This is a genomic window from Rhizobium sp. 21-4511-3d, from assembly GCF_053522545.1.
Genome location: NZ_JBNWCF010000019.1, coordinates 1 through 55,440, shown reverse-complemented (window position 1 = coordinate 55,440; position 55,440 = coordinate 1). Strand labels below are relative to the sequence as shown.

Below are 55,440 nucleotides of genomic sequence, written 5' to 3'. Positions count from 1 at the left end.
GCCATGTCGATGGCCTTGTGTAGCATGAGGTTGTCGCCTGGGGGCGCCTTGACGGTGATGGCACGGCCGACAAGCTTGCCCTCCCGATGCATCGGCCTCAGCGCCGCGCCGCCCGCATACATGCGGTGCATGCTGTCGCTGATATTGGCGACCGGCAGGGGCTTGAACTTGCCGATCCATTCCGGCTCGACTGCCCGCGATCGGGTCTTGATCCTGAATCCTATGGTCAACGTCGTCTCCTCAAAGTCTTTATGCGGGCGCCTTGGCGAGCGAGCGCAGGTTTACGATGCGCTCGCGCGCAAGCGGGCGGCCCTCGACGATGGCCAGAACCCCTTCGACGGCATCGAGCCCTACGCGGACGCTTGCCTCTTCGGTGACACCGGCGATGTGCGGTGTTACGACGATCTTCTTTTGTCTCCAGAAGGGATGGTCTGCTGCGGGCGGCTCCGTCTGGAATGTGTCGAGCCCGGCTCCGGCGATCCGGCCGTCCTCGACTGCTGCCAGCAGGGCGGCCTCATCAATCAGCGCGCCGCGGGCGGTATTGATCACGTATGATCCGCGCCTCATCAGGCTCAATGTATCGTTGTTCAGCATGTTTCTGGTGTCCGGCGTCAGCGGGCAGTGGAGGCTGACGATGTCGGACGCGCCGAGAAGCGCCGCAAGCGATGGCTCTCTGGTGACCTCCAGCGCAGTGAACATTGCGTCGTCGCCATAGGGATCGAAGGCCCTGACCTTCAATCCAAGCGCCTTGGCGAAAACTGCGGTCTGCCGCGCGATCGCGCCGAACCCGACGAGGCCGAGCGTCATGCTGCCGAGCTCCTTGCCCGAAAAACCCGGCTTTTCCCAGCGGCCGGCGCGGATGCTGTCATCGAGCGGGACGATCTTCTTTACCGTCGCCAGAAGCAGCGCGATCGCATGCTCGGCGACTGAAAGGGCATTCGCACCGGCGGCAATGACGACAGGGATGTCGCGGCGCGAGGCCGCATCGATATCGACATTGTCCACACCGACGCCATGCTTGGAGATAACGCGAAGCGAGGGCGCGGCATTGATGGCAGCTGCGTCAAACCGGCCCATGCGGATGATCACGCCGACCGGATCGATATCGGCGACCATGCGGACCAGATCGTCTTCGCTGGTGTAAGGCGGTACGTAAGAGAGATTGTAGCCGTTGTCGGCGGCGAATTGGACGGCCCGCTCATTGATGGCGGGTCCGGTGACCATGATATTTCGACTTTCCATGCGTTCCTCGGTTGGAATCCGCGAGGACGCAGAGCGGCTAGCGCTCGCCATATGAGTATCCTCCCGTACGCCCAAGCTCCCCTTGGCGCTCCTGAGGATGAACGGTAACATAAGGATTTCTTGAAAAAAGCGAATTATTCTGTCATAAATAAACAGAAAAACTTAATTGGTGAGCGATGGATATCCGGCAGCTGAAGACTTTTATCGCGATCGCCGAGCAGGGGACTTTCGCCAAGGCTGCCGACGCCGTTGGTTTGACGCCGTCGGCTGTCAGCCAGCAGGTGCAGGCGCTGGAGAGCGAGGTGCGGGCCGAACTGTTCAACAGGACCACACGACCGATCACGCTCAACAGCCATGGCCTCCAGATGCTGGAGGCGGCGCGAGGACTTGTGCGCTCAGCCGACGATGTGGTCGATGCGATATCGGGGCGCGCCATCGGCGGCACCCTGACCATCGGGTCGGTGCGATCGAGCGCGCTGTCCCTGCTGCCACGGGCAATCGTTGCACTGAAGGCTGATTATCCCGAACTCAAGATCAAGCTCCATGTCGCCAACACCGACGAGCTCGTGAACGACGTGGCTTCCGGCCGTTTGGATTCGGCGATGGTGGTCGAATATATGGGCATTCCGCGCACGCTGACCTGGCGGCCCTTCCTCAACGAGCCGCTTTATGTGATCGCCCCGCCCGGCACGCCGAAGATGCCGGCAGCGGATATGCTGTCGCGGCTTCCCTATGTCCGGTTCGTCAGCCGCTATCGCCTGGCTCATATCATCGAGATGGAGCTGGCCCGCAGCGGCATCATTACCAACGTGATTGCCGAGATCGATACGATCGCCGCCGTCGTCGGCTGTGTCGTGCATGGTCTCGGTGTGTCGGTTGCGCCCTGGAATGCGGTCAAGGAGGCGCCGGGAGAGGTCGTCTCGGTGCCCTTCGGAAATCCGCAAATTCATCGCCATGTCGGGCTTCTGCAGCGCCAGACCAGCCCGCGCACCACGGTTATCGACCGGTTGCATCATCATCTGGCGAGCTTCAGCGGCGAATTCGGTATCCCGGGCTGAGCCGGTCAGCTCCAGTTGCGGAAGACTTCGGCGAGGATCTCGCGGATCGCCTTGTCGAGTGCCGGATCCAGCCCTTCTCGCGACCTCAGGATGAGGGGATGCTTCAATTCAGGCTCGACAATCTGGCGGGCGAGGAGATCCGAGCCCATCTGGTCGTGGGGAATGCCCAGTCCGCCGAAGACCGTGACGCCGTAGCCGGAAAGGACGACCTCTCGTCTGGGCTCGAAGCCGTCGACATCCATGATCACGTTCAGGGACAGGCCCTCTTTCTGTGCGGCCAGTTCCAGAAACTTGCGCAGAGGGTTCTCCTTGGCCGGCAGGACCAGTGGAAGCGCGGCGACGTCGCGGAAGGCGATCGGCCCGCGCGTGCCGTTGTTGCGCATGATGCAGTAAAGCGGCTCCCAGACGATCGGGGTTTCCTGGAACGTTTCGGTGAGCGGCAGCTTGATCGCGACATCCGCCTTGCCGCTGTCGATGAGTTCGTCTGCAAAGAGCGTCCGGGCATCGATGACGCGCAGGACCTTGTCGGGCATATGCTCGCGAAACGCGGCGATCAGCCGCGGCAGCATGACTGCTGCGAGCGACGGGATGATCGTCAGGCGCACGACTTCCTGCACCGTCTTGGTCTTAACCTGGCGACGAATGTCGTTTTCCGCGACCGCGACCGCATCGAGAATGATCCGCCCGTGCTCGACAAACAGGAGCCCCGGCACCGTCGGGGTCATGCCCGTTGCAGAACGCTCGAAAAGCGCGACGCCAAGGGCCTTTTCCATCTCGGCCAGATGGTAGCTCAGTGCAGGCTGGGCGACATTGAGGCTGCGCGCAGCGGCCGAGATCGAGCCGCTTTCGGCAATTGTGACGATGTAGCGGACGCGCCTGAGATCGAGGAATGCGGAGTTCATGGATGCCTCATACAAGATTTTGATACCCTAATCAAAACTCTGTAGTGGCGCATCATTTTTTCCTGCCCTAGTTTCCTCGTCATTGGGTCGCTGGAGGAAAGGGACCTGACGCTTGCATCCGAACCCGGACCGCTGAAAATGCGGCAGACGGCAAATTCGGGTCCAGGAGGAAACCCAACAAATCATTACCGAACCATCGGCAGGCGGCGCCGCAGGTGCTGCCCCGGCTGGCCTGTGTTCGGCGACAAGGTGGAGGAACAATGCCAATCAGATCTCATATCCTCGGTGGACTCACATTCGCGATGATGACCGCCACAGCATCCTTTGCCTTCGCGCAGGGGGCGGACGTCAAGATCGCGGTTCCGGTCGAGCCGGCCAATATCGATGGCTGCAACACGACCGTGAACGGCATCAATACGATCGTGAAAGAGAATATCGTCGAGACGCTGACGGTGCTCGACCCCAATGATAGCAAGGTTCTGCCGCGCCTTGCGACCAAGTGGGAGGATCAAGGCAACGGCACATGGCGTATTTCGCTGCGCGAAGGCGTCAGCTTCCACGATGGCAAGCCGTTCAATGCCGATGCGGTCGTCAAGGCCATCACGAGAATGCAGAGCACCGGCGTGACCTGTCTCGACCGCACCAAGATCGCCAACGTGAAACTGACGGCGACCGCCGTTGATGACAAGACGGTCGATATTCACGCAGATCCCGCGCAGGTTCTGATGCCGGTCTTCCTGTCCTTCATGGGTATCACCGGCCCCGACACATCGCCGACCGAATTGAGCCGCGCCCCTGTAGGCACCGGTCCCTTCCAGTTCGTTTCCTGGGATGGCGATGGCGTCAAGCTGAAGCGCAACGACAACTATTGGGGCAAGAAGCCCGAAGTCGAAAACGCCACCTATGTCTTCCGCGGAGAATCCGCCCTGCGGGCGGCGATGGTCAAGACAGGCGAGGCCGACATCGCTTTCGCGATCGCGCCGCAGGATGCCGACGATCCGAAGATGGACAAGGCATTTCTGAATGGTGAGACCACCCGTATCCGCTTCGTCATGCAGCCGCCGCTCGATGACATCCGCATTCGTCAGGCGCTCAATCTCGGCCTCGACCGTCAGGCGCTCATCGGCACGGTTTTGAGCGACAAGGTGGTGCCGGCGACGCAATTCATCCTGCCGAAGATCAACGGATACAATCCCGACCTCAAGGTCTGGCCGTATGATCCAGACAAGGCCGCCGCTCTGGTGGCTGAAGCGAAGGCAGCCGGCGTGCCGGTCGACAAGCCGATCCGCCTCATCGGCCGCACGAACTTCTTCGCCAACGAGCCCGAGCTTCTCGAGGCGACGCAGCAGATGTGGCAGGCGATCGGCCTCAACGTGAAGGTCGAAATGATGGAGTCGGCCGAGTGGCTGAAGCTCGTCAACAAGCCTTATCCGGCAGACCGCACGGCGATGATGATCCAGGAAATGCACGATAACAACAACGGCGATGCCGCGTTCACGATGTACTTCCGCTATCACTCGAAGGGCCAGCAGTCGGAGATGAATAATCCGCAGGTCGATGGCCTCATCGACAAGGCGATGGCCGAGACCGGCGAGCAGCGCACCAAGGACTTCCAGGAAGCCAACCGGATCATTGCCGACGAGGTCATTCCTGCCGTCCCGCAATATCACATGGTCAGCCAGATGCGCGTCGGTCCTCGCGTCAACTATGAGCCGAACGGTCTGAGCACCGTGCAGTTCGAACTGTCCGACATCACCCTGAACAAGTGACCGTCTTCGCGAAAGGCAGCCGGGCCGGACCCGGCTGCACAGTTCATTCGGAGGAAAAGAACTGATGGGCTTTTATCTTGGCAAACGCGCGATCTGGAGCGGCCTCTCGCTCTTCCTTCTCGTGGTTATGGTCTTCTTTATGGCCAGGCTGACGGGATCGCCCGCCGATCTCTATCTGCCGATCGATGCCCCGACGTCGATGCGGGAGGAATTCTCCCGGCTTCATGGCTTCGACCAGCCCGTCTACGTGCAGTTCTTCGATTTCATCCGCGGTCTCCTGACGCTGGATTTCGGCCAGTCGCTTCGGCAGGGCCGTCCCGCCCTGGCGCTGGTGCTGGAGGCCATGCCGACGACATTGCTGCTGGCGCTCTATTCCATCACCTCCGCCCTGGTGATCGCGATCGTCACCGGCGCCCTGGCTGCATGGCGTCCCAATAGCGTTTTCGACCGTATCGCCACGCTGCTTTCACTGATCGGCGCCAGCCTGCCGAATTTCTGGATCGCGATCGTCGGCGTGCTGGTCTTCGCAGTCGGGCTTCGGCTGGTGCCGACATCGGGAACGGGCAGCATCTCGCAATGGATCCTTCCTGTCGCCGTTCTGGCGATCCGCCCCTGCGGCCTTCTGGTGCAGGTGGCGCGCAGCTCGATGATCAGCGTTCTCTCGTCCGCCTATGTAAAGACGGCGCGTGCCAAGGGCGCCCGGGGCGGGCGGATCATCTTCGTCCATGCGCTTCGCAACGCGATGCTTCCCGTCATCACTGTTGCGGGCGACCAGGCAGCCGGCATCATCAATGGCGCCGTGATCGTCGAAACCATCTTTGGCTTCCCGGGGATCGGCAAGCTGATGATCGACTCCATCACCTACCGCGACTTCGCCGTCATTCAGGCCGGCGTTATGGTCACCGCCATCGCGATCTTCATGCTCAACGTCGTGATCGACATCGTCTACGCGGTGCTCGATCCGCGGATCCGGATGAACTGACATGGCCCATCAAACGCACACCCTAACGACTTCCATCCCGGACGAGGCAATGTCGGAAAATCGGATCAAGACCGTTCTCAGGCTGCTCTGGAGAGACAAGTTCGCCTTCGTTGCGGCGATCATCCTCACCGTGACTGTCTTCTCGGCGCTCTTCGGCCCCTGGTTGCTCGGCCGCTCGGCGACGATGATGAACCTGCGGGCGCGCAACGCGCCGCCATTCGATCTCAGCCGTGGTTTCGAATATATCCTCGGTGCCGATAGTCTCGGCCGTTCGATCCTCGCTCGCGTCGTCTTCGCCTCGCAGACGACGATGATGATTGCCGCGGCGGCCGTGATCTGTTCGCTGATCATCGGCACGCTGCTCGGACTTATCGCCGGTTACCGGGGTGGACTGGTCGGCGAAGCGATCATGCGCATCACCGATATCGTCATGAGCTTCCCCTCGCTGCTCCTGGCACTTGTCGTGCTCTATGTCTTCAGCCCGGCGATCTCCAACGTCATCATCGTTCTCGCCATCACCCGCATCCCGATCTACCTGCGCACAACACGCGCCGAGGTGATGGAAATCCGCAGCCGCATGTTCGTCATCGCTGCGGAGGTCACTGGTGCCAGCGCCATGCGCCTCGTCTTCAAGCACATCCTGCCGATCGTCGCTCCGACGCTCGTGACGATCATGACGCTGGATTTCGCCTTCGTCATGCTCGCGGAAGCAAGCCTCAGCTTCCTCGGTCTTGGCGTGCAGGCGCCCAACGTCACCTGGGGCGTGATGGTTGCCGAGGGACGCGCCTATCTCAGCACCGCTTGGTGGCTCTCCTTCTGGCCGGGCCTCGCAATCGCACTCGTGACCATGTCGCTCAACCTCGTTTCCAACTGGCTGCGCATCGCCACCGACCCGGTCCAGCGCTGGCGTCTGGAAAAGCCGGAGGACAAAAATGTCTGAGACCATCCTGAAAGTTGAGAACCTCTCGGTCGAATTCCGGGCGCGCAACACGGTGACCAAGGCTGTCCGCAATGTCAGCTGGAGCATCGGCCGCGGCGAGACGCTGGCCATTCTTGGCGAAAGCGGCTCCGGCAAGAGCGTCAGCGCTTCGGCCGTCATGGGGCTGATCGATACCCCTCCGGGCTTCATCACCGCCGGCAGCATCGTCTATCGCGGCAAGAGCTTGCTCGACATGCCGGAGAATGAGCGCAGCAGCATCAGCGGGAAGAAGATCGCGATGATCTTTCAGGATCCGCTGGCGCATCTCAATCCGGTCTTTCCGATCGGCTGGCAGATCGCCGAGGTCATGCGCATTCACGGAACGGATGCAGGAGAAGCGAGGCGGCGCGCCGTCGAATTGCTGGAGCGCGTAGGCATCCCGAATGCCGCCTCGCGCGTCACCTCCTATCCGCATGAGTTTTCCGGCGGCCAGCGCCAGAGGATCATGATCGCGATGGCGATCGCCATGAAACCGGATCTTCTGATCGCGGATGAACCGACCACGGCGCTCGACGTCACGGTTCAGGCACAGATCCTCAAGCTTCTGCGGCAATTGCAGAAGGAAGAGGGGATGGGTCTGCTGCTCATCACCCACGATCTCGGCGTCGTCGCCGAAGTCGCGGACCGCCTGGTGGTGATGAAAGATGGCGAGATCGTCGAAGAGGGCGATGTCGCCGAAGTCTTTCGCTCGCCGCGCCACCCCTACACTCGGCAATTGCTCGCGGCCATTCCCGGCCAGGAACCCTTCCGTCCGGAGGTCGAGCGCAAGGAGATACTGCTCGAGGCGAAGGGACTGCAGAAGGCCTATCATCTCTCTACGGGTGCGCCGCTTCTGAAGGCGCTGGACAATGTTAGCTTCGAGCTGCGCAAGGGCGAGACGCTCGGCATCGTCGGTGAATCCGGCTCCGGAAAGACGACGCTTGCAAAGACGCTGCTGCGGCTGAACACCCTCGATGCCGGCAGCGTAACCTATCGCGGAAGAGACATCTTCGGCCTGAAGGGCGACGATCTCTTCGACTATCGCCGCAGGCTGCAGGTCGTCTTCCAGGACCCGACCGCATCGCTCAATCCGCGCATGTCGGTCTTCGAGATCATCTCCGAGCCCTGGGCGATACATAAGGGCGTGAAGCCCCGGAAGGAGTGGCCTGCGGGTGTCCAGGAGCTGCTCGTCCAGGTCGGCCTGAAACCGGAACATGCCAAGCGCTACCCTCACCAGTTCTCCGGTGGCCAGCGCCAGCGCATTGCGATTGCCAGGGCGCTCGCTTTGAAGCCCGAGGTCATCCTCTGCGACGAAGCGGTCTCCGCGCTCGACGTCTCCGTGCAGGCGCAGGTCATTGCGCTCCTCAAGGATCTGCAGTCGAAGCTCGGGCTCTCCTACATCTTCATCGCACATGACCTGCCGCTGGTTCGCGACTTCGCCGACCGCGTCATCGTCATGCAAAAGGGCCGGATCGTCGAGCAGGGCGCAACCAGTACGATCTTTACCGGGGCGCAGGACACCTACACCCGCGAACTCATCGCCGCCAGCCCTGAGCCCGATCCGGACCTGCATCGCAACCGAAATCAAAATCCTTCAACAATGGACGCCTGATCATGAACAGCAATCTGATCCGGAGCGCGGCCGATCTGCTCGCGAAAGCGACGACCGGCGAGCGTCTCACGGACCTCCCGCCGGACCTCGTCCCACCTTCCGTCGACGCTGCCTACGCCATCCAGGATGCGAGCCTTGAAGGCCAGGCGATCGGCGGCTGGAAAGTGGCGCCAGCCGCCCCCGGTCAGGTTCCGCGGTGCTCTCCAATCGCAGCCTACAGATTCTTGAAGAACGGTTCCGCCCTTCCGCCGGGATTGCACGCGCCCGAGGTCGAAGTCGAGGTCGCCTTCAAGCTCTCCAGGGACCTGCCGGAAGCATCGACGCGAGCCGACGTTTCGGCTGCCGTCGGCAGCATTCATGTGGCGCTGGAGATCCTCGATTCCCGCTTTGTCGATCGCAAGCAGGTGTCTCCTCTCACGGCGCTTGCCGATGGCCAGAGCAGCTGCCTTGTCGTTGCAGGTGATGGCATCGATGGCATCGGAGACTTCGATTCCACCAGCCTCGCTCCCGTCCTCGATATGGCGGGTATCAGGTACGGCGTCACCAAGGCGCTGCCCGATAGCGACGGGGTGCTCGACGCCGTCCTCTGGCTTGCCAATCACGCCGCGGCCAGGGGCCAGCCGCTTCGCGCGGGTCAAGTCATCATCACCGGCGCGCGCGTAGGGCCGGTTCCGATCGCAGCCAATTCGTCTTTGAACGCAAGCCTGTCTGGCGTCGGCCATGTCAGTCTCGCTGCCGCAGCCGCGGCATAAGGAAGGGAAGGAAGAGAAAATGAACACTATCAGGCTTCTTGAGCCGCAGCACCGGGCATCTGCCGAGACCATCGCCAAGTTTACGGCGCTCCCAGTCGCAACGATCAGCGACGTCATGCTTCGCACCGAAGCCGGCGGCCCGACCCTTCGTCCAATGCATGCGGGCGGCACGCTCTGCGGCCCCGCCTTCACGGTCAAGACGCGCCCGGGTGATAACCTGATCATTCACAAGGCGATCGACATGGCAAAGCCCGGCGACGTTCTCGTCATCGACGGCGGTGGCGACCTGACGAATTCCCTGATGGGCGAGATGATGCTGGCCTATGCCGAGAAGCGCGGCTTTGCCGGCGTCGTCGTCAACGGCGCGATCCGCGACAGCGCCTTCATCAAGGCGCACGAGTTTCCAGTCTTTGCTGCGGGTGTCACCCATCGCGGGCCCTACAAGAATGGTCCGGGATCGATGAATGTGCCGATCGCGCTGGACGGCATGGTCGTCGAGCCCGGCGACCTGATTGTCGGCGACGATGACGGGCTGGTGTCGATCCCTTACGCCATGCTGGAGACCGTCTATGCCAATGCCTCGAAGAAGGCGGCAGCCGAAGCGAAGCAGCTGCAGGACATCCTTTCGGGCGCCTATGGTCCCGACAATCGCAAATGGGTCGACAAGGCCCTCGACGAGTGCGGCTACGATATCGCCCGCTCTTAAGGTCGAGACGGAACAAGAATTAGAGGAGCAAGACATTGGATCTTCAATTGCAGGATAAGACGGCACTGGTGTTCGGCGCCGGTGGCGGGCTTGGCGGGGCGATCGCCAGATCGCTGGCCGCAGAGGGCGTATCGGTCGTCGTCGCCGACATCAACGAGGATGCCGCCAGGGCAACGGCTGCAGCGATCGCTGCCGAGGGCGGCAAGGCGAGCGCCGTCGTCTGGGACATCGCCGATCTGTCGCTGATCGAAGGCAAGCTCGAGGAGATCAAGGCACAGTTCGGCCCGGTCGATATTCTCGTCAACAATACCGGCGGCCCGCCGCCGACGCCGGCTGCCGGTCAGTCGTCTGCCGACTGGTCGAAATATTTCGACATGATGGTCCGCTCGGTCATCGCCGTCACCGATGCGGTGCTGCCCGGCATGCGCGAGCGCAAATGGGGCCGGATCATCACCTCGACCTCGTCTGGCGTCGTGGCGCCGATCGCCAATCTCGGCATCTCCAATTCGCTGCGGCTGGCGCTGGTCGGCTGGTCGAAGACGCTGGCGCGCGAGATCGGCCGTGACGGCATCACCGCCAATATCGTCCTGCCGGGCCGCATCGCCACCGGCCGCATCGTCTTTCTCGACGAGCAGAAGGCCAAGCGCGAGAACCGCCCCGTGGCTGACGTCACCGCCGAAAGCACCGGCACGATCCCGGTCGGGCGCTATGGCGATCCGAAGGAATATGGCGATACCGTCACCTTCCTTGCCAGCCCCCGTGCCTCCTACATCACCGGCTCCGTCATCCGCATCGACGGCGGCCTGATCAACAGCATCTGAACGGAAAGATCCCAATGTCACTCGATCCCAAGACCGTCGAGACGCTGAAGGGCGTCTCAACCGCCACGCTGACGACAGTGCTTCTGAAGAAGGGGCTGCGCAATGTCTGGATGCGCGGCACGAAGCCCATCAAGCCGGGCCAGGGCCGCGTCGTCGGCAAGGCCTTCACGCTGCGCTTCGTGCCGGCCCGCGAGGATCTCGCGACCCCGGCAAGCTGGGCCTCGCCGATCTCGACGCGTGCGGCGATCGAGGCGATGCCGGAAGGCTGCGTTGCCGTTGCCGATGCGATGGGCATCACCGATGCCGGCATCTTCGGCGACATCCTCTGCGCCCGCATGGCCAAGCGCGGTGTTGCCGCTCTCGTTACCGATGGCGTGATGCGCGATGCCGAGGGCGTGCTTGCCAGCGGCATGAATGTCTGGTGCGACGGCATCGCCGCCCCGCCATCGGTTGCCGGTCTCACCTTCGTCGGCTGGCAGGAACCGATCGCCTGCGGCGGCGTCGCCGTCTTCCCTGACGACATCGTCGTCGTCGACGAGGATGGCGCGGTTCTGATCCCGGCTGCCTTCCTCGACGAGGTGCTTGCCGAAGCGCCCGAGCAGGAGCGCATGGAAGCCTGGATCATGACCGAGGTTGATCGCGGCGTGCCGCTGCCCGGTCTCTATCCGATGAATGCCGAGACCAAGCAACGCTATCAGGCATGGAAGGATAGCCAGAAATGAGCTTTGGAACGGATTCCAAGGGCGTCTATGCGATTGCGACGACGCCCTTCTTTGAGGACGGTTCGATCGATTTCAACTCGATCGACAAGCTGACCGACTTCTATCAGGAGAGCGGCTGCACCGGCGTCACCATTCTCGGCATCATGGGCGAGGCTCCGAAAATGGAGCCCGAGGAAAGCCGCGCGATCGTAAAGCGCGTGCTGGCCCGTTCGAAAATCCCGGTTATCGTCGGCGTCTCCGCACCGGGCTTCACAGCCATGCGCTCGCTGGCCCGCGACTCGATGGAAATGGGAGCCGCCGGCGTGATGATCGCACCGCCGCCCGCCTTGCGTACCGATGACCAGATCGTCAACTACTTCGCCGGAGCCGTCGAGGCCGTCGGCGACGACATCCCCTGGGTTCTGCAGGACTATCCGCTGACGCTGACGGTGGTGATGACACCAGCCGTGATTGCCAAAATCATGACCAACCACAGCTCGTGCCTGATGCTGAAGCACGAGGACTGGCCGGGCCTCGAGAAGATCTCGAAGCTCAGGTCCTTGCAGAAGGCCGGCGAGCTCCGCAACTTCTCCATCCTCTGCGGCAACGGCGGCATGTTCCTCGATTTCGAACCCGAGCGCGGCGCCGACGGCGCCATGACTGGCTACGGCTTCCCGGATATGCTGACCGAACTGGTGGGACTGTTCGCCGCCGGAAAGCGCGATGAGGCACACGACCTCTTCGACGCCCACCTGCCGCTGATCCGCTATGAGCAACAACTCGGCGTCGGCCTGGCGGTGCGCAAACACGTGCTGAAACGCCGCGGCGTGATCACCACGGACGCCCAGCGCAAGCCTGCCCAGATGCTATCGGCTACGGCGAAGGCCGAGGTCGACTACCTGCTGGCTCGGGTTGGTAGGCGTGACAAGCGGGCAGCGCTGTAAGTCTGGGTGCTGGATTGGACGATGCATCCGCGGCAGCTCGGCTGTCGCGGATGCCGTTCACCAAAAGCCCAGAGAACGGTGGTTCAGAAGAAACAAAAAGTCGCTTTATTTTCCTTCTGTGTCCGTTCTTATGCCTGTCGTTTCATGGCGTTAATGCGCACGGGAGGGCAAGCATGAGCGGGTATGTTCTGGCGATCGATCAGGGCACGACATCGACGCGGGCGATCGTGTTCGATGGCGAGATGAAGATCGCGGGCGTGGGCCAGAAGGAGTTCACGCAGATCTATCCGCGCTCGGGATGGGTGGAACACGACCCGGAGGAGATCTGGGATTCCGTGGTCTCGACCATCCACATGGCGCTGCGCGAAGCGAAGGTGAAGGCGACCGATATCGCCGCACTCGGGATCACCAACCAGCGCGAGACCGTCGTCGTCTGGGAGCGCGAGACCGGCAAGCCGATCCACAATGCCATCGTCTGGCAGGACCGCCGCACGGCAAGCTATTGCGAGAACCTGAAGCGCCAGGACCTCGAGAAGACCTTCACCAAGAAGACCGGCCTGATCCTCGATCCGTATTTTTCCGGCACCAAGCTCTCCTGGATGCTCGCCAATGTGAAGGGTGCGCGCGCCCGCGCCGCCAAGGGCGAGCTCTGCTTCGGCACGGAAGAGGTGCTTGCCGAAGCCCCGAGCATGAACGGATGGAAGCCTGGATCATGACGGAGGTCGATCGCGGCGTGCCGCTGCCCGGTCTCTACCCGATGAATGCCGAGACCAAGCAACGCTATCAGGCATGGAAGGATAGCCAGAAATGAGCTTTGGAAGCGGGGCTCCGAGAGCTTGCACTTCCGAGTGATGCCATCCGGGTCGGAGTGCCGCCGCGTTGACCAAGCAAGACAGAGAAACCTTGTCCAGCAAGATCATCAGGATCGGCGTTATCCTCGCCGTGACCGCGCTCCTCGCTGCCATCCAATATATCGTGTCGGCACAGTCGCTTTATAGCGTGTTGTGAATATCCGATCGCAAATGTGGCTTCGGCCGCCTCTGTAAGGAGGCGGGCGTTTGGCCTTGGCGATCATCGGCCATGGTCGCGTTGGGGCACCGTAGCCGGCGCGGTCGACATAGATAGTGTTATGAGAATGCCGGTTTCGCGGCTGAAACGGCCGTGGATCATCGTGTCCCGTCATTTGGTGCTGCGTGGTCCGGCCGTGCGTTGGAACCGCGCCAGCATCATTTCCTAAAGGCAGATATCTGGCTCAGATCGGCTGCATCTTGCGCATGTCGCTCAGCTGCCGCTTCATCTGGCTGATGCGGGCGCGCTCGGCTTCCGGGCGGCGCACGGCGACGCTCGTTGAGAGAATGTCGATGACGACGAGAGCGGCGATGCGCGAGATCGTCGGCGTATACATGTTGGTGTTCTCGAGCGTCTCGACGATCAGGGATACATCGCAGTAGTTGGTGAGCGGTGATTCCGAGCCGGTCAGACAGATGACGGTAGCGCCGTTGTCGCGGGCGATGCGGGCAATCTCGATGATCGATCGTGTGGTGCCGGTGTTGGAGATGACGAATGCAACGTCGCCGTCCTTCATCATCGAGGCGACCATCAGTTGTTGGTGGGAATCGAGCTCGGCGCTGCAGGGCACGCCAAACAGCGGGAATTTCTGCTGGGCGTCGCGCGCGACGATGCCCGAAGCCCCGAAGCCGAAGAAGACGATCGAACGGGCCTGGGCGAGAATATCGATCGCCTTGTGGAGCGCAACCTTGTCGAGCTTCGACCGGGCCCAGTCGAGACTGGTCATCGTGTAGTCGAAAATCTTCTCGGCAATGACCTCCGGTTCATCCGTATCGAGCAGCACCGAGTGGGTCGCCGGCGTGCCGAAGGCAAGGCTTTGGGCTAGGCGGATCTTGAAGTCCTGGAAGCCGCTGCAGCCGATCGCGGTCGCGAAGCGCAGGACCGTCGGCTGGCTGACGTCTGCCAGCGTTGCGGTCTCGCCGACCGTGGCATTCATGATCCGGCGCGGGTCGTCAAGCACGACATCGGCGACCTTGCGGTCCGATTTGCGAAGATCGGATCGCATTGTCCGGATAATCTCGATGATGTTCCGCCCGGTACCGTTCTTGATGTCGCTATCCATGCGGATCGCCCTTCCTGCATTATTCGCCGAGGAGGCTAGAAGCTTCGCTCCGCAAGGGCAAGCTCGTCCTGTCGCGTTGGATGGTTGGCCTATCGGAGGCTGGAGGCAAGAACAATACCGGTTTTCGCGCGATGAATGGTGATGTCGCTCGTCGCCATCGCGGCTTGGTCGATGGCGCCCGGGTCCTCGGTGTTGAAATCGAACAGTCCATAGTGATGCGCGATCATATGGGCAGCACCAGCCTTGCGGGCGACATCGATCGCCTCGTGGAGGAAGAAGTTTCCTGGCACGCCGTTTTCAGACAGCTCGGGACGCCTGCCGTTGACCGGAAGCAGAGCGATATCGGGATGCAGGCGAGTAATCTCGGCCTCAAGGCCGTCGAAGGGAATGCAGTCGCCGGAATGCCAGAGACCGATTCCGTCTGCCAGGATGGCATAGCCGAGGAAGCGATGATTGCCCTCGGCATCCGTTTCCAGGCTCTCGTGAGCGGCCCGTGTCGGAATGATCGTCAGGTCCTTCGAGATAGTGATCGGTTCTCCCGCTCGCGCAAGCAAAAGGCGATCATCGCTAACCTGGGACCGCTCCACAGCTTGCGAACGGCTGGCTCTTGGCGCAACAAGTCTTGCGCGCGGGTTGGCCGATAGCAGTTGCGGCAGGGTTCCCGGATCCATGTGATCGGTGTGGGCATGGGTTGAAAGCACGAGATCGACGAACGGGATCTCGCCGGCGGCAATCGGGGCAGCCATCATGCGCGCGTGCGGTCTGGCCGTTCCCCGATATTTTTCGGCGAGACTATCGGAAAGATAGGGGTCGATGACCAGCCGCTTGCCGCCGATATCGATGACAAAGCCGGCTTGGCCAAGCCAATGGATTTCCATAGCCTCGGAAGGTGGGGTTTGCAGATATTCAGCGAGCGAGCCGGACCGTTGCCGTTCCTCAAGTGCCTTCCGCATGAGAGACCTCACGATGCCAGTGCGGCAAGCAGATTGTCTGCCGCAATACGGGTGGCGCGATCGACGCTCTCGGCAGTGAAACCGCCGATATGGCTTGTGGCGATGACCTTGCCGTGGGCTGCCAGCGAAAGCGAAGCCGGCGGCTCCTGCTCGAAGACATCGGTGGCGTAGCAACCGATCTGGCCGGTTTCGAGGGCTTCGATCAGCGCCTCTTCGTCCACAAGCCGCGCTCGCGCCGTATTGACGAGCACCTGGCCCTTGCGGGCAGCAAAGATGCGGTCGCGATCAAGGAAGGTGGAACCGTCGCGCGGCAACGGGCAATGCAGGGTCAGAATATCCGCCTCCGCGACGATCTCGTCGACTTCGGCATAGGCAAAGGCGCTCGAGGGCAGGTCGAGGTTTGGCCGCGCCGGGTCAAAGGCGAGGACGCGCGCGCCGAGCGCAATCACCATACGAGCGACCTCACGGCCGATCGCGCCGCAGCCGATGATCCCGACAGTCCGGCCATGGATTTCGGCGCCACGCAGCCGCGGCCAGCCACCGGCCTTGATGCCCGCGTCCGAATGCGGGATGAAGCGGAGCGCGCTGAAGATCAGACCGATCGTCAGCTCGGCAACGCCCATCGAATTGGCACCCTCGGCGATCATCACCTTCACACCGCGGTCCTTGAGGATCTCGACCGGCAGGTTGTCGATACCCACGCCGTTGCGGCTGATGACCTTAAGATCCTGTGCCGCCTCGATGATCTTGGGAGTTACCGGTTCGACGCCGGCAAGCCATCCGACGCAGCCGGGCACGAGATCGATCAGTTCCTGCTCGCTCGGCATTGCGCCGGCTGTCGAATAGACGATTTCGAAGCCCTGATCCCGCATCCGCTCGACATCGGGGTGAGGCTCCTGGGTCAGCGAGCGCGGGGTGACGAGAATACGCTGGTTCATGATTATCTCCCCGCCGCCTCGATGGCGATCTTGGAAATCCGCTCAAAGGCCGACCCCGATGTCGGGATCGCCACATCGAAGACCTCGGCAATCACTTGCGTCCAGCCATGGATGAAATAGGTCCAGCCATCCTCGACCTGCAGCATGCGCTTTTCCTCTTGGCGGCGTGCCTGATCGAGAAAAACGAGATCGCCGCGATAGTTGAGATCCCAGGCAACCGAGCGCTCGGGAAAGATGGCGGCGTCCGTCAGCGGCGACCCGGGCGCGTCCTTGCCAAGGCCGGTGGCGTTGATGACGAGGGAACCGGGCTTGAGTGTTGTGAGCACCCGGTCATTGTCCTCGGGGCGCTCGGCGAGCAGATATTCGACCGGCACGCGCGTTTCGACTCTCTCGTGGATGCGGCGAATTTCATCGAGCCTGTGCTGGCTGCGATTGGTCACCAAGATCCGTGAAGGCACATTCTTGCCGCGGCTTGCGCGCATCAGATGCCAGGTCAGGGCAATCGTCGATCCGCCCGCACCCATCGAGAACAGGTCCGCATCATTTTCGGCGAAATAGTTCGCTCCAAGGAAGCCGTCGATCGAAAGGCCCGACGAGATCGGATCCTTGGCATGGCAGATCAGTTTGCCATTTCTCTTCGAGATGCAGCTCGTCTCATCCATCAGTTCGGCATGGGGATCGATGACATCGAAGAGATCGCGGCAGGCATGAAACAGGTCGATCTTGTGCGTCGTGACGAGTGCGCCCATCGAGAGGGGATCATCGCGAATGAATTCGACTGCCTCGCGATAGGCCGCCGGGTCATCGTGCAGCTTGAAATCGATGCCCTTGATGACGGCATCCTTCAGCCCGAGAAACTCCGCCCAGGCAGGAAAGACCTTCATGATCGAGCTTTTGCCGGTCGTAACGCCGATGAAATAGAGCGTCGGTTTGGTTGCGGGTTGATAGATGCTCACGAGCGCTGCTCCAGGGCTTGCTTTGCGACCTTGACGGCTTCGGCCGCATTCTTTTCGATATCCTTGAAGCGCCCCTCGCGGATGTCTTCGGTCTTGGCGATCCAGGTGCCGCCGACGGCAATGACCTGCTTCAGGGCAAGCCACTCGCCAATTGTTGTCTCGGTCACGCCGCCAGTCGGAATGAAACGAATGCCGAGATGCGCAAAGGGTGCCGAGATGCCGGCAAGCGCCTTCGGGCCTCCGGCAATGCCGGCGGGGAAGAACTTGGCGAGCCGGACATCGCGGCCTGCTGCCAGCGTCAGATCGGAAGGTGTCATGATCCCCGGGCAGAAGGGAAGTCCGGCCGATTTGGCCGCATCGACGATCGATGGATCGAACCCTGGTGCGAGACCAAAACGGGCGCCCGATGCAATGGCCTTGTCGAGGCTTGGTGTGTCGAGCACCGTGCCGGCGCCGATGCAGAGCTCCGGCCGTTCATCTCGCATTTTCGCGAGCACGTCAGCGGCGGCCTCGGTGCGGAAGGTGATCTCGGCGACCGGCAGCCCGCCTTCCAGGAGTGCGTCTGCAAGGGCGACGGCATCCGAAACGCGTTCGATGGCGATCACGGGGACGACGCCGAGGCTGGCGATAAGATCGATGGGATTGGTCATGTCGGTTTGCTCTCCGCGGATTATGGCACTCAGGCGTAGGACTTCATGAGGGAATGGACGGCCTCGTCGCTGCGTGGCCGGTAGTTGGCATTTTCGACGAGCCGCCAGCCATTTTCGCCACCGGAAAGTACCCGGTGACGCATGCCTCCCGAGGTTTCGATGATGGCGTAATCCTGACCGCTGTCGGACGGATAGGCAAAGACCATCACGAGATCCTCGTTGCCGATGTTGATCGAACGGTGGATCCAGAAGGGCGGCACGTAGCAGATCGTCTGGGCCTTGATCTCGATGATGCGTGTTTCTCCCGCGGGAGATTCGAGCTGCATCAATCCATGGCCCTTCTGGCCGTAATAGATTTCCGGGCGGTCTGCCTTGGCATGAATGTGACCGCGCGTGAGGAAGAACTCGTCGCCGATCCGGCCAGGACTCATGCGCGTGACGCCATAGATCAGATCGCCGCTGTGATCGCCCGGGCGAAAATCCTCCACGTCGTAGACAACGGCGTTACCCTGGCCAACAAGCGCTGCTTCGAATGCAGCCCCGTCGGCATAGAGGCCACCGAGATCGCTGAGGCGCTTTTCATACCGCCCTGTATTTCCGCTCATCCCGCCACCGATAGGATCGACAACGCTCGAGACCGGTTCCCGCATCATAATAAGCCTCCTCATTTGGTAGTAGAATTACATAAATAGAACACAAAGGACGTGCAAGCGAAATTTTCAGGCAATATTGCGATGCAAAAACGTAGAAATTGAACAAAAAATATGTTGACGAAGAAAAATCCTGTAACTACGCTACATTTCAGCCAGGGAAATGGCTCGCGCTTCAAGGCGCTCACCCGGAGGAGAGACGTAAATGAAAAAGACTGTAATGACGCTTGCGCTCGGCGCAGCCGCATCGCTGCTTGCCATGTCCGCCGCACAGGCAGCGGGCTGCAAGATCGGCATCTCGATGAAGACGCTCGATGCGCCGTATTTTGCCGCTCAGGAAGTTTCAGCCAAGAAGCATGCCGAGGAACTCGGCTGCGAAGTCATCTCCGTCGACGGCCAGAATGATCTGAACAAGCAGGTTGCCGACGTCGAGGATATGGTCGCCCAGGGCATTGGCGCCTTGATCATCAATCCGCGCGACAGCAAGGGTCTTGTCCCGGCGATCAACGCGGCAACGACCGCTGGCGTCAAGGTTTTCGTCATCGACTCGACGATCGATCCGCAGGCCAATTTCGTCACGCTCGTCCAGTCTTCAAATTCGCAGAACGGCCTGCTCGTTGGCCAGTGGCTTGCCGATGCCACCAAGGGCAAGGAGCTGAAGATCGCCCTGATTTCCGGCGACAAGGGCAATGAAGTCGGCCAGGAACGGCGCCTTGGCGTTCTTGCCGGCCTGACTGAGGGCCAGCTGCGCAATGAGGGCCGCGCCCACTTCTCGGTTGTCGGCCAGGGATGGGGCGGCTGGACTAATGAAGGCGGCCTCAAGGCGATGGAAGATCTCCTGACCGCCAACCCCGACGTCAATGTCGTGCTCGGTGAAAACGACTCCATGGTTCTCGGAGCCCAGAAGGCGCTCGATCAGGCAAACAAGTCGGGCGATGTGCTGTTCCTCGCTGCTGCCGATGGCCAGAAGGAAGCGCTGCAGGCGATCAAGGATGGCAAGTATGGCGCAACCGGCCTGAACGATCCGGCACTCGTCGCGTCGACCGCTGTTGACCTTGCCAAAAAGGCACTCGACGGCGACCTGCCGGCCGATATCTCCAAGATCACCTATACGACGCCGACGGCCATCACCAAGGACAATGTCGACAAGTACCTAAAGAAGGACGCGGTATTCTAAGACCGGATCCTCCCCGTGGCCGGCGCGGCCCTCCCTTCGCCGGCCACTTCTTCAATGACTTCGTGGCTGGTGCAGCTGGCAGGGCCGCGATTGCGGCTCATTGGTCGTGAAAACCAGAATGTGACGTTATGGAAACTGTTGTTGAACTGTCCGGCATCCGAAAATCCTTCGGCGGTGTGCGCGCCCTTCAAGGCGTCGATTTCGCGCTGCGCAGGGGTGAGGTTCATGCGCTGCTGGGGGAGAACGGAGCGGGCAAGTCGACGCTGATGCGGGTGCTCGGCGGCGAATACACGCCCGAGGCCGGAACCGTCAAAGTCGGCGGCAACGAGCAGCAGTTTCGCGGGCCGATGGATGCGCTCGAAAAGGGCATTGCCATTATCCACCAGGAGATGGCGCTCGCAGCCGACCTGACGGTCGCCGAAAACATCTTCCTGGCCGAAATCCCGTCCGTGATCTCGTGGCGTGACCTCAACCGGCGCGCCGGCGAACTGATCTCCAGCCTTGGCTTTTCCATCTCACCGTCTGCGACGGTATCAGATCTGTCTCTTGCCCATCAGCAGGTGGTGGAGATCGCAAAGGCGCTGTCGCGCAATGCCAGCGTCATGGTCTTCGACGAGCCGACGGCCGTTCTTTCCGTACAGGACGCCGAGCGTCTGCTCGGCATCATCAGGACGTTGCGCGAGCGTGGGGTTGGGATCATCTACATCTCGCATCGTCTCGACGAAGTCTTCCGCATCGCCGACCGGATCACCGTCATGAAGGACGGCGCCTCGGTCAAGACCGTCGAGCGCAAGGACGTTGAGATCGACGATGTCATCAAGATGATGGTCGGCCGATCGCTCAAAGCGCTTTTCGGTGATGATGTCGAGCGCTCGATCGGCGACGAGGTTCTCCGTATCGAGGAGCTCTCCGATGGCACCCGCATCCGTGGTGCCTCGCTCAGCGTCCGCGCCGGTGAAATCGTTGGTCTTGGCGGGCTGGTCGGTGCCGGTCGCACCGAACTGGTGCGCCTGATCTTCGGCGCCGAGAAGGCGCGTTCCGGCAAGATCTTTCTCAATCGCAAAGAGGTTCGGATCAACAATCCGCGCGAGGCGGTCAAAGCCGGTATCGGGCTCGTGCCGGAAAGCCGCAAGGAACAGGGTCTGGTTCTGGATTTCCCGATCCGCGTCAACGCGACCATGTCGAAACTCGCTCCTCTCGTGAATCCGTTTGGCTTCGTTCGGCGCCGAGCTGAAACCGAGACCGTCGAAAAACTGGCATCCCGGCTGCGCATCAAGGCCGGCAGCCTGAATGATCCGGCATCGAGCCTGTCTGGCGGCAACCAGCAGAAGGTCGTCCTGGCCAAGTGGTTCCACGCCGACGGCGATCTGCTCATCTTCGACGAGCCGACGAGGGGCGTCGATGTCGGTGCGAAAACCGAGATTTATTCGCTGATCAAATCGCTCGCAGCCGAGGGGAGGGCAGTCCTCGTGATCTCGTCCGAGCATATCGAATTGTTCGGGCTGTGCGACCGCATCCTCGTGATGCGCGAGGGCGAACTGACGGGCGCCCTGACACCCGAAGATTATACCGAAGAAAAACTGCTGAAGCTCGCGATGGTCAATGCCGTCCCGCACGCCAAAGCCACTGCGACCAGCAACTGATTGGGTTAAAGCCGTGACCGAACTTACCGAAACCGCACGCCGTTCGCCTTCCTTCAACATCAGCAATGTCCTGCATCGCTACGGAACACTCGCCATCCTGATCGCGCTCCTGATCGTTGCGACCTCGATGTCGGATGTGTTCCTGACCCAGCGAAACATCGTCAACGTCCTGCGCCAGAGCGCCGGCACCAGCCTGATGGCGATCGGCATGCTGTTCGTTATTCTGACCCGCGGTATCGACCTGTCGGTCGGCTCGGTCGCAGCGCTCGGCAGCGTGCTCTCGGCGATCATCATTCAGGATTACGGGACGGGGGCCTCGATTGCTGGCGCGTTGGTTGCCGGTGCCGCCTGCGGTCTCGCATCCGGCATTCTCGTTGCCTTTCTCAAACTGCCGCCATTCGTCACGACGCTGGCGATGATGACGGTCGCCCGTGGCCTGTCGCTGATCGTATCGGCCGGGCAGCCGATCCAGATGGGCGATGCCGGAATCTGGATCACCACATTCGGTTCCGGTGCAATCGCGACAATCCCGTACCCCGTCGTGCTGATGGCCGCCGTTTTCGTCATTGCCGGTATCGTCCTGACCTTCACGCGCTTCGGCCGGCTCGTCAAAGCGATCGGCTCGAATGTCGAAGCCGTGCGCCTGTCGGGCATTCCTGTCGCCTACTATACGACCGCGGTTTACGTTATCTCGAGTATCCTTGCCGCTGCAGCCGGGATCGTCTCGACGAGCCGCACAGGCATCGGATCGGCCAATATCGGTGTCGGCGCCGAACTCGACGCGATCGCAGCCGTCGTCATTGGCGGTGCAAGCCTGATGGGCGGCCGCGGAGGAGTGGTCAACACCTTCATCGGCGTGCTTGTGCTCGGCATCATCGCCAATATGATGAACCTTGCCCGCGTGCCCGGCTATCACCAGCAGGTCTTCATGGGCTGCATCATCATTGGTGCGATGCTCCTGCAATATGCCTCGAACTGGTTCCGCAAGTAGCATCGCGCCTCTTGCCAGGAATGAATGCCATGTCACCTGATCTTTATCTCGCCATCGACGTCGGTACCGGCAGTGTTCGTGCGGCCCTTATCGACGTCAACGCGAAGATCCTTGCCGTCTGCAGCCGCGAACACGAGCAGATCGTGCCGCAATTTGGATGGGCCGAGCAGCGTCCTGCCGACTGGTGGAGCGGCGTTTGCGTAGCGATCCGGGAAGTCCTCGACAAGACACCCGGCGCGCGCTCCCGGATTGCAGCGGTTTCCGCATGCGGGCAGATGCACGGCACGGTGCTTGTGGGCGCCGATGGTGAACTGGTGCGCGACACCGCGCCGCTCTGGAACGACAAGCGAACCGTCGATTATGTGACGGCCTTCGAAAAGCAGTATGCGGCGGCGGATTACCTGGCTGACTGCGCCAATCCGCCGACACCCGCCTGGCCCGGCTTCAAGCTCCAGTGGCTGCGCGATCACGATGCAGCGGCCTACCAGAAGGCCGCTGCGGTCCTGATGCCCAAGGACTTCATCAATCTTCGCCTGACGGGTGAGATCGCGATGGATCGCAACGATGGCGGTGCGAGCTTCCTGATGGATCCGCGGACCGGCCAATGGTCGCAAAAGATGATCGGCATGCTCGGTCTTGACGCCGGCAAGCTCGCGCCGCTTAGGAACCCGACCGAAATTCTGGGCGCCGTCAGTGAAAGCGCGTCTGCAGAGACCGGACTTCGCCGGGGGACGCCTGTTCTCGTTGGCGGTGCGGATTATCCGGTGGCGCTTCTTGGTTCCGGGGTCAGCCGCCCGGGTGTCGGCTCTGAGGTCATGGGAACGTCCGCAATTATCACGGCGATCGCCGGCAAGCCACTTCTCGATCCTGCCGTCTGCAATGTCGGGACGGTGGACGGCAACTGGGGGGCGTTCATGCTCCTCGAATCCGGTGGCGATGCGATGCGTTGGGCAAGACGCGCCTTCGACGAGAAGCGCTCATCCTACGAAGAAATCGTCGCCAAGGCTGCGGAGGCGCCGGCCGGATCGGACCGCTTGTTCTTCATGCCCTATCTGACCGGCGAGCGCCTTGGCGACCATCGCAACGCGCGTGCGCAGTATTTCGGAATCGGCGCCGGCCATGGCCTTGCTCATATGCACAGGGCGGTGCTGGAGGGCGTCGCCATTGCGGTCAAGCGCCACATCAACATCCTCGATCGCATATCGGGCGCGCCGCTGACGCGGGTCATCGCGTCGGGTGGCGGGGCCAAGACCGAACTCTGGATGAAGATCAAGGCGAGCGTTTACGACATTCCGATCCTCGTTCCATCGGAGCCGGAATGCGGTCTGGTTGGCTGTGCGATCATGGCAGCGACCGCGACCGGCCGGTTTACGAATGTTGCGGATGCCGCGGATGCCCTGGTCTCGTATTCCCAGGAGATCGAACCCGACCCGCGCTGGGTCGAGATCTACAGGCCGATGCAGGATTTCTTCGAAAAACTCTACACGCATAGCCAGGACCTTTACGACGACCTCGACAGGTTGGCGCGATGACCAGCCGCGCCGTACTTTTCGATATGGACGGCACCCTCGTCGACAGCGAGGGGCTGCATTTCGACGCCATGGCGCAGGCACTGCGCGCCATGGGCTACAGTTTGCCCGACGGATTTGGCGATCGCATAACCGGCATGAGCGGCGCAGCCTGCCATGCGCTGTTGCAGGAGGCGATCGGCTTCAAGCCGTCGCTTGGCGACTATATTGCCGCCAAGTATCGCAGCTATCTTGCGGCTGCGCCCGAGCTGAAGCGCAGATCCGGCGTCAATGACGTTCTCGCGCTCCTCTCTCAGCGCCAGATGCCGTTTGCCATCGTTTCCAACTCGGACCGCATGCTGGTAGACGCCAATCTCAGGGCTGCCGACCTCCAGGTTCCGGGCCTCATCTCGGTCAGCCGCAACGACGTGCGGCAAGGCAAGCCCGATCCTGAACCTTACCTGCGCGCTGCCCATCTCCTCGGTGTCGAACCGCAGGGCTGTATCGTTGTCGAAGACAGCATACCAGGGTCAGTGGCCGGCCTCGCTGCCGGCATGACTGTCATCGGCTGGCCCGAGCCGCACCGCTCCGACATCGTCTTTCCGGATCGCGTGATCGTTGCTGATCCTCACGACCTTACTTCGACGCTCGGCCAAGTGCTGGCGAATTCTTCTGACCACAGACATACCAAGGACCCCGCCGATGTATCTCGATAAGTTCAAGCTCAGCGGCAAGATTGCCGTGGTAACAGGTGCGGCGCGCGGCATCGGCTATGCTGCGGTTGAGGCACTCGCCGAGGCCGGCGCCACCGTCGTACTGACCGACATGAACCCCGTTTTGCTTGACGCGGCCCGCAGCGAGCTGGCGGCCAAGGGCCACAAGGTCGACAGCGCGGTGCTCGATGTCACTGACGCAAAGGCGGTTCAGGCCGTTCACGACGAGATCGTTGCGCGTCACGGCCGTGTCGACATTCTGGTCAACAATGCCGGGATCGCCATCAGCAATCACCCCGCCGAGACGATGGCCGATGACGTCTGGAACAAGGTCATCGATGTCAATTTGAATGGCGTCTTCTGGTGCTGCCGCGCCTTCGGAAAATCCATGCTCGAACAGGGCACCGGCAGCATCGTCAATGTCGGATCGATGTCCGGGTTCATCGTCAACAGGCCGCAGGAGCAGGCGAATTACAACGCCTCGAAGGCCGCCGTGCATCATCTGACGAAATCGCTCGCCGCCGAGTGGGGTGCCCGCGGCGTGCGCGTCAACTCGGTGGCGCCGACCTACATCGACACCGAGATGAACAAATACGTCTACGAAGACGCTGAAATGTACAAGCATTGGGTCGGTGGTACGCCCATGAACCGGCTCGGCCGCACCGATGAGGTTGCCTCGGTGATCCTGTTCCTTGCGAGCGACGCATCAAGCCTGATGACCGGATCGATCGTGCTGGCCGATGGGGGCTATGTATGCTGGTAAATTCGGCGATTTCACCGCGCGGTGCCCGCTTCCCGGGGCGCTATATGCAGGCAGCCGGAGCGATTGGACTGCTCGGTCAGGAAGCCGGCCGCTACGGCAAGAGCGCAATTGTCCTCGTCGATCGGGGTGTGTTCGACATGCTGGAACAACCGGTATCGAGCGCTTTCAGAGGCGAGGCCGATGTCGTCTTGCTGCGCCACGGCGGTGAGTGTTCCGAGCGGGCCGTTTCCGAACTTGTGGCCCGGGCGAGCGCAGCCTCGGTCGATGTCGTCATCGGGATCGGCGGTGGCAAGGCGCTCGACACCGCAAAGGCCGCCGCTTGCGACCTTCGCCTGCCCGTCATCGTTGTGCCGACGATTGCGGCCTCGGATGCGCCCTGCAGCGCGCTGGCCGTCATCTATACCGAGAACGGAACGGTCGCCTATGACCGCTTCCTGCCCGACAATCCGGATCTGGTGCTCGTCGACACGGCCCTGATTGCCAAGGCACCGGCACGATTTCTGGCAGCTGGTATCGGCGACGCGCTTGCGACCTGGTACGAGGCAGATGCCTGCCGCCGGAGCGGAGCATCCAATTGCATGAAGATGCCTGGCGTTCCCCTGGCTTTCGAGATTGCCCGGTTCTGCCGCGCGACGATCTTCGAGCACGGCACGGCGGCACTTGCCGAATGCGACGCGGGGAGGGCTGGACCGGCAATCGAACGCGTGATCGAGGCCAACATCCTGCTGTCGGGTATCGGCTTTGAATCGGGCGGCGTCGCTGCCGCACATGCCATTCATCACGGGCTCTGCGAGCTGGACGATGTCCATCACCATCTCCACGGCGAGAAGGTTGCGATCGGGGTGCTCGCGGGTCTCAAGATCAACGGAGATCAAGACGAATTCGAGAGAGTGCGGGACTTTTGCCTGGCCGTGCGGCTGCCAACGCGCCTGAGCGATATCGGTATCGCTGATGCAACGGAAGAAAAGCTTGCAATCGTCGCTCGCCGGGCCTGCCGGTCAGGCGAGATTATCCACAACGAACCGGTTCCCGTCAGCGAGGAAATGGTCGTTGCCGCGCTGAAAGCGCTGATCTGAAAGATACCCATCATGACAAATCCGGTCGGCGCATTCAGCGCAAATTTCCTCGAAGGTAAAACGGTCGTCATCTCGGGTGGGACGAGCGGTATCGGCCTCGCGGTCGCTCAGGGCTTCGCATCGGCTGGCGCGACTGTCATTGCAACCGGCAGCTCGATCGAGCGTCTGGAAGACGCGAAGGCTTCGGTCTCAAGCGTGGAATTTCGCCAGCTCGATGTCCGGGATGGAGGCGCTGTCGATCGATTTTTCGGAGCGATTGAAGCGCTTGATGTGCTCGTGAACTGCCAGGGCATCGCACGTCCCGACGACGAGTGGAACGAGGATGTCTTCCTAGATGTCATGGACGTCAATCTGAACAGCGCAATGCGTCTGGCACGGGCCGCGTTTCCGTTGTTGAAGCGAAGCAATGGCAGCATCATCAACTTTGCCTCAATGCTGAGCTATCTTGCCGACGAGAGCGTGCCGTCCTACACGGCAAGCAAGACGGGGATTGTCGGTCTGACGCGCGCGATGGCGCATAAATATGGCCGAGACGGCGTGCGCGTGAACGCCGTCGCCCCTGGCTACCACCGGACCGAAATGACGAGGCCGCTCTGGTCGGTTCCGGAGAGCGAGGCGAAGATCGCTGACCGGTCAGCTCTCAAGCGCTGGGGCACGGCCGACGATCTGGTCGGGCCGATCTTGTTCCTGTGCTCGCCGGCTGCGGCTTTCGTCACGGGTGTCACCCTGCCGGTTGATGGCGGATACAGCGTCGGGTAGTGCCCCAGAGCCAGTCGGGGACCTGCTTGCCGCCCTCAGCGATCGACGACGAGATCGCTGAGCGGCTTGGAACAGCAGGGCAGAAACAGGCCGGCGTCGATCTCGCGTTGGCGGATGCCGCCGTTGTGGTTCATTTCGACGGAACCGGAGATGAGCTTGGACTTACAGGTGCCGCAGACGCCGTTTGAGCAGGATGAGGGGAGGCGGACGCTGCCCTTCTTTGCTGCGGCTAGCACCGTTTGGCCCGATGGAACCTCCAGGGTCTTTTTCTGCTTCGAAAACTCGACCTGGAAGGTCCTTGCCGCCGGTTGCGCTTCGACATCGAGGCCGGGCTCGTCGATAACGGCGGCATCGAAGCTTTCCTCGATATAGTTTTCTGAGGGGACGCCGAGAGCGGCCGTGATCGACCGTGCCGTTGCCATGAAGGGGGCCGGGCCACAGCACATGACGATCCGCTCAGCGATATCGGGAACGGCGAGCTTGAGAAATTCAGGCGAGATCCGGCCGGTCAGTCCCGGCCAGGATGTTTCGCCGGCAACTGTTTCCGGCAGAAACTGGAGACGCAATCCCTTCATTCTTGTCGCCAATCCGGAAAGGTCGTGGCGGAAGATCAGGTCGGCGGGCGTTCTCGCGGCGTGCAGGAAGACGATATCCGATGCCTGATAACGGTCCGCCAGATCGCGCGTGATGGACATGACGGGCGTGATGCCGGAGCCGCCGGAAAGCAGCAGGAGTTTCACTCTTTCGCCTTTGGGGCGGATGAAATGGCCAAGCGGTCCCTGTCCCCTGACCGTCATGCCCGGCGCCATGTGGTCGTGCAGCCAGTTCGATATTCTGCCGCCGGGCACGCGCTTGACCGTCACCGTAAAGGCGTTGGTGCGATGGGGTGACGCGGAGATGCTGTAGCAGCGGGCTTCGCCGTCGGCGCCTGTCGGAAAGTCGAACAGGAAATACTGCCCGGCCTCGAACTCGAAACGCTTGCCCTCAGGCGAGGCGAAGGTGAAGCTTTTGACGTCGTGGGTCTCCTGGTGGACGTCGAGACAGATGAGCGTCTCGTCGACTTCCGGATTCCAGGTCGCGCTTTCGCCGCGCTCGATCTTCGTGAACTCAATACCCATGGGCGCGCATCCGATCGATATACCAGGTGGCGAACTTGTCGAGATTCGTCTCCGAGAACCGGGAATAGGGACCGGGCTGATAAGCAGGGTCTAGGGCGCCTGCATGCGAGCGCGCGACGAGATCAGCGTCCTGATCGGTGGTTGCGATCCAGACATCGGTGAGCTTGTCGAGGTCGTAGTCCTTTCCCTCGACAGCGTCCTTGTGGACGAGCCATTTGGTCCTGACGAGCGTCTTGCCGGCCGACAGAGGGATGACGATCGCCACAACGGCGTGGTCACCCATGAAATGGTTCCAGCTGTTGTGGCCCCAGAGATGCGTATCGCCGAGATCCTTGCGCGTCATGTGGCCGAGCAATTTCGAGGATGCGGCGGTCGCGTCATGCGTCTGGGATTCGCCGGCCCCGGCAATGATCAGGCGCTGGGTGCGGAAGTTCGTGGCGCAGTTTTCAAGCCGCTCGACGGCGGCCGACGGGAAGCCGTCGGACTCCCATGCCTTGGTTTTCTCATCGTAGAGGCGAAAATGCGCCTCGGCCTGTTCGCGATCTTCCGGGCTCAGCGTTTCCGGATCGAAGCCGAAATCGAGGTCGACGAAGGATACGCAGAGCTCGGGGTGATTTGCCGAGCAGTGATAGCATTCGCGATTGTTCTCGATGGTGAGTTTCCAGTTGCCCTCTTCGATGACGTCCGTCTGGTGGGCGACCTTGGCGCCGCGGATATCGTAGGGAGCCAGGCGCTCGATCATGGCCTGTTCGAGGTGCGAGATGTCTTCCGGCGGATTGTCGGAAAGACAGACGTAGATCAATCCACCGATCGATTTGAAATGCACCGGTTTCAGGCTGTGGCACTGTTTGTCGAGATCCTTGCCCATATGCGGCGCATAGGCGAGCTCGCCTGTCAGTTCGTAGGTCCAGGTATGGTAGGGACAGACGAGCTTCGAGACGATTGTTTTTCCCGCGTCGAGCAGGCGAGACCCGCGATGGCGGCAGACATTGTGGAGCACACGGAGTTCGCCGTCGTCGTCACGCAGCAGGATCAGGCTCGTCTTGCCGATATCGACCACAGTCGCGTCACCCGGCTCGGGGACGTCGCAATCGAGGCCGACGCAGATCCAGTGCTTGTGAAAGAAGACGTCGATATCGGCGTCGAAGACGTCTTCACGGGTGTAGAGGCCGGCAGGCAGAGAATATCCGTTGGCGCGCGCTTCAAGCAGCGAGGAAATATCGGAGGGAAGGCGGTTTAGCATAATATCCCCTTATGTTTGAGTTACCCGAGAGTGCGCTTGCTTTCCCGGCTGTTCAACGGCATTAATTTTCGTTGATGCATAACTTATAGTAATGTGAAGACGTCATGAGCTTCCGCCGCAGATTGCCATCGCTGACCGCACTGATGACGCTTGAGGCCGTCTTTCGGCATCGGAGCTTTACTGCCGCGGCTGCCGAGCTCGGCGTGACGCAAGCTGCGGTGAGCCGCCAGATCGCCCTCCTTGAGGACGAGCTGGGACTGCCGATGTTCGTCCGCAAGCATCGCGCCATAGAGCCGACGCCGGGGTGTCTGGCTCTGGCGACGACGTTGACGCAAAGCTTCTCGAATATTGCCGATGTTGTCGAGGTGGTGGGGCGGTCGCAACAGGGCGTCGTCACGATCGGAGCTACGGTCGCCTTTTCGTCATTCTGGCTTCTCCCGAGACTGGCGGAGTTCCGCCGTCAAACGTCGGGCGTTCAAATCAGGGTCGTCTCTCAGGATTCCAAGATCGATCTCAATGCCGGAGGTGTCGACATCGTCATACGCTATGGGCAGCCGCCTTTTGCGGATGGCAGGGTTGTCGCTTCGAGAGAAGATTCGATCGTTCCTGTCTGCTCCCCCGAATATTTCCGGCGGCGCGAAGGCGGCGGGATGTCGAGCGCCGACGAATTCATCGAGACGGACGCTCAGGACAGATCATGGATGACATGGTCGCAGTGGCGCCAGGAGGCGGATTGCAGCCTGCAGATATCTCCTCAGCTTCACTTCAATCACTATACCGAGGCAATCGCGGCGGCACGGGCGGGACAGGGGATTGCGCTCGGCTGGCGTCTGCTTGTTCAGACCTTCTTGGATGACGGAACGCTTGTTTCGCTGGAGGATGCCGAAATGCGGACGGCTGACGCCTACCACGTCGTCGTTCCCTCCAGGCCATATCGCACGTCTGCCGTCGAGCATGCAGCGGACTGGCTGGCATTCGCGCTAAGCCACTAAGCGCCTCGCGGAGCAGCAGAGACCTCGAAGATCAGACCGTACCGGTCGTGGGCTCGGCTGCCTTCCACCTCTTCTATGTGCCTATTCATTCTCATCGCCTTCGGCCGCACGAATTTTCGCTCGTCTTCTCGGCAACGACGGACCGCGAACTCTTGTCGTATTTTCTGTGAACTATTAATGTGTACGCAAAGTACACAATATGTTGACTCTCTGTTTTTCAGGTGTATGGTCTGCTCCATCGAGGAAACGAGGAGCCCGGCAATCATGGCCAAAACGACGAAGAGCGACCTCTACGACGATCTCAAGCGTCAGATCCTGACGATGGAACTCGATCCGGATACCGATCTTGACGAGGTAGGGCTGAGCGAGCGCTATGGCCTCTCGCGCACTCCGGTGCGCGACATATTCCGCAGGCTCGCGGGCGAGGGATATATCGATATCCGGGAGAACCGCGGCGCGCGCGTCATTCCGATGAACCATGCGACGCTTCGCAACTTCTTCCTTGTTGCGCCGATGATCTACGCGGCGATCGGCCGTCTGGCAGTCCAGAATTTCAAGCCGACCCAGCTTGCCGATCTCAAGCAGACGCAGGAGCGCTTTCGCACGGCGAGCGGCAACATGGATGCGCTCGGCATGGTGCTCGAGAACAACCGCTTCCACGAGATCTTCGGCGAGATGTCGGCCAACGCCTATCTGCAGCCGAGCCTCGGGCGCCTGCTGATCGATCACGCGCGCATCGGCCACACCTTCTTCCGTCCGCGCAACGACGACATGAAGCGCCGGCTGCAGACCGCGGTCGAGCACCATGACAGCTTCATCGAAGCGCTCAGCGCGCACGATGAAGACGCGGTCGTCGATCTCGTTTTCGAGCATTGGGAACTGTCGCGCGAAAACATGGAGATGTTCATCGCGCCGCAAGGTCTGAAAGCCGACGCCCTTGTTGGCGGTTCGGCAAAGCATTCACTGGAGAAATCGTCGTGAAGTTTGAGGGGATTTACACCCCGGCCGTCACGCCGCTCGATGAGAGCGGGCAGATCGACCGGAAGGCATTTGCCGCCGTCTTGGAATCGCTGATCGAAGCGGGCGTCCACGGCATCATCGTTGGCGGCTCGACCGGCGAATATTACGCGCAGACGAGCCAGGAACGCTTCGATCTCGGTGCCTATGCCAAGGACGTCATCGGGACGCGGCTGCCGCTGATCATCGGAACGGGTGCGACGCGCACGGAAGACTCCGTTGAATATGCCAAGGCCGCCAAGGAAATCGGCGCCGACGCCATCCTCGTCTCGACGCCGCCATACGCTTTGCCGACGGAGCGGGAAAATGCTGTTCATGCGCTGACCGTCGACCGTGCCGCCAACATGCCGATCATGCTCTACAACTATCCGGCCCGAATGGGCGTGATGATGGGCGAGGACTATTTCTCGCGTGTCGGAAAGTCGAAGAATGTCGTCGCCATTAAGGAAAGCTCCGGCGACATGGGCAACCTCCACCTGCTTGCCCGCAAATATCCGCATATCGCGCTCTCCTGCGGTTGGGATGATCAGGCGCTCGAGTTCTTTGCATGGGGTGCGAAGAGCTGGGTCTGCGCCGGATCGAACTTCCTGCCGCGCGAACATGTGGCTCTCTATGAAGCTTGCGTCGTCGAGAAGAACTTCGACAAGGGCCGGGCGATCATGATGGCGATGCTGCCGCTCATGGATTTCCTCGAATGCGGCAAGTTCGTCCAGTCGATCAAGCATGGCTGCGAGATCATCGGCCTCCGGACGGGCTCGGTGCGGGCGCCGCTGCGTCCTCTCAATTCGGAAGAAAAGCGAACCCTCGAGACCGTCGTCGCCACCTTGAAGCGCACGGTCGGCCAGATCACCTCGGGAGCCAACCGCCATGCATGAACCGCTGACCGCCGCTGAATACAAGGCGATTGCCGCCGATCTCCAATACCCGACGGGCGCATTCATCGACGGTGCGTTCGCGCCTTCGAAATCCGGCAAGACGTTCAAGACGAAAAACCCGGCAACCGGCGAGACGCTGGCAAAGATCGCCGCATGCGACAGCACCGATGTCGACTATGCTGTCTTGAAGGCGCGCGAAGCGTTCGACGATGGCCGCTGGCGTCTGCGCTCGCCTGCAGAGCGCAAGGCAGTCCTCCTCAAGCTCGCCAAGCTGATTGAGCGCAATCGTCACGAGCTCGCAGTGATGGAAAGCCTCGACAGCGGCAAGCCCATCCGCGAATGCCAGACCGTCGATGTGCCCGATACGATCAATACCCTGCGCTGGCACGCAGAACTGATCGACAAGCTCTACGACAATACGGCGCCGTCGGGAGCGAACGCGCTGACGATGATCGTACGCGAGCCGATCGGCGTGGTTGGCTGCGTCCTTCCCTGGAATTTCCCGCTGCTGATGCTTGCCTGGAAGATCGGTCCGGCACTCGCCTCCGGTTGCTCGGTCGTGGTGAAGCCCGCGGAAGACACGACGCTGACGACGTTGCGCGTCGCCGAGCTTGCGCATGAGGCCGGCATCCCGTCCGGCGTCTTCAATGTCGTCACCGGCAGCGGCAAGGAGGTCGGCGAGCCGCTCGGTCTCCACATGGATGTGGACATGATCGCCTTCACGGGCTCGACGCCGACAGGGCGCCGGTTCCTGCGCTATTCCGCCGATTCCAATCTCAAGAAGGTGGTTCTCGAGTGCGGCGGCAAGAACCCGGCGGTGGTTCTCGCCGATGCCGAAGATCTCGATCTCGTTGCCGAACAGGTCGTAAACGGTGCCTTCTGGAACATGGGAGAGAACTGCTCGGCGACCTCGCGCCTGATCGTTCATGCCGATGTAAAGGACGATCTCCTGAAGCGGATCGGCGCCTATATGCGTGAATGGAAGGTCGGCGACCCGCTCGACCCGGAAAACCGCATCGGCGCGCTCGTCAACAAGGCGCATTTCGACAAGGTCACGTCCTTCCTCGATGACGCAAAGAAGGAAAAGCTGACGGTCGCTCATGGCGGCGAAACCAGGGACGGCGCCTTTGTGGAGCCGACTGTCGTCGATGGTGTGACGCCCAAGAGCCGGCTTTTCCAGGAAGAGATTTTCGGTCCGGTCCTGTCGGTCACGTCGTTCAACACGCTTGCCGAGGCCGTCGCGCTCGCAAACGACACCAATTACGGACTGACGGCTTCGGTCTATACCGGCAGCCTGCGCAACGCCATCCGGCTCTCGCGCGAGATCCGGGCAGGTGTGGTTACTGTCAACTGCTTCGGGGAAGGGGACGCCAGCACGCCTTTCGGCGGCTACAAGGAATCCGGCTTCGGCGGCCGCGACAAATCGGCTTTCGCGCACGACAACTATTGTGAGCTGAAGACGATCTGGATCGATATTTCCGAGCGCTCCGTGGACGAGACGATCAGATGATCACCTCTCCCGTCAGACGTCTACCGGTCGAGAATGGCGTTTCCGGATGGGAGGCGATCAGTCAACGCCGCTTCCCGCTCAGAAAGCTCGACGGTAACGCCACGGCGGATTGGCTGATCATCGGCGCGGGCTTTGCGGGGTTGTCTGCCGCGCGGCGGCTGCAGATGTTGCGGCCTGGCGAAAAGATTATCCTCCTTGACGCCGGCGAGATCGGCAAGGGCACGTCCGGCCGCAATTCCGGCTTCATGATCGATGTCCCGCACAATCTGTCCGCCGGCGAGTATTCGAGCGCCGGCGCCGAGGCGACGCGGGTGGAGATGGCTCAGAACCGTTCGGCCATCGCCTTTGCCAGGCAGGCCGCCGACGACTACGGCATGTCCAACGAGACATTTGATCCGGCGGGCAAGATCAATGCCGCCGCGACATCGCGCGGCATGAAACTCAATGCCAGCTTCGGCGAGTCCCTGAAGGGTGCCAACGAAAAGCATCTTTTCCTCGACGCAGACGAAATGCGCGAGCTGACGGGATCGCGCTACTATCTTGGCGGCCTCTATACGCCGGGAACAGTTCTGATCCAGCCCGCCGACTATGTGCGCCAGTTCGCTGCCGGTCTGGCAGACAAGGTCGATATTTTCGAACGCTCGCCGGTGACCGCGCTGACCCGCAAGGACGGCAAATGGACTGCTGTCTGTCCGTCCGGCACGGCGACCGCGCCGAAAGTCATTCTGGGGGTCAATGGCCATATCGACGACTTCGGCCATTTCTCCGGCCGCCTGATGCATATCTTTGCCTATGCCTCGATGACCATGCCCTTCTCCGCATCCGAGGTCGGGTCGAAAGCGTCGGGCAAGGACAGGTGGGCGCTGCTTCCCGCCGATGCCATGGGCGCCACGATCCGCAAGATCACCACGAACGGCGTGTCTCGGATCGTCATCCGGACCCGCTACACCTACGAGACCAAGGTCGCGGTCGGCGAACGGCGGATGGCAAAGATGCATGATGAGCATCGCCGCTCGCTGGATGCCCGCTTTCCGGACCTGGCCGGACTGCCCTTCGAGCATAGCTGGGCCGGCCGCCTTTGCCTCAGCCGCAACCATGTCCCGGCATTCGGCGAAGTCGAAGATGGCGTCTATTCGGCTTGCTGTGAAAACGGGCTCGGAACCGTCAAAAGTACTCTGGCCGGCATGATGGCGGCCGAACTCGCCACCGGGACGATGTCGCCGGAACTCAGCCAATACATGGACCACCCGGAGCCCACGCGGCTGCCGCCGGAGCCGATCGCATGGCTCGGGATCAACGGGGTGATCCGATTGCAGGAATTGCGTGCAGGCCGCGAGGGATGATCCGTCGCCGCGCAATGTGAAGCTTCCGCCGCTCGCAGGGCTTCAACGAAAATGGGAACGAGAACTAGGAGTAAGAACAATGAAGGCTTTGTGGAAGGCGCTTTGCGCTGCTGCGATGGTCGGGATCAGCATGCTCCCCGCCCGTGCAGAAGAAAAGACGATCAACATGGGCACTCTGTCCTGGGAGGATCTGACGCCGATCACCGGCATCACCAAGAAGGTTCTTGAGGACGCCGGCTATACCGTCAAGGTCACCGAGTTCTCCGAATGGGGCATTGCATATGCAGCTCTTTCGAAGGGCGACATCCAGGTTCTCGCCTCGCAAACCGACTATGTGGCCCAGGACTACTGGGACAAGAACAAGAACCGCCTCGAGAAGATTTCGCCGGTCTCGCACGGCCTCTACCAGGGCATCGCTGTTCCGAAATACGTGCCGATCGACTCGCTCGATCAGCTCAACGAAAATGCCGACAAGTTCGGTGGCAAGATCATCGGTATCGAGCCGGGTTCCGGCCTGATGCGCGACGCTTCGAACGCCGTCAAGGATTACGGCCTGAAGCTGCAGCTCGTCGAAGGCAGCACCGCGGCGATGACGGCGGCGCTGAAGTCCGCCTACGACCGCCAGGAATGGACTGCGGTGACGATCTGGGAGCCGTCGTGGATGGCTCAGAAGTACCCGATCAAGTACCTCAAGGATCCGAAGGGCGTCTTCCCGCCGCCGCAGAGCTACTACTGGATCGGCCATAAGGGCTTCTCCGAAGAGAACCCGCACGCTCGCGAAGTGATGGCCAGCGTCTATGTCCCGCTTGCCGACATCACCGCAATCAACGGTGCCGTCAACGAAGGCAAGACCATGGACCAGGCCGTCCAGGATTGGGTCGGCGCCCATGCCGATCTCATCAAGCGCTGGGAAAACATCAAGAAGAACTGATCGCACGGTGGCCGTCCGGGACCCGGGCGGCCACTTCCAGACCCAAAGACAGAAGCCAGCGCCAATTGGCTCAAGGGGATCGCTATGAAAGCCGCAAATACCGATACCAATGAAGTTCTGATTGATTGCCAGTCGCTCTGGAAAGTCTTTGGCGACAAGTCCGCCGCCGCCATGAAGTCGATCAACGATCGGGGTCTCGGCAAGAAGGAAGTCCTGCAGGAATTCAACTGCGTGGTCGGCGTTTCGAACGCCAGCCTGCAGGTCAGGCGCGGCGAAATCTTCTGTATCATGGGACTGTCGGGAAGCGGCAAGTCGACGCTTATCCGCCTGCTCAACAAGCTGATCACGCCGAGCGCCGGCAAGGTGCTGGTCAAGGGCAAGGATGTCGCATCGCTTTCGCCCCACGAGCTGCGGCAGATGCGCGCCAAGAATATCGGCATGGTGTTCCAGAGCGTTGCCCTGCTTCCGCACCGCACAGTGATCGAGAATGCGGCCTTCGGGCTGGAGGTTCAGGGCATCGCCAAGGACGAGCGCAACAAGATCGCGCGAGCCGCGCTTGAAACCGTCGGGCTTGCCGATTGGGTCGATCGCTATCCGAGGGAACTGTCCGGCGGCATGCAGCAGCGCGTCGGCCTTGCCCGGGCGCTTGCGTCCGATCCGGAGATCATCCTGATGGACGAGCCGTTCAGCGCGCTCGACCCGTTGATCCGCCGTCAGCTGCAGGACGAGTTCCGCCAGCTTACCAAATCGCTCGGCAAGTCGGCCGTCTTCATCACTCACGATCTCGACGAGGCGATCCGCATCGGCGATCGCATCGCCATCATGAAGGATGGCGTCATCATCCAGACCGGTACTGCCGAAGAGATCATCCTCAATCCGGCCGACGACTACGTTGCCGAGTTCGTGGCCGGTATCTCCAGGCTGCATCTGATCAAGGCGCATTCGGTGATGCACAGCGTCAGCGAATTCCAGCGCCACGCGCCGAACTCCGACATCTCCTCGCTGGCACGCACGACGCCGGACGCCGACATTGACGAGCTCATCACCTTGACCATGCAGTCGGACCGCGACGCAATCGCGGTCGTCGACAACGACAAGATCGTCGGCGTCGTGACACCCCGCAGCCTCCTGATGGGGGTCAAGGGAACGTCCGGCAGCGATCGCGCCGCGGCCTGATCTTCAAAAGGAGCTGAATGACATGGACATTTCAAGCTTCACAGACGCCTTCGACGAATGGACAGACGCCGCGCTCGAATGGGTGAGCGATAACGGCGAGACGCTGTTCGACTATGTCCGCTGGGTTCTCGAAGGCCTTTACGACAGCATCCTCTGGCTGCTGCAGCTGCCGCCCTTCTACGTCATCGCCATCATCTTTGCCCTGATCGGCTGGCAGCTCGTCAACAAGTGGTTTGCGCTTGCGGCCGGCATCGCGCTCGCTTTGTGCTTTTCGATGGGGCTGTGGACCGAGACGATGAGCACGCTTGCGCTTGTCCTGACGGCAACCGTGCTTGCGCTGGCGATCGGGATACCGATCGGCATTGCTGCCGGCTTCTTCACGGCGCTCGACCGCTTCATGGAGCCCGGCCTCGATCTTATCCAGACTCTGCCGCCTTATATATATCTCCTGCCGGCGATCGCGCTGCTCGGCTACGGTCCGGCCACCGCCCTGATCGCCACCGTCATCGTCGCCATGCCGCCGGCAATACGTCTGACGTCGCTCGGCATCCGCATGACGCCGAAGGCCTTCATCGAGCTCGGTGAGGCAAGCGGCATCACGCCGACGCAGATGTTCTTCAAGATCAGGCTGCCCTTCGCGCTGCCCAGCATCATGGCTGGCGTCAACCAGAGCCTGATGATGGCCTTCGGCATGGTGGTCATCGCCGGGATCGTCGGCTCCGGCGGTCTTGGCGAGACAATCTATGGCGCCATTCGAACGCTTGATATCGCCACATCCATCAATGGCGCGATCGCGATCGTCGTACTGACGATGGTGCTCGACCGGATCACCCAAAGTGCGGCCCGTTTCGGGGCAGGGAGGCAGTCATGAATGCTTCGCTTCTTCAGTTTTCGCCCGGTGCGTTTCTGGCGCCGGCCGTCGATTGGCTGAACACCAATCTTCACCCGCTTTTTGCCGCTATCGGCTACATTGTCGAATCGGCCCTTTCCGGTATCGAGGCGGCACTTCTCTTCGTGCCCTGGTATGTGCTGATCGCAGCGGTGGTGATCGCTGCCTATTTCGCCGTCAGCCTGAGGGCGGCGATCCTTGCGGGCCTGTGCCTTGGTTTCTGCCTGATCGTCGGCCTCTGGACGGCATCGATGCAGACCATCGCGCTTGTGACGGTTGCGGTGCTGATATCCGTGCTGATCGCCTTTCCGCTCGGGGTCATGTGCTCCCGCTACAAGACGCTCGAAGCGATCGTCCGCCCCATCCTTGATGTGATGCAGACGGTGCCGCCGTGGGTCTACCTGATCCCGGCCGTAATGATCTTCAGCCTCGGCCGCGTGCCGGCCATCATTGCCACCATAGTCTACGGCATCCCGCCGATGCTGCGACTGACCACGCTTGCCTTCAATCAGGTCCCGAACGAGTTCCGTGAACTCGGCAGCGCAATCGGTGCGGATGCCCGCTCGGTCCTCTGGAAGATCGAGATTCCCTTGGCGAAACAGACGCTGCTCGTCGGCCTCAACCAGTGCATCCTGCTGTCGCTTGCCATGGTCGTGCTGGCCGGGCTCGTCGGTGCAGGGGGGTTGGGGGCGGAGGTGACCCGTGGTCTGACCCGCATGGAAATGGGGCTCGGTCTGCGCGCCGGTCTCGCCATCGTCGCCGTCGCGCTTCTGCTCGACCGGCTGACCCGCGGCCTCCTTGATCGCGATCGCGGCCCGGCGGTCATTGCCCACTAGGATCGGCAGATGAGAAACAGCTTCCATTGCATCGACGCGCATACCTGCGGCAACCCCGTTCGCCTGGTTGCCAGCGGTGCGCCGCTTCTGCCGCATCTTCCGATCGCCGAACGGCGGGAGATCTTCGTTCGCGATCACGACTGGGTCCGCCGCGCATTAATGTTCGAGCCGCGTGGCCATGACATCATGTCCGGCGCCATCATCTATCCGGCCTTTCGCGGCGATTGCGATTTTGCCGTGTTGTTCATCGAGGTCAGCGGCTGCCTGCCGATGTGCGGCGCGGGAACGATCGGTGTCGTCACATCGGCGATCGAGGAGGGTTTGGTCACGCCGCGCCTCCCTGGCCGGGTTGCGATCGAGACGCCGGCCGGCCGGGTCGATGTTACCTATGAAGAGCGTAACGGCTACGTGGATTCTGTCCGGCTGCACAACGTCCCGAGCTATCTGCATGAGGTGGACGTCGTCGTTGATGTGCCCGGTATGGGAAGGCTTACGGTCGACATTTCCTATGGCGGAAACTTCTATGCAGTGATCGAGCCGCAGGAAAACTGGGCTGGTCTCGATGGCATGAGTGCCTCCGACATCGTCGATTGCAGCCGTGCCCTGAGGTCTGCCCTCGCCAAGGTCTGCGATCCCGTCCACCCCGGCGATCCCAAGATTCGCGGGGTCCACCATGCCATCTGGTGCGACCGGCCCGCCAACGACCGTTCCGACGGCCGCTGCGCCGTCTTCTATGGCGACAAGGCGATCGACCGCTCGCCGGGTGGGACCGGCACCTCGGCGCGCATGGCCCAGCTGCACGGAAAGGGCCGCCTTGCGACCGGTGCCAGTTACCGGCACGAAAGCCTGATCGGCACGATTTTCGAGGGCCGTGTCGAGGCGGCGGTCGATGTCAGCGGATACAGCGGCATCCTGCCGAGTATCGGCGGCTGGGCGCGTGTGATCGGTCACAACACGATCTTCGTCGACGATCGCGATCCGCTCGCCCATGGGTTTCAGATAGTGTGACGACGACAGAAGGAGGCATGACATGAGACCAGAAGATCTTCGATCCGGCGAAACAACGAGCATGCCAAAGCTCAAGGTCGCCTTCGTGCTTGCCCGCTCGTTCACGCTCTCCGCCTTCGCGCTGTTCGTGGACACACTCCGTCTTGCGAGCGACGAATTCGATCGCTCCGGCCGGGTTCTCGCGGACTGGCAGGTGCTCGGCAGTACGCGCCACCTCATCACCTCGAGCTGCGGCATTCAGGTTGCGCCGACATCGGATTTCGTCGATCCCTCCCGCTTTGACTATATCGTGGTCGTCGGCGGGCTGCTGTCCATAGAGCGTCCCGTCGATCAGGAGACGATTGCATTCCTGAAGAAGGCTTCAGCTCAGAAAGTGCCGCTGATCGGCCTTTGCACCGGCACCTTCATCCTGGCCGATGCCGGTCTCATGGGCAGCCACCAGACCTGCGTCAGCTGGCTGCATGCCAAGACCTACAGGGAGCGGTTCCCCGGTCTTTCGGTTCGCTCGGACAGGCTGTTCAACCTCGATCGCCACCGCGGCTCCTGCGCTGGCGGCAGCAGTGCCGCCGATATGGCCGCCCTTCTCGTTCGTCGCAGCATCAGCCGCGAAGCCGAGCGCAATGCGCTCGAAGTCCTGCAGATCGAGAAGGCGCGGTCTCCTGGCGACATACAGCCACGCCGCCCGCTCCACAAAAAACACGAGGACGACCGGGTTCGCGCCGTCATGATCACCATGGAGCAGCATATGGAGGATGGGATTTCCATTCCGGCACTTGCCACGTCAGTCGGCCTGTCGCGGCGCCAGCTCGAGCGCGTCTTTCTTGAGAAGACCGGAATGTCGCCGGCGCAAGCCTATACGCGCGTGCGCATGGAAAGGGCCAAATCACTGCTCGCCAATTCGAAGATGCCGATGATCGAAATTGCTCTCGATGTTGGCTTTGAGAACGCCTCGCATTTCACGAGAACCTTCAAGCGCATCTTCGGAACGACGCCGTCTGCCATCAGGGCGATGCACTAGATGCGGCGCGTCGGCAAGATCAAGGAGCTCTGGCGCTATCCGGTGAGCTCCGTGACCGGCGAGCGGCTGGACGAGGTTTCCGTATCGGCGACGGGAATGGACGGTGACAGGCGCTACGCTCTCGTTGATGCCGAGACAGGCATCGTCGCCCACCCCGAACGCGACAAACGCTGGCAGAAAGCGGTCTTCGTGAAATCGCGCACCGCGCCGTCGGGAGCGATCGAGGTTCAAGTCCCTGATCACGGATGGCTCAGTGTCGAGGCGCCCGGCCTCACGGCAGCCTTGACCGCCTTCTTCGAATTCGCGGTCGAGGCGAGGCCCTACGAACGCACGGCCGCTGCCGGAGAAGCAGCCTCCTTTGCTGTCGATCGCTACGACGTTTCACCGCTCCATCTCCTGACCAGCGCCTCCGTCGATCACCTGAAATCTCTCCACCCGGCAGGTAACCCCGACCGGCGCCGCTTTCGGCCCAACATCTTCATGGATACGGAGAGCGACATCGCCGGCTTTGCCGAACTCGGCTGGATCGACAAGCCAATCCGCCTCGGCGACCTGGACGGAACGGTGATCGCCCCAACCAAACGCTGCGGCTTCACGATCATCGCACAGGAGGGCCTCGATAATGATCCGGAGATCCTGCGCAACGTGATGAAGTTCGGCTCGCGCAACATGGGCGTCTACTGCGCGCCTGGCGCCACGGGCCTGCTGAAGGTCGGGGATGCAGTGTGGCTTCTCTGACGGAGGGGCCGTCATACGCTTTGGTCGCAGTCGGTAGGGTGAGGCATTCAGCCTCCATCAAACGTTTGCCGACGGATAGCAGCCGGATTCTTTAGCCTGAGATCGACAGCCATCTGCGTTTCCGCTGCAGGGCTTGGACGGGATGGTCAACCTTGTTTTCAAGCCGCTTCTTGAACAGAAGATTCTGGATGCTTTGTCGCTCCCGTTCGGCGTCTCGCGGCTTTGGAAATCGCGTACCTGTGCAAGCCGATCTTGATGATCACCAGAAGAGGTGCCGCCACGATAAAGAGCAGCGCCACGGCATTGAAAGCGGTATCGAAGGCGATGACCGTCGATTGACCGGAGACGGCCCGCGCGAACAGGCTGACTGCCGCGCGGCTCGCAGCGATGTTCTCCATTCCCTCGGCGGTCAGCATAGCTGCGACACTGGTCAATCGTTCGTCGAGCGCTGGAGTGCCTGGGGTCACCTGTGCACTGAGCACGATCGTGTTTCCGGGAACGCCATGGTCAATCAGCGTTTGAAGGCCGCCTACGCCCATTAGTCCGCCAAGTTGTCTGCCCGTGTTGAACAGGCCGATCCCAGAAGCAAGGTTGGCGCTGGAGAGGTTGCTGAAGGCGATGAGCGTTATCGACAGGAACAGAAAGCCAAGGCCCAGCCCGCGCAGCAGAACGGCCGGCATCATGTCGTCCGCTCCGCTTTGGCTGGTCGAGCCGGATAGCATCCACATGGCAATCATGATCATCAGAATCCCGAAGGGCACGCTGGCAAATGGTGGGATTCGGTGACATTGGACGACGTACGCAACAAAGATGAGCGCGCCGACAAAAAGACCACCGCTTGGCAAGAGCAGCCATCCCGCTTCCGTTGGCGTGAAGGCCAGAACGGATACGGCGAAAGCGGGAATCAGATAGGCGCTGCCGAACAATGCGGCGCCCGCCACGAAGCTGACGATGAATGCGAAGGCAAAGTCGTCCGAACGGAAGGCGGAAAAATCAATGAGCCCGCGTCCTCCGATGGTGGACTGCTGACCAAGAAAAGCCAGCAATGCCATCGCGCCTACCGCGCTCAGCCAGAAGATGAACGGCTCTTCCAGCCAGTCCCATCGGCTCCCTTGGCTCAGCACGTAGCTGGCGCAGAACAGCGCCACCGAGATCAGCGAGAAGCCCATCCAATCAAACGGGCGGGACTTCGGCTTTGGAAAGATCGGGGTCTCGGCGCCCGCGAGCAACGCAATTGCCATCAGGCCAAAAGGAACCACCCAGAGAAAAATCCATTCCCATGAATGGACGTCCAAAAGCCAACCTTGGAAAGCTGGGGCGATCGTTGCTGGGGCAACGACAGCGGCCATTGCGAACATCGCCTGGAGAGAGGGCTGCAAAGGTCGGGAGTAGGCGAGAAAGAGGATGGCCTGCCCTCCGACCAGGAGAATGCCGCCGGATAGACCCTGAACAATACGAAGCACGACGAGCAGGTCCAGGTGTGTTGTCATCGCAGCCAGCCCGCAAGCTGCACTCATCATAAGGGTTGCGATGATCATCAGACGGCGCGGCTTCATCTGCGTCAGAAGCCACGGTGTGATGATGAAGCCGATCATCTTGAAGGTCGTATATCCGACATCCAGCCAAGCGAACTCATCCGGCGTGGCATGGGTGTCTCCCGAGATGGCGTTACGGCCGAGTGACAGAGCGGTACCCGCGACCGCCTCGGTGAGTGCAGCAAGCAGAATACCCGCGCTCAGAAAAACATCCGCCGCGGGCCTTTCGCGACTTGGGTGGTCGACTGCGACAGGGGTCATGAACTGGGTTCCTGGATGATGTTCACCCTCGCCGACAGGCCCGGGACAAGACGCCCCTTCAATGTATTCGAGGCAAACCTGATCTTGATTGGCACACGCTGGACGACGCGGACGAAGTTGCCGGTCGCATTGTCGGCGGGGAGCAAGCTGAACGCCGATCCACTTCCAGGTGCCAGGCTGTCCACGACGCCCTCAAAGACCTCGTCCGGATAGCCATCGACCGCGATGCGGACGCGCTGGCCGGGCCGGATCTTGGCCAGTTGCGTCTCCTTGAAGTTGGCGACGATCCAGACATCGGCTACCGGCACGATATCGAGCAGTGCGGCGCCAGGAGCGACGAGGCGACCGACGCGGACTTGGCGGTTGCCGATCACACCGGCGACCGGTGCGCGAACAACGGTATTGTCGAGATCGATCTGAGCCAGGTCGCGAGCGGCCCGTGCTTGGGCGACCGATGCGACGGCAGCGCCCCGTTGCGTCGCCAGAACAGTGATACGGCGCTGCTGAGCCTCCAAGCTTGCCGCGGCAGCGGCGATGCCGGCTTCCGCCCGTTCGCGCGCTGCGTCGCTTTCCTCGATCTCCGCCTGGCTGACGACATTGCTTCGGATCATCTGCCGGTTTCTGTCCGATGCCTTTCGGGCCCTGTTCAATTCGGCCACCGCCGAAAGCTGCTGTGCTTCGGCCTGGCGGATGAGCGCGTGTTGCAAATCGGTTTCCGCGTCCACATTGCTCAGACGAGCCTGGGCTGCTTCCATATTGGCCATCGCCTGGGCGAGCCGCGCGACGTAGTCCCGATCGTCGATCTTGAACAGGATGTCACCCGGCTGAACAGCCTGGTTGTCGGCTACCTTTACAGCGGTGACGTACCCTCCGACCTTCGCTGCCAGGGCGGTTACCTCACCCCGGATGTAAGCATTGTCCGTCGAGGTTGCTCCATTGGAGCCGGCCCAGGTCCAACCCGCTGCCGATATGACGGCGGCGCCAAAGCAGAAGACCAAACTGATGCGTTTCTTTTTGCTGAGCTGCGCCATTTGAGTCTCCGGTAATGATTGTTACCGCTCGCCTATATGGTAATGATTATTACCGGTCAAGGCTGAATGGTTGCTGCGGGTCGCGGCATGGGGGGCAAATGTGCTTCCACGATTATGCGATCGCGTCATAGCCAAGCATCGACGCTACTGGTTGCTTTCGCTACTGAGCCGGGGAAGTGTACGGTCGACCGATAAGTCTACGATGACTATACCGTAGGTTAGGTGCCCATTTCGTGGGTAGAGCGAGATCGCATCGAATGCTGCGCCCGATCCGGCCCTTGTCGATGCGCAATTGAGAGGCCATTTGACCTTGGCGGTAACGATTGTTACCATCGTTGTGGTGATCAGGCATAGGAAATGAGTACGTGGCAGAAAAATCAGGGCGTTCAGTCGGCCGCCGGGAAATGCTTCTAAAGGCGGCGGCTGAGGTCTTTTTCGAACAGGGCTATGCGTCCACAAGCATTGACGCGATCATCGAGCGCGCAGGCGGATCGAAGCGCAATATCTACAATGAGTTTGGCAGCAAGGAAGGTCTGTTCGCTGCCATCGTTAGGAGCAGTGCCGATTCTGCCTTGTCGAGCCTATCTCAGGAGCAAATCGAGGGGCGCGGGCTGGAGGAGACGCTCACGGCATTCGGCCAGCACCTCATGGAAATCTATATGTCTCCAACGGTAGTCAGCGTCTATCGCATTGCCATCAACGAAGCCAATCGATTTCCAGATCTCGCCAGGTCGTTTTACGAGCAGGGACCAGGCCGGGCGGCTTCACAACTTGCCGAGGTTCTGGAGTTTGCAGCGCAGCGAGGCGAAATCGAACCCCGTGACTACTCGCGCGCTGCAGGCCTGTTCGTCGGGATGATCCGTGATAACCTGCATTTGCAGGTCGTCCTCGGCCTTCGATCACCGCCGCTTGAGCCGGAAGTGCGGCGGATCGTGAGCTCTGCTGTGGATATATTCCTGAACGGTGTTCGGCTCCAAGCCGGCAAATAAATGCCGTCCACCCTCTGGGCTCCACGTGCCTTGCCGCAGGAGTTCCCAGGCGTACGATGTCACGATCGAGCGTGGACCTCAGACATCAGTCACTCCCGTCAGAAATCTGAAAAATGTGCTATAAGATTCAAGCGGGGCTGCGGCCCCTGCTTGTCCGGCAGGAGCAGTCGATGATGAACATCTGGTCGCGCCGCCCCCCGTTTCCGCATCTTGCGATGTTTTTTGCCGCTTATGTCCTGGGTTGCGGCTTTGCTCAGGCACTTGCGATTGTGCCAGGCATCACCGTGGCAATCTGGCCGCCGGCCGGCGTGTTCATGGCGACGCTCATCCTCACGCCTGTCCATTCCTGGCCATGGTGGATACTATCCGGCGGAGTGGCGGAAATGTTCGGTCAGGCCGTTTGGTTTCATAGCCCGGTTATCGCGGGTATTCTCATTTATCTCGGCAATGCTCTGTGCGCGGCGATTGGCGCCAAGCTGGTGAACTGGGTGTGCGGCCGCCCGCTTCGGTTGGAAACCCTTCCTGAAGTGCTGGCACTCGTCATCCTCGGCGCCGGGGTCGCACCCATATTCAGCGCAACAGTCGGAAGCGCCACGCTTGCGTGGTTCGGCGTCGAAAACCAGGCGTTCACCTCCGTTTGGCCGCTGTTCTGGATCGGCGATGCTACCGGCATCTTGCTGGTTGGCCCTCTGGCTCTGACGATCATCCAACACTGGCGTAGCGGGACCAAGCTCTCCGCGGCGAAGTGGGTCGAGGCGGGAGTCCTGGGGCTGCTTTTTCTCGCCAGCGCCGCGTTGTCTCTGAGCGTCGATTATCTTGCCTCTGCCTACGTGATCATGCCAACCCTGCTGTGGGCCGCCGTCCGGTTTGAATTCAAGGGCGTCGCGGTCGCCTTGACACTTCTTGCACTGATCACAATGGCTTTGACGATTTCGGGGGCCAGCCATTTTGTGGGCGACCCCGGGACACAGAGGGAAAAGCAGGTAATGCTGCAGCTTTTCCTGGCCGTCTCGGCGTTCTCTTCGCTGATCGTGGCTGCGATCTCGCGACAAAATCAGGAGGCTTTGGTCTCCTTGAGGCAGCGGGAGCGGGAATTGTCGCAACTCGTGGACCTGATGCCGGTTCATATCAGGCGCATGACGGCCGCCGGAGAGCCGATCTTCTTCAACAGGCGGCTTCTCGAATTTCTCGGGCTTTCCGATCTGGCCGAACTGGACAAACCAGGCGCAACCCGTCTCGCTGCCGCCATCTCGTCTCTCGTGCATCCCGATGATGCCGGAGAGCTTCTCAGCACTGCCCGGCGGTCTTTCGCGAATGGCGAACCTTTCGCGATGAAATATCGCATGCGCCGTGCCGACGGAGTTTACAGATGGGTCGATGGCCGTGGAGAGCCACTGTGTGACCAGACCGGCGCGATCGAGCAATGGTACGTCATTTCCATTGACGTCGATGACGAGATGCGTGCGCAGGAAGCGCTGCGGAGCAGCCAGCACCAGCTTCAGCAAATGATCGATGCCGTGCCCACGCTGATCTGGTGCATGACCCCTGAGGGCATCCCCTGCTATCTCAACAAGCGCGCAATCGACCTCACGGGGCTGAATGTCAAAGACATGATCGCGCCGGATGGCTCCCGGTTTCTGGCTGTCATTCATCCCGACGAGCGCGAGAAACTGGATCGCCAATTTGCCGAAGCGATCTCCACTGGAGCGCCATTTGCCGCCCGCTACCGTCAACGCCGCGCAAACGGAACGTATCGGTTGGTTGAAAGCCGGGCAGAACCCCTTCGCGACAACAATGGGAAGATCATCCAATGGTATGGCGTAAGTATCGACATCGAGGATCTGGTGAACGTCCGCGAGTCTCTTCATAACCGCGAAAGAGAGCTTTCGCAGCTTGTCGATATGGTGCCAAGCCTGCTGTGGCGCCTTTCTCCCAAAGGAGAGCCGACATTCTTCAGCCGGCGCCTCATCGACTACTGCGGCATGGATGTCGGTGATTTCTTCCGGCCGGACGCAGACCCGCTTGCCGTCGCAATCGAGACACTGTTTCACCCCGATGACATCGTCAGATTGAAGGATAAGCTTGGCCGCTCGCTGTCTACCGGCCAGAGCTTTTCGCTGAACTATCGGATGCGAAGGGCCGACGGCGTTTACCGCTGGATGTCGGGTCGGGCCGAGCCGCTTCGGGATGACGTGGGGCGCATTGTGCAGTGGTTCGGCCTGTCGCACGACATCGACGATCAAGTTCGCATCGAAGAGGAACTCCAGCTGGCGCGTGACAGCCTGACACGGGCAAGCCAGGTTGCAAGCCTTGCAGAATTGTCGGCTGCGATCGCCCATGAAGTGAACCAGCCTCTGGCCGCCATCATGGCAAATTCGGAGGCCTGCAGGCGCTGGCTGGGTGCCACGCCTCCCAACATCGAACGTGCTCAGACAACAGTGGAGCGGATCATCCACAATGCCAATTCCGCCGGCGATGTCGTCAGCCACATCCGTGCGCTGTTCAAGCATTCAAACGAGACGCGGACAAGCACGTTGCTGAAAGGCGTGATCGATGACGTGCATAGTCTGATGGCTGAAGAGGCGATGCGCCGCCGCGTTCGCTTCAAGCTGGAAGTAGAGAGCGATTTGCCGCCTATATCGCTGGACCGTGTCCAGGTTCAGCAGGTCCTCGTCAATCTGATCCGAAATGGAATTGAAGCCATGGACGCGGTCACGGATGATCGGGTGCTGGCTATCCACGTGCATCGGCCGGGAGACGCGATTCAGATCGACATCACGGACGCTGGCAAGGGGGTCGAGGCCCCGGAGAAGGTCTTTGAGGCGTTTTACACGACGAAGGAGCAGGGCATGGGGATGGGTCTGGCAATCTGCCGTTCTATCGTCGAGTCGCACGGCGGAAAGCTTTGGGTAGAGCCGAATGAGCCCCGTGGGGCAAGGTTCATCTTCACTTTGCCGATCGGAGGCGGCGTCGCATGACGGCAGCAAGATGTTCGTCGTTGGCCAAAAGCGATGACGCCGGGCGCCCGTCATGAGCACTCGCGCCAACGACACTGAGCGGCCTATTGTGCTTATCGTCGACGATGACGAGCAGGTTCGAATTGCTTTGCAAGAACTCATGCTCTCCGTCGGTCTCGACGCGATGTGCTTCGCCTCGCCGCGTGAACTATTGGAATCCGAGCCTTCCGACCGACCGGGATGCCTCGTGCTCGACGTTCGCATGCCAGGGGCGAGCGGTCTTGACCTGCAGCTCCAGCTAGCTGCAAAGGGCGTATCGAAGCCTATCGTTTTCCTCACCGGCCATGGCGACATCCCGATGTCGGTCCAAGCGATGAAAGCGGGCGCCATCGATTTTCTGACAAAGCCGTTCCGGGATCAGACATTGCTCGATGCGGTTGCGCTTGCGATAGAGAAAGATATTGGGCAGAGGGCAATCGCCCAGCGCGCCAAGCAGTATATCGATCGCTATCGCACGCTGACGCAACGCGAGCGGCAGGTGATGAGGGAAGTCGCGCGCGGCCGGCTCAACAAGCAGATCGCGTTCGACCTCGGCATCAAGGAGATCACGGTGAAGCTTCACCGAGGAAATCTCATGCGCAAGATGAACGCTATTTCAGTCGGTGAATTGATCCGGGCGTGGGAGGCATTGCCAGGAGATCTTCGGCTTTGAGGTCCTAGACCTTCGTATGGTTATAAATCGGCGCGATTCAGTGCAAGCTTTGATTGTAGACCGCAGAGATCAGCAGCAGAGGTCCCCCGCTTGTCCAGCCCGCCTGTCATCGCGATCGTGGATGACGATGAGGATATCCGCGATGCTTTCTCCAACCTTTTACAAGCCCTGGGCTATTCGTGCCAGGCTTTCGACGGAGCGCGTGCCTTTCTCAAGGCGAACTCGCCTGGTCGCTTCGATTGCCTGATCACCGATATTCGTATGCCCGGCATCAGCGGGCTGGAACTGCTTCAACACCTCAAGGCTGCAGGCGAGGCGTTGCCAGTCATCGTGATCACTTCGGTGTCCGATCCAGCGGTTCGGCGTCAGGCGCTGGCATTTGGCGCTCTGGCCTATCTCCAAAAGCCGATCACCGATGAAGCACTTCTCCAAAGCCTGAGGACTGCACTGCCACCTGGCGACAACGCGCCGGACGATCAGGCCCACGAATGACGAGCTCGCCAAGGTTTAGATGGCGCCGGAGGAGTCAGGAGACAATCATGTGCTGTGACAAAGTAACGTGCAGGGAAAGGTCCACGAGCAAAGAGGTCGTCCCGTCGCGCTATGTGCTGCGGGTGGGCGAACTCGATGTGCTGATTGTCAGCGATGGAATGCTGACGCTGCCGTCGCCGTTGGGCACCTGCGCTATCCGCTGCGATCAAGCATGCGCCACCGCTCCATGCCTCCGATGATGGCTTGGCCGTTCCGGGTGCGAAAAATGCCAAGGTCATCCAAGTCTACGAGCACCCGGTACCCGGCGTGCACGGCAAGAGTATCAAGGGCGTGACGGTTGACCTGGCGGCTACTCACCATCCCACGCGCGTGCAAAATCCGCGATCATCTACGCGACGGTGATCGAAGGATCGGTTCGCATACAGGTCAATGACGGACCTGAAGTGACTTGCCGGATAGGGGGAACTGGACTGAGATGCCAGGCGACCGTCACCGGGTCAGCGCCAATGCGAGCAAAACGCGGCCTGCAAAGATCCTTGCCGTTTTCGTCGTCAATGACATCGACAACAAGCTGACGATCCCGGACACCAAGCGCAATGCGTCTGGCGCGCGCCGCTTTTCCGTTGTTGAAGCGCAGCAATGGCAGCATCATCAACTTTGCCTCGATGCTGAGCTATCTGGCAGACGAGAGCGTGCCGTCCTACACGGCAAGCAAGACGGGGATTGTCGGTCTGACGCGCGCGATGGCGCATAAATATGGCCGAGACGGCGTGCGCGTGAACGCCGTCGCCCCTGGCTACCACCGGACCGAAATGACGAGGCCGCTCTGGTCGGTTCCGGAGAGCGAGGCGAAGATCGCTGACCGGTCAGCTCTCAAGCGCTGGGGCACGGCCGACGATCTGGTCGGGCCGATCTTGTTCCTCTGCTCGCCGGCTGCGAATTTCGTCACGGGTGTGACCTTGCCTGTCGATGGCGGTTATAGCGTCGGCTAGTGCCCCAGAGCCAGTCGGGGACAGGACTACACCCATGCGGTCTCGCCTCGACGCGCGTGCGATGATAGACCATCATCCGTACGACGCGCCCACATGCAAATCCTGGCAGTTTCGATGAATGATATGTTGCTTCTGTTGTTCGCGGGGATGCTGGCGGGCAGCATGAATGCGTTGGCCGGTGGCGGGTCCTTCGTGTCTCTGCCGGCGCTGATTTCGGTCGGAGTACCGTCGGTCGCAGCCAACGCGACGAGCACATTTTCCCTTTTCCCGGGCGGATTGGCGAGTTCCTGGATCTATCGCGACGGGTTCGGCAAAGTCTGCGGTGTGCCGGTCTTGCCGATTGCGCTTGCAACGGTCCTCGGAGGGCTCTGTGGCAGCGTGCTGCTGCTATTGACGCCTTCCAGTGTCTTCGACGCCATCCTCCCCTGGCTGCTGCTGATCGCTACGCTCATGCTGGTTTTCGGGCGGCGGATCAGCGCGGTCTTCCGGAGCCGTGCTTCAGCCCGAACCTCGACCATCGTGCCCGTCCAGTTCTTGCTCGGCGTCTATGGCGGCTACTTCGGTGGAGCGGTCGGCCTGATGATGCTGGCGGCCTGGAGTGTCTTCGGTGGAGGGGAGATCAAGGAATTGAACCCGATGCGGATGCTGATGGTCACGGCCGCGAACGCGGTGGCCGTCATCGTTTTCGTCGCAGCCGGGGCGATTGCCTGGTCTCAATGCCTGCCCATGTTGATCGGGGCGCTGCTCGGCGGCTGGGCGGGAGCGCATATCGGCCGGAAACTGCCGGCTTCTGCGATCAGGGCTCTCACCATTGTGCTCGCGGTAGCAACGACGACGGTATTCTTTGCCCGGGCGTATTTCGCTTAGAGACCTGGATCGGAACCTACTTCAAGAAACCGTCGCGTCCGAATTCTTCCCAGCCTTCCAGTTTCGGTGAATTGGCGTCGGTCGTGGTCTCAGCCTTTTTCGCCTTACTCTTTTTCAGCGATCGGGTCAGCTTCGCCTGATATGCGGCGCGGCGCCGATTTTCGGCTTTGGCAATCGCGTCTTCCTCGCGCCATTCATCCACTGCACCTCGATCCAGAATATCCACGACAACCTTCGGATCGAACACGTGAAAGGTGATCCGGCGGGCGCGGCCGTTCAGCCGGACGGTTCGTGTTCCCGCACTCGGCAGCCGGCCGTCCGCCAGCCAGCGATGGCGCTCGCTGGTCGTGATCGTCAGGATGTCCTGGATCTCGCGCGGGATTACCGCTAACTGCTCGATGCCGTCGAGCACCTTGCTGACCATAGCCGATACAGCGTGGAATTCGGTCTTCTGGCTGGCGGGCATCACGAGGGTGATTTCGCCCGCATCGAGATCAAGCGACTTCTTCACGGCGGCTGGAACCCGTGCCCGGAGCTCCAGAAGGATGCCCTTGGCGCGAACCGCCGATCCCATGGTCGCTGCCGACGCGAGCCGCCACGTCTTGAGGAGTTCGACGTCATTCTTCTGTTCTTTTCGCATGGCGTTGAGATGGGTTGCCGGCGATCCTTCGTCAACACGTTTCGAGAGCGATAACTTGAAAGCAGCGATCAAAAGTAATACCTCTGTCTTACCGAGTATTACGGGACCTTAGACATGACGACCGTGACGGCAAAAGGCCAAGTGACCATACCGAAGGCAGTTCGCGAACTGCTCGGGATCGTTCCCGGGAGTGAAGTCGAATTTTATCGCGCGGCGGATGGCAGCGTGGTGATTGCACGAGCCGACAGGACCCAGAGCGCCAGCCGATTCAAGTTATTGCGAGGCCATGCCGGGAAAGGTTTGGACACCGATTCCATTATGGCAATGACACGTGGTGATGCTTGACACTGGTCGATACCAACGTTCTGCTCGATCTGGCGACCAATGATCGAGTTTGGGCCGATTGGTCAATGGAACAGCTGGAGGCTGCAAGCCTTCAAGGGCCTCTCTACATCAATGATGTCATCTATGCAGAACTGTCGGTCCGCTATGAGCGCATCGAGGAACTTGATGAGTTTGTACAATCCGCGGGGATTGCAATGCTATCCATTCCCCGCCCGGCGCTTTTCCTGGCGGCGAAGGCATTCACGAACTACCGACGTGCTGGCGGCTCAAGGACCGGAGTATTGCCGGACTTTTTCATCGGCGCGCATGCCGCTGTCGGACAGATGCCGCTTCTGACGCGCGATGTTGCAAGATACCGCACCTACTTTCCCACCGTCGAGCTTCTTGCGCCATCTATTGGATGATCCCTCGGCCCGGGGTGGCGTGATCAACGCTTGCCCGGTCCGTTCGCGCTTCCGGTCCCCCTGCATTCGAGGGGCCGTTTCATCGTCGACATCAGGCAGCGTCAGCCCTTGACGGCACCGGCCGTCATCGAACCCGATATCTGCCGATACATCAGCAGTCCGAGCAGAGCAGGCGGCAGCGCGCCAAGCGCCATGACCGCCGAGGCGACGCCCCATTGCACGCCGCCGCCGCTGGCGGCGAAGAAGAAGGAGGCGCCGACGGTCATCGGCACTGCCTTGTTCGTCGTCAGCATCAGGCCGAACAGGAACTCGTTCCAGGCGGTGATGAAGCCGAAGATGAAGGCGGTGACGAGTGCCGGGCGGATGACGGGCGTGATGATGCTGACCATCGCCTGGAATGAGGAGGCGCCGTCGATGCGGGCGGCCTCGTCGAGTTCAAGCGGCACGTCGTTGATGGCATTGACCAGCATGACGAGGGCGAGCGGGATGTTGACGATCGTCAGGATCAGGCCGAGGCCGAGCTGGGTGTCGAGCAGCCCGAGCCACTGATACATCATGTAGAGCGGGATGGCGAAGATGATCAGCGGCACGGCGCGCAGGTTGATCACCAGCGGCATCATGATCCGCCGGCCGACCTCGCTGCGGGCGATGGCATAGGCGGCCGGCAGGCAGAGGGCGATGGCGAGCGCCGTGCCGAGAGTCGCAGCGATCGTGCTGTTCAGGAGATAGGCATAGATATTGAAGCGGTCCGTCTCGGTGAGGATGCGCGCATAGTTCGCGAGCGTCGGCTGGTTGATCCAGAGGCCGGCATTGCTCGAGAGCTCACGTGCGCTCTTGAACGAGGTGACCAGGGTGACGATGATGGGGAAGTTCATCGCAACGGCGGCAATTGCGAAGACGATCCAGCGGAGCGCGTTGATCATGCTGCCTTCCTCCTGCGGCCGGCGAGCCAGTTCAGCCCGTAGAGAACGGCAAGCGAGGCGATGAACAGCACGACGGATGCCGCCACCGCCTTGCCGATCGAACCGTCCTTGAAGAAGGCCTGATAGATGTAGATCGACAGCGACGTCGTGGATCCCCCGGCGCCGCTGCCGGTCAGCGCATAGACATTGTCGAAGACGCGGAAGCCATCGATGAAGCGGATGAAGAAGGCGATGACGAGCGTCGGCATCATCAGCGGCAGATCGATCCACCAGAGGATGCGCCAGGCCGAGGCGCCGTCGAGCGAAGCTGCCTCGCGGACATCGAGCGGGATTGCCGAATAGGCGACGTAGAAAAGCAGGAAGGCGAACGGGGTCCACTGCAGCGTCTCGACGACGACAAGGGTCTTGAAGGCGTTGTTGACGTCGAGGAAGGCCGGGCTGTCGCCGAACCACATGAAGAGATAGTAGGGCACGGGGCCGGCAAACTCATGCAGCACGAGCCGGTACATCAGACCGATCATCGCCGGCGCGACCATAAGCGGCAGCATCAGCGGCGCCATCAGCGCCGAACGCTTGGCAAGCAGCGGTGCCAGGAAGATCGCCAGGAAAAGGCCGATCAGGCATTCGGCAACCGCCGTCAGCATGCCGAAGCGGAAGGAAAAGAAGGTCGCCTGCCAGAAGGTGCGGTCCTGCACGACCGCGAGGTAATTGCCGAAACCACTGAGTTCAGGGCTGCGCAGGTTCTGGAACCCGACCGTCGAGACCGAATAGACGAGATTGACGAGAGCCGGAAAGCCCAGAAAAAGCAGCAGGAAGCCGACCAGCGGCGTCAGGTAGGCCCTGCCTTCGGCACGTGTTACGATAGCCATGTCGCTCCGCCGGATGGGAGGGATGCCGGGACGATCCGGCATCCGGATCAGGTTACTTCTTGAGGAGATCCTGCATGCCCGCCTTGGTATGGGCAAGCGCATCCTCGAGGCTCTGCTGGCCGGACCAGTAGCCGGTGAATTCCTTGGCCTGCAGCTCGTAGACCGAGAGGGCATTGGCCGAGGTGGCGCCGGTCATGACATAGCCGTACTTGCTGGCGAATTCGCCGAGCTTGACGAGATCGGGGCGCTCGGAAGCGACCTTCGCCACGACCTCAGGCGTCAGTGCCGGCGAACCGCCGCTCTTTGCATAGGTCAGCGCCGCATCTTCCGTTGCCAGCCACTTCAGGAACTTGACGGCGCCTTCCTTGTTCTTG

At 61.2% G+C, this 55,440-nt stretch carries 55 protein-coding genes and 4 pseudogenes (1 of these 59 only partly in view); 42 read left to right on the top strand and 17 right to left on the bottom strand.

The window, feature by feature from the left end:
• Window positions 1–230, bottom strand: partial view of an RraA family protein gene (locus ACQZ5H_RS29425; RefSeq protein WP_449099801.1) — the 5' portion only. 454 nt of this gene lie to the left of the window's left edge; only the first 230 of its 684 coding nucleotides appear in the window; the start codon lies at window positions 228–230; its stop codon lies beyond the left edge, outside the window.
• 19 nt (window positions 231–249) lie between these two features.
• Window positions 250–1,242: a hydroxyacid dehydrogenase gene (locus ACQZ5H_RS29420; RefSeq protein WP_449099800.1), complete on the bottom strand. Its 993-nt coding sequence runs from the start codon at window positions 1,240–1,242 to the stop codon at window positions 250–252.
• Window positions 1,243–1,418: 176 nt separating this feature from the next.
• Here ACQZ5H_RS29420 and ACQZ5H_RS29415 point away from each other — a divergent pair, with 176 nt between their 5' ends.
• Window positions 1,419–2,300 carry a LysR family transcriptional regulator gene (locus ACQZ5H_RS29415; RefSeq protein ID WP_449099799.1) on the top strand — a complete coding sequence of 294 codons (882 nt, stop codon included), beginning with the start codon at window positions 1,419–1,421 and terminating at the stop codon, window positions 2,298–2,300.
• Window positions 2,301–2,305: 5 nt separating this feature from the next.
• Here the strand turns inward: ACQZ5H_RS29415 and ACQZ5H_RS29410 are convergent, their stop codons facing one another.
• Window positions 2,306–3,202: a LysR family transcriptional regulator gene (locus ACQZ5H_RS29410; RefSeq protein ID WP_130284546.1), complete on the bottom strand. Its 897-nt coding sequence runs from the start codon at window positions 3,200–3,202 to the stop codon at window positions 2,306–2,308.
• Window positions 3,203–3,462: 260 nt separating this feature from the next.
• Here ACQZ5H_RS29410 and ACQZ5H_RS29405 point away from each other — a divergent pair, with 260 nt between their 5' ends.
• The 12 genes and pseudogenes from ACQZ5H_RS29405 to ACQZ5H_RS29350 all read left to right on the top strand — a co-directional run bounded on the left by ACQZ5H_RS29405 (window position 3,463) and on the right by ACQZ5H_RS29350 (window position 13,455).
• A complete protein-coding gene (locus ACQZ5H_RS29405) occupies window positions 3,463–4,971 on the top strand; it encodes an ABC transporter substrate-binding protein (RefSeq protein ID WP_449099798.1) in 1,509 nt (502 codons plus the stop codon).
• 64 nt (window positions 4,972–5,035) lie between these two features.
• Window positions 5,036–5,953: an ABC transporter permease gene (locus tag ACQZ5H_RS29400; RefSeq protein ID WP_449099797.1), complete on the top strand. Its 918-nt coding sequence runs from the start codon at window positions 5,036–5,038 to the stop codon at window positions 5,951–5,953.
• 49 nt (window positions 5,954–6,002) lie between these two features.
• A complete protein-coding gene (locus ACQZ5H_RS29395) occupies window positions 6,003–6,893 on the top strand; it encodes an ABC transporter permease (protein WP_449099796.1) in 891 nt (296 codons plus the stop codon).
• Entirely contained in the window at window positions 6,886–8,523 is a 1,638-nt protein-coding gene (locus tag ACQZ5H_RS29390; protein WP_449099795.1) for an ABC transporter ATP-binding protein, read from the top strand. Before ACQZ5H_RS29395 ends, ACQZ5H_RS29390 begins: the two co-directional genes overlap by 8 nt.
• A gap of 2 nt (window positions 8,524–8,525) precedes the next feature.
• Entirely contained in the window at window positions 8,526–9,275 is a 750-nt protein-coding gene (locus tag ACQZ5H_RS29385; RefSeq protein ID WP_449099794.1) for a 2-keto-4-pentenoate hydratase, read from the top strand.
• Between the two features lie 19 nt (window positions 9,276–9,294).
• The gene (locus ACQZ5H_RS29380) at window positions 9,295–9,981 is read left to right on the top strand and encodes an RraA family protein (protein ID WP_449099793.1); all 687 of its coding nucleotides are present in this window, start codon (window positions 9,295–9,297) and stop codon (window positions 9,979–9,981) included.
• Between the two features lie 35 nt (window positions 9,982–10,016).
• Complete coding sequence (locus ACQZ5H_RS29375) at window positions 10,017–10,802, top strand: SDR family oxidoreductase (protein ID WP_449099792.1); 786 nt, start codon at window positions 10,017–10,019, stop codon at window positions 10,800–10,802.
• Between the two features lie 14 nt (window positions 10,803–10,816).
• The gene (locus tag ACQZ5H_RS29370; RefSeq protein WP_449099791.1) at window positions 10,817–11,524 is read left to right on the top strand and encodes a ribonuclease activity regulator RraA; all 708 of its coding nucleotides are present in this window, start codon (window positions 10,817–10,819) and stop codon (window positions 11,522–11,524) included.
• Window positions 11,521–12,447, top strand: a complete 927-nt coding sequence (locus ACQZ5H_RS29365; RefSeq protein ID WP_449099790.1) for a dihydrodipicolinate synthase family protein — start codon at window positions 11,521–11,523, stop codon at window positions 12,445–12,447. Before ACQZ5H_RS29370 ends, ACQZ5H_RS29365 begins: the two co-directional genes overlap by 4 nt.
• A gap of 173 nt (window positions 12,448–12,620) precedes the next feature.
• Window positions 12,621–13,109 (top strand): annotated as a pseudogene (locus ACQZ5H_RS29360) (FGGY family carbohydrate kinase); the annotation flags it as partial.
• Between the two features lie 17 nt (window positions 13,110–13,126).
• Window positions 13,127–13,258, top strand: a pseudogene (locus ACQZ5H_RS29355) (ribonuclease activity regulator RraA); the annotation flags it as partial.
• A 68-nt stretch (window positions 13,259–13,326) separates the two neighbouring features.
• On the top strand, window positions 13,327–13,455 hold the full coding sequence (locus ACQZ5H_RS29350; protein ID WP_449099789.1) for a hypothetical protein: 129 nt from the start codon (window positions 13,327–13,329) through the stop codon (window positions 13,453–13,455).
• A 244-nt stretch (window positions 13,456–13,699) separates the two neighbouring features.
• Here the strand turns inward: ACQZ5H_RS29350 and ACQZ5H_RS29345 are convergent, their stop codons facing one another.
• The 6 genes from ACQZ5H_RS29345 to ACQZ5H_RS29320 form a co-directional block, all read right to left on the bottom strand.
• A complete protein-coding gene (locus ACQZ5H_RS29345) occupies window positions 13,700–14,578 on the bottom strand; it encodes an SIS domain-containing protein (protein ID WP_449099788.1) in 879 nt (292 codons plus the stop codon).
• Between the two features lie 89 nt (window positions 14,579–14,667).
• Window positions 14,668–15,531: an MBL fold metallo-hydrolase gene (locus ACQZ5H_RS29340; protein ID WP_449099787.1), complete on the bottom strand. Its 864-nt coding sequence runs from the start codon at window positions 15,529–15,531 to the stop codon at window positions 14,668–14,670.
• Window positions 15,532–15,539: 8 nt separating this feature from the next.
• A complete protein-coding gene (locus ACQZ5H_RS29335) occupies window positions 15,540–16,469 on the bottom strand; it encodes a phosphoglycerate dehydrogenase (RefSeq protein WP_449099786.1) in 930 nt (309 codons plus the stop codon).
• A 2-nt stretch (window positions 16,470–16,471) separates the two neighbouring features.
• Window positions 16,472–17,425 (bottom strand): shikimate dehydrogenase family protein, encoded by a 954-nt coding sequence (locus tag ACQZ5H_RS29330; RefSeq protein WP_449099785.1) that lies wholly within the window; start codon window positions 17,423–17,425, stop codon window positions 16,472–16,474.
• Entirely contained in the window at window positions 17,422–18,075 is a 654-nt protein-coding gene (gene eda / locus ACQZ5H_RS29325; protein ID WP_449099784.1) for a bifunctional 4-hydroxy-2-oxoglutarate aldolase/2-dehydro-3-deoxy-phosphogluconate aldolase, read from the bottom strand. The genes ACQZ5H_RS29330 and eda overlap by 4 nt, the downstream gene beginning before the upstream one ends.
• A gap of 29 nt (window positions 18,076–18,104) precedes the next feature.
• Window positions 18,105–18,728, bottom strand: a complete 624-nt coding sequence (locus ACQZ5H_RS29320; RefSeq protein WP_449099783.1) for a glucose-6-phosphate isomerase — start codon at window positions 18,726–18,728, stop codon at window positions 18,105–18,107.
• Window positions 18,729–18,930: 202 nt separating this feature from the next.
• Between ACQZ5H_RS29320 and ACQZ5H_RS29315 the strand changes: the two genes are divergently transcribed.
• The 8 genes from ACQZ5H_RS29315 (at window position 18,931) to ACQZ5H_RS29280 (ending at window position 27,355) form a co-directional block, all read left to right on the top strand.
• Complete coding sequence (locus ACQZ5H_RS29315) at window positions 18,931–19,902, top strand: sugar ABC transporter substrate-binding protein (protein ID WP_130284576.1); 972 nt, start codon at window positions 18,931–18,933, stop codon at window positions 19,900–19,902.
• Window positions 19,903–20,030: 128 nt separating this feature from the next.
• Complete coding sequence (locus ACQZ5H_RS29310) at window positions 20,031–21,545, top strand: sugar ABC transporter ATP-binding protein (protein ID WP_449099782.1); 1,515 nt, start codon at window positions 20,031–20,033, stop codon at window positions 21,543–21,545.
• Complete coding sequence (locus tag ACQZ5H_RS29305; RefSeq protein WP_449099781.1) at window positions 21,505–22,536, top strand: ABC transporter permease; 1,032 nt, start codon at window positions 21,505–21,507, stop codon at window positions 22,534–22,536. Before ACQZ5H_RS29310 ends, ACQZ5H_RS29305 begins: the two co-directional genes overlap by 41 nt.
• Window positions 22,537–22,565: 29 nt before the next feature.
• On the top strand, window positions 22,566–24,068 hold the full coding sequence (locus ACQZ5H_RS29300) for a xylulokinase (protein ID WP_449099780.1): 1,503 nt from the start codon (window positions 22,566–22,568) through the stop codon (window positions 24,066–24,068).
• Window positions 24,065–24,760 carry an HAD family hydrolase gene (locus ACQZ5H_RS29295; RefSeq protein ID WP_449099779.1) on the top strand — a complete coding sequence of 232 codons (696 nt, stop codon included), beginning with the start codon at window positions 24,065–24,067 and terminating at the stop codon, window positions 24,758–24,760. The genes ACQZ5H_RS29300 and ACQZ5H_RS29295 overlap by 4 nt, the downstream gene beginning before the upstream one ends.
• A complete protein-coding gene (locus ACQZ5H_RS29290) occupies window positions 24,747–25,520 on the top strand; it encodes an SDR family NAD(P)-dependent oxidoreductase (protein WP_449099778.1) in 774 nt (257 codons plus the stop codon). Before ACQZ5H_RS29295 ends, ACQZ5H_RS29290 begins: the two co-directional genes overlap by 14 nt.
• Window positions 25,511–26,596 carry a glycerol dehydrogenase gene (locus ACQZ5H_RS29285; RefSeq protein ID WP_449099777.1) on the top strand — a complete coding sequence of 362 codons (1,086 nt, stop codon included), beginning with the start codon at window positions 25,511–25,513 and terminating at the stop codon, window positions 26,594–26,596. The genes ACQZ5H_RS29290 and ACQZ5H_RS29285 overlap by 10 nt, the downstream gene beginning before the upstream one ends.
• A 12-nt stretch (window positions 26,597–26,608) precedes the next feature.
• Window positions 26,609–27,355 carry an SDR family NAD(P)-dependent oxidoreductase gene (locus ACQZ5H_RS29280; RefSeq protein ID WP_449099776.1) on the top strand — a complete coding sequence of 249 codons (747 nt, stop codon included), beginning with the start codon at window positions 26,609–26,611 and terminating at the stop codon, window positions 27,353–27,355.
• Window positions 27,356–27,390: 35 nt separating this feature from the next.
• Here the strand turns inward: ACQZ5H_RS29280 and ACQZ5H_RS29275 are convergent, their stop codons facing one another.
• Window positions 27,391–28,473, bottom strand: a complete 1,083-nt coding sequence (locus ACQZ5H_RS29275) for an FAD-binding oxidoreductase (protein WP_449099775.1) — start codon at window positions 28,471–28,473, stop codon at window positions 27,391–27,393.
• Window positions 28,463–29,716, bottom strand: coding sequence for an aromatic ring-hydroxylating oxygenase subunit alpha (locus tag ACQZ5H_RS29270; RefSeq protein WP_449099774.1), 1,254 nt, complete (start codon window positions 29,714–29,716; stop codon window positions 28,463–28,465). The genes ACQZ5H_RS29275 and ACQZ5H_RS29270 overlap by 11 nt, the downstream gene beginning before the upstream one ends.
• Before the next feature lie 104 nt (window positions 29,717–29,820).
• Between ACQZ5H_RS29270 and ACQZ5H_RS29265 the strand changes: the two genes are divergently transcribed.
• From ACQZ5H_RS29265 to ACQZ5H_RS29210, 12 genes are all read left to right on the top strand, one after another.
• Window positions 29,821–30,708 carry a LysR substrate-binding domain-containing protein gene (locus tag ACQZ5H_RS29265; protein ID WP_449099773.1) on the top strand — a complete coding sequence of 296 codons (888 nt, stop codon included), beginning with the start codon at window positions 29,821–29,823 and terminating at the stop codon, window positions 30,706–30,708.
• Window positions 30,709–30,972: 264 nt separating this feature from the next.
• Window positions 30,973–31,689 (top strand): GntR family transcriptional regulator, encoded by a 717-nt coding sequence (locus tag ACQZ5H_RS29260; protein WP_449099772.1) that lies wholly within the window; start codon window positions 30,973–30,975, stop codon window positions 31,687–31,689.
• A complete protein-coding gene (locus tag ACQZ5H_RS29255) occupies window positions 31,686–32,600 on the top strand; it encodes a dihydrodipicolinate synthase family protein (protein ID WP_449099771.1) in 915 nt (304 codons plus the stop codon). Before ACQZ5H_RS29260 ends, ACQZ5H_RS29255 begins: the two co-directional genes overlap by 4 nt.
• Complete coding sequence (locus tag ACQZ5H_RS29250) at window positions 32,593–34,110, top strand: aldehyde dehydrogenase (RefSeq protein WP_449099770.1); 1,518 nt, start codon at window positions 32,593–32,595, stop codon at window positions 34,108–34,110. The genes ACQZ5H_RS29255 and ACQZ5H_RS29250 overlap by 8 nt, the downstream gene beginning before the upstream one ends.
• Window positions 34,107–35,453, top strand: coding sequence for an NAD(P)/FAD-dependent oxidoreductase (locus ACQZ5H_RS29245; protein ID WP_449099769.1), 1,347 nt, complete (start codon window positions 34,107–34,109; stop codon window positions 35,451–35,453). The genes ACQZ5H_RS29250 and ACQZ5H_RS29245 overlap by 4 nt, the downstream gene beginning before the upstream one ends.
• A gap of 79 nt (window positions 35,454–35,532) precedes the next feature.
• Window positions 35,533–36,384, top strand: coding sequence for a glycine betaine ABC transporter substrate-binding protein (locus ACQZ5H_RS29240; protein WP_449099768.1), 852 nt, complete (start codon window positions 35,533–35,535; stop codon window positions 36,382–36,384).
• Window positions 36,385–36,468: 84 nt separating this feature from the next.
• Window positions 36,469–37,560, top strand: coding sequence for a quaternary amine ABC transporter ATP-binding protein (locus tag ACQZ5H_RS29235; RefSeq protein ID WP_449099767.1), 1,092 nt, complete (start codon window positions 36,469–36,471; stop codon window positions 37,558–37,560).
• 22 nt (window positions 37,561–37,582) lie between these two features.
• On the top strand, window positions 37,583–38,431 hold the full coding sequence (locus tag ACQZ5H_RS29230; protein ID WP_449099766.1) for an ABC transporter permease: 849 nt from the start codon (window positions 37,583–37,585) through the stop codon (window positions 38,429–38,431).
• Window positions 38,428–39,285, top strand: coding sequence for an ABC transporter permease (locus ACQZ5H_RS29225; protein ID WP_449099765.1), 858 nt, complete (start codon window positions 38,428–38,430; stop codon window positions 39,283–39,285). Before ACQZ5H_RS29230 ends, ACQZ5H_RS29225 begins: the two co-directional genes overlap by 4 nt.
• A gap of 9 nt (window positions 39,286–39,294) precedes the next feature.
• A complete protein-coding gene (locus tag ACQZ5H_RS29220) occupies window positions 39,295–40,293 on the top strand; it encodes a 4-hydroxyproline epimerase (RefSeq protein WP_449099764.1) in 999 nt (332 codons plus the stop codon).
• Between the two features lie 22 nt (window positions 40,294–40,315).
• Window positions 40,316–41,311: a GlxA family transcriptional regulator gene (locus ACQZ5H_RS29215; RefSeq protein WP_449099763.1), complete on the top strand. Its 996-nt coding sequence runs from the start codon at window positions 40,316–40,318 to the stop codon at window positions 41,309–41,311.
• The gene (locus ACQZ5H_RS29210) at window positions 41,312–42,049 is read left to right on the top strand and encodes an MOSC domain-containing protein (RefSeq protein WP_449099762.1); all 738 of its coding nucleotides are present in this window, start codon (window positions 41,312–41,314) and stop codon (window positions 42,047–42,049) included. It begins immediately after the preceding gene.
• A gap of 158 nt (window positions 42,050–42,207) precedes the next feature.
• Here ACQZ5H_RS29210 and ACQZ5H_RS29205 read toward each other — a convergent pair whose 3' ends face one another.
• Together ACQZ5H_RS29205 and ACQZ5H_RS29200 are read right to left on the bottom strand one after the other, a co-directional pair.
• On the bottom strand, window positions 42,208–43,845 hold the full coding sequence (locus ACQZ5H_RS29205; RefSeq protein WP_449099761.1) for an MFS transporter: 1,638 nt from the start codon (window positions 43,843–43,845) through the stop codon (window positions 42,208–42,210).
• A complete protein-coding gene (locus ACQZ5H_RS29200) occupies window positions 43,842–44,876 on the bottom strand; it encodes an HlyD family secretion protein (protein ID WP_449099760.1) in 1,035 nt (344 codons plus the stop codon). Before ACQZ5H_RS29200 ends, ACQZ5H_RS29205 begins: the two co-directional genes overlap by 4 nt.
• Before the next feature lie 365 nt (window positions 44,877–45,241).
• Here ACQZ5H_RS29200 and ACQZ5H_RS29195 point away from each other — a divergent pair, with 365 nt between their 5' ends.
• From ACQZ5H_RS29195 to ACQZ5H_RS29165, 7 genes and pseudogenes are all read left to right on the top strand, one after another.
• Complete coding sequence (locus ACQZ5H_RS29195) at window positions 45,242–45,865, top strand: TetR/AcrR family transcriptional regulator (protein WP_449099759.1); 624 nt, start codon at window positions 45,242–45,244, stop codon at window positions 45,863–45,865.
• 170 nt (window positions 45,866–46,035) lie between these two features.
• A complete protein-coding gene (locus tag ACQZ5H_RS29190; RefSeq protein WP_449099758.1) occupies window positions 46,036–48,843 on the top strand; it encodes an MASE1 domain-containing protein in 2,808 nt (935 codons plus the stop codon).
• A gap of 52 nt (window positions 48,844–48,895) precedes the next feature.
• Window positions 48,896–49,534, top strand: a complete 639-nt coding sequence (locus tag ACQZ5H_RS29185; protein WP_130284624.1) for a response regulator transcription factor — start codon at window positions 48,896–48,898, stop codon at window positions 49,532–49,534.
• Window positions 49,535–49,624: 90 nt separating this feature from the next.
• Entirely contained in the window at window positions 49,625–50,026 is a 402-nt protein-coding gene (locus ACQZ5H_RS29180; RefSeq protein ID WP_449099757.1) for a response regulator transcription factor, read from the top strand.
• Between the two features lie 204 nt (window positions 50,027–50,230).
• Window positions 50,231–50,612 (top strand): annotated as a pseudogene (locus ACQZ5H_RS29175) (cupin domain-containing protein); the annotation flags it as partial.
• Window positions 50,613–50,622: 10 nt separating this feature from the next.
• On the top strand, window positions 50,623–51,018 hold the full coding sequence (locus ACQZ5H_RS29170; protein WP_449099756.1) for an SDR family NAD(P)-dependent oxidoreductase: 396 nt from the start codon (window positions 50,623–50,625) through the stop codon (window positions 51,016–51,018).
• Window positions 51,019–51,132: 114 nt separating this feature from the next.
• The gene (locus ACQZ5H_RS29165) at window positions 51,133–51,885 is read left to right on the top strand and encodes a sulfite exporter TauE/SafE family protein (protein ID WP_449099851.1); all 753 of its coding nucleotides are present in this window, start codon (window positions 51,133–51,135) and stop codon (window positions 51,883–51,885) included.
• Between the two features lie 16 nt (window positions 51,886–51,901).
• Here ACQZ5H_RS29165 and ACQZ5H_RS29160 read toward each other — a convergent pair whose 3' ends face one another.
• On the bottom strand, window positions 51,902–52,525 hold the full coding sequence (locus ACQZ5H_RS29160; RefSeq protein ID WP_449099850.1) for a hypothetical protein: 624 nt from the start codon (window positions 52,523–52,525) through the stop codon (window positions 51,902–51,904).
• Window positions 52,526–52,639: 114 nt separating this feature from the next.
• Here ACQZ5H_RS29160 and ACQZ5H_RS29155 point away from each other — a divergent pair, with 114 nt between their 5' ends.
• Complete coding sequence (locus tag ACQZ5H_RS29155; protein ID WP_449099755.1) at window positions 52,640–52,870, top strand: AbrB/MazE/SpoVT family DNA-binding domain-containing protein; 231 nt, start codon at window positions 52,640–52,642, stop codon at window positions 52,868–52,870.
• Window positions 52,867–53,274: a type II toxin-antitoxin system VapC family toxin gene (locus ACQZ5H_RS29150; protein ID WP_449099754.1), complete on the top strand. Its 408-nt coding sequence runs from the start codon at window positions 52,867–52,869 to the stop codon at window positions 53,272–53,274. Before ACQZ5H_RS29155 ends, ACQZ5H_RS29150 begins: the two co-directional genes overlap by 4 nt.
• A gap of 101 nt (window positions 53,275–53,375) precedes the next feature.
• On the opposite strand, the gene ACQZ5H_RS29145 is transcribed toward ACQZ5H_RS29150, so the two are convergent.
• The 3 genes and pseudogenes from ACQZ5H_RS29145 to ACQZ5H_RS29135 form a co-directional block, all read right to left on the bottom strand.
• Window positions 53,376–54,197 carry a carbohydrate ABC transporter permease gene (locus ACQZ5H_RS29145; RefSeq protein ID WP_449099753.1) on the bottom strand — a complete coding sequence of 274 codons (822 nt, stop codon included), beginning with the start codon at window positions 54,195–54,197 and terminating at the stop codon, window positions 53,376–53,378.
• Window positions 54,194–55,066: a carbohydrate ABC transporter permease gene (locus tag ACQZ5H_RS29140; RefSeq protein WP_449099752.1), complete on the bottom strand. Its 873-nt coding sequence runs from the start codon at window positions 55,064–55,066 to the stop codon at window positions 54,194–54,196. Before ACQZ5H_RS29140 ends, ACQZ5H_RS29145 begins: the two co-directional genes overlap by 4 nt.
• Window positions 55,067–55,118: 52 nt before the next feature.
• Window positions 55,119–55,440: pseudogene (locus tag ACQZ5H_RS29135) on the bottom strand (sugar ABC transporter substrate-binding protein); the annotation flags it as partial.

What these genes read in the sequence shown, in the direction of transcription:
- ACQZ5H_RS29415 (WP_449099799.1), top strand. Translation starts at nt 1,419, where the DNA reads ATGGATATCCGGCAGCTGAAGACTTTTATCGCGATCGCCGAGCAGGGG.
- ACQZ5H_RS29155 (WP_449099755.1), top strand. Translation starts at nt 52,640, where the DNA reads ATGACGACCGTGACGGCAAAAGGCCAAGTGACCATACCGAAGGCAGTT.
- ACQZ5H_RS29370 (WP_449099791.1), top strand. Translation starts at nt 10,817, where the DNA reads ATGTCACTCGATCCCAAGACCGTCGAGACGCTGAAGGGCGTCTCAACC.
- ACQZ5H_RS29335 (WP_449099786.1), bottom strand. Translation starts at nt 16,469, where the DNA reads ATGAACCAGCGTATTCTCGTCACCCCGCGCTCGCTGACCCAGGAGCCT.
- ACQZ5H_RS29170 (WP_449099756.1), top strand. Translation starts at nt 50,623, where the DNA reads ATGCGTCTGGCGCGCGCCGCTTTTCCGTTGTTGAAGCGCAGCAATGGC.
- ACQZ5H_RS29420 (WP_449099800.1), bottom strand. Translation starts at nt 1,242, where the DNA reads ATGGAAAGTCGAAATATCATGGTCACCGGACCCGCCATCAATGAGCGG.
- ACQZ5H_RS29230 (WP_449099766.1), top strand. Translation starts at nt 37,583, where the DNA reads ATGGACATTTCAAGCTTCACAGACGCCTTCGACGAATGGACAGACGCC.
- ACQZ5H_RS29345 (WP_449099788.1), bottom strand. Translation starts at nt 14,578, where the DNA reads ATGGATAGCGACATCAAGAACGGTACCGGGCGGAACATCATCGAGATT.
- ACQZ5H_RS29380 (WP_449099793.1), top strand. Translation starts at nt 9,295, where the DNA reads ATGAACACTATCAGGCTTCTTGAGCCGCAGCACCGGGCATCTGCCGAG.
- ACQZ5H_RS29160 (WP_449099850.1), bottom strand. Translation starts at nt 52,525, where the DNA reads ATGCGAAAAGAACAGAAGAATGACGTCGAACTCCTCAAGACGTGGCGG.
- ACQZ5H_RS29400 (WP_449099797.1), top strand. Translation starts at nt 5,036, where the DNA reads ATGGGCTTTTATCTTGGCAAACGCGCGATCTGGAGCGGCCTCTCGCTC.
- ACQZ5H_RS29185 (WP_130284624.1), top strand. Translation starts at nt 48,896, where the DNA reads ATGAGCACTCGCGCCAACGACACTGAGCGGCCTATTGTGCTTATCGTC.
- ACQZ5H_RS29200 (WP_449099760.1), bottom strand. Translation starts at nt 44,876, where the DNA reads ATGGCGCAGCTCAGCAAAAAGAAACGCATCAGTTTGGTCTTCTGCTTT.
- ACQZ5H_RS29340 (WP_449099787.1), bottom strand. Translation starts at nt 15,531, where the DNA reads ATGCGGAAGGCACTTGAGGAACGGCAACGGTCCGGCTCGCTCGCTGAA.
- ACQZ5H_RS29265 (WP_449099773.1), top strand. Translation starts at nt 29,821, where the DNA reads ATGAGCTTCCGCCGCAGATTGCCATCGCTGACCGCACTGATGACGCTT.
- ACQZ5H_RS29235 (WP_449099767.1), top strand. Translation starts at nt 36,469, where the DNA reads ATGAAAGCCGCAAATACCGATACCAATGAAGTTCTGATTGATTGCCAG.
- ACQZ5H_RS29140 (WP_449099752.1), bottom strand. Translation starts at nt 55,066, where the DNA reads ATGGCTATCGTAACACGTGCCGAAGGCAGGGCCTACCTGACGCCGCTG.
- ACQZ5H_RS29405 (WP_449099798.1), top strand. Translation starts at nt 3,463, where the DNA reads ATGCCAATCAGATCTCATATCCTCGGTGGACTCACATTCGCGATGATG.
- ACQZ5H_RS29390 (WP_449099795.1), top strand. Translation starts at nt 6,886, where the DNA reads ATGTCTGAGACCATCCTGAAAGTTGAGAACCTCTCGGTCGAATTCCGG.
- ACQZ5H_RS29310 (WP_449099782.1), top strand. Translation starts at nt 20,031, where the DNA reads ATGGAAACTGTTGTTGAACTGTCCGGCATCCGAAAATCCTTCGGCGGT.
- ACQZ5H_RS29245 (WP_449099769.1), top strand. Translation starts at nt 34,107, where the DNA reads ATGATCACCTCTCCCGTCAGACGTCTACCGGTCGAGAATGGCGTTTCC.
- ACQZ5H_RS29280 (WP_449099776.1), top strand. Translation starts at nt 26,609, where the DNA reads ATGACAAATCCGGTCGGCGCATTCAGCGCAAATTTCCTCGAAGGTAAA.
- ACQZ5H_RS29315 (WP_130284576.1), top strand. Translation starts at nt 18,931, where the DNA reads ATGAAAAAGACTGTAATGACGCTTGCGCTCGGCGCAGCCGCATCGCTG.
- ACQZ5H_RS29220 (WP_449099764.1), top strand. Translation starts at nt 39,295, where the DNA reads ATGAGAAACAGCTTCCATTGCATCGACGCGCATACCTGCGGCAACCCC.
- ACQZ5H_RS29410 (WP_130284546.1), bottom strand. Translation starts at nt 3,202, where the DNA reads ATGAACTCCGCATTCCTCGATCTCAGGCGCGTCCGCTACATCGTCACA.
- ACQZ5H_RS29260 (WP_449099772.1), top strand. Translation starts at nt 30,973, where the DNA reads ATGGCCAAAACGACGAAGAGCGACCTCTACGACGATCTCAAGCGTCAG.
- eda (WP_449099784.1), bottom strand. Translation starts at nt 18,075, where the DNA reads ATGACCAATCCCATCGATCTTATCGCCAGCCTCGGCGTCGTCCCCGTG.
- ACQZ5H_RS29320 (WP_449099783.1), bottom strand. Translation starts at nt 18,728, where the DNA reads ATGATGCGGGAACCGGTCTCGAGCGTTGTCGATCCTATCGGTGGCGGG.
- ACQZ5H_RS29145 (WP_449099753.1), bottom strand. Translation starts at nt 54,197, where the DNA reads ATGATCAACGCGCTCCGCTGGATCGTCTTCGCAATTGCCGCCGTTGCG.
- ACQZ5H_RS29300 (WP_449099780.1), top strand. Translation starts at nt 22,566, where the DNA reads ATGTCACCTGATCTTTATCTCGCCATCGACGTCGGTACCGGCAGTGTT.
- ACQZ5H_RS29295 (WP_449099779.1), top strand. Translation starts at nt 24,065, where the DNA reads ATGACCAGCCGCGCCGTACTTTTCGATATGGACGGCACCCTCGTCGAC.
- ACQZ5H_RS29365 (WP_449099790.1), top strand. Translation starts at nt 11,521, where the DNA reads ATGAGCTTTGGAACGGATTCCAAGGGCGTCTATGCGATTGCGACGACG.
- ACQZ5H_RS29225 (WP_449099765.1), top strand. Translation starts at nt 38,428, where the DNA reads ATGAATGCTTCGCTTCTTCAGTTTTCGCCCGGTGCGTTTCTGGCGCCG.
- ACQZ5H_RS29385 (WP_449099794.1), top strand. Translation starts at nt 8,526, where the DNA reads ATGAACAGCAATCTGATCCGGAGCGCGGCCGATCTGCTCGCGAAAGCG.
- ACQZ5H_RS29240 (WP_449099768.1), top strand. Translation starts at nt 35,533, where the DNA reads ATGAAGGCTTTGTGGAAGGCGCTTTGCGCTGCTGCGATGGTCGGGATC.
- ACQZ5H_RS29190 (WP_449099758.1), top strand. Translation starts at nt 46,036, where the DNA reads ATGATGAACATCTGGTCGCGCCGCCCCCCGTTTCCGCATCTTGCGATG.
- ACQZ5H_RS29270 (WP_449099774.1), bottom strand. Translation starts at nt 29,716, where the DNA reads ATGCTAAACCGCCTTCCCTCCGATATTTCCTCGCTGCTTGAAGCGCGC.
- ACQZ5H_RS29210 (WP_449099762.1), top strand. Translation starts at nt 41,312, where the DNA reads ATGCGGCGCGTCGGCAAGATCAAGGAGCTCTGGCGCTATCCGGTGAGC.
- ACQZ5H_RS29165 (WP_449099851.1), top strand. Translation starts at nt 51,133, where the DNA reads ATGAATGATATGTTGCTTCTGTTGTTCGCGGGGATGCTGGCGGGCAGC.
- ACQZ5H_RS29395 (WP_449099796.1), top strand. Translation starts at nt 6,003, where the DNA reads ATGTCGGAAAATCGGATCAAGACCGTTCTCAGGCTGCTCTGGAGAGAC.
- ACQZ5H_RS29305 (WP_449099781.1), top strand. Translation starts at nt 21,505, where the DNA reads ATGCCGTCCCGCACGCCAAAGCCACTGCGACCAGCAACTGATTGGGTT.
- ACQZ5H_RS29275 (WP_449099775.1), bottom strand. Translation starts at nt 28,473, where the DNA reads ATGGGTATTGAGTTCACGAAGATCGAGCGCGGCGAAAGCGCGACCTGG.
- ACQZ5H_RS29250 (WP_449099770.1), top strand. Translation starts at nt 32,593, where the DNA reads ATGCATGAACCGCTGACCGCCGCTGAATACAAGGCGATTGCCGCCGAT.
- ACQZ5H_RS29215 (WP_449099763.1), top strand. Translation starts at nt 40,316, where the DNA reads ATGAGACCAGAAGATCTTCGATCCGGCGAAACAACGAGCATGCCAAAG.
- ACQZ5H_RS29205 (WP_449099761.1), bottom strand. Translation starts at nt 43,845, where the DNA reads ATGACCCCTGTCGCAGTCGACCACCCAAGTCGCGAAAGGCCCGCGGCG.
- ACQZ5H_RS29290 (WP_449099778.1), top strand. Translation starts at nt 24,747, where the DNA reads ATGTATCTCGATAAGTTCAAGCTCAGCGGCAAGATTGCCGTGGTAACA.
- ACQZ5H_RS29285 (WP_449099777.1), top strand. Translation starts at nt 25,511, where the DNA reads ATGCTGGTAAATTCGGCGATTTCACCGCGCGGTGCCCGCTTCCCGGGG.